Annotated in this window: 49 protein-coding genes (1 of these 49 running past the window's edge); 24 read left to right on the top strand and 25 right to left on the bottom strand. The window is 63.5% G+C overall.

Annotated features, from left to right (window positions below; translation table 11 throughout):
• On the bottom strand, positions 1–673 hold the 5' portion of the coding sequence (gene odc2 / locus HHL25_RS00245; RefSeq protein WP_169586118.1) for an ornithine/lysine decarboxylase. It extends 461 nt beyond the left edge of the window; only the first 673 of its 1,134 coding nucleotides appear in the window; its start codon is at positions 671–673; its stop codon lies beyond the left edge, outside the window.
• Between the two features lie 547 nt (positions 674–1,220).
• Here odc2 and HHL25_RS00240 point away from each other — a divergent pair.
• The 3 genes from HHL25_RS00240 (at position 1,221) to HHL25_RS00230 (ending at position 3,884) form a co-directional block, all read left to right on the top strand.
• Positions 1,221–2,114: a LysR family transcriptional regulator gene (locus HHL25_RS00240; RefSeq protein ID WP_169586117.1), complete on the top strand. Its 894-nt coding sequence runs from the start codon at positions 1,221–1,223 to the stop codon at positions 2,112–2,114.
• An 85-nt stretch (positions 2,115–2,199) separates the two neighbouring features.
• Positions 2,200–2,838, top strand: a complete 639-nt coding sequence (locus HHL25_RS00235) for a DUF1007 family protein (RefSeq protein ID WP_169586115.1) — start codon at positions 2,200–2,202, stop codon at positions 2,836–2,838.
• Positions 2,832–3,884, top strand: a complete 1,053-nt coding sequence (locus tag HHL25_RS00230; protein ID WP_169586113.1) for a nickel/cobalt transporter — start codon at positions 2,832–2,834, stop codon at positions 3,882–3,884. The genes HHL25_RS00235 and HHL25_RS00230 overlap by 7 nt, the downstream gene beginning before the upstream one ends.
• 27 nt (positions 3,885–3,911) lie before the next feature.
• On the opposite strand, the gene HHL25_RS00225 is transcribed toward HHL25_RS00230, so the two are convergent.
• From HHL25_RS00225 to HHL25_RS00210, 4 genes are all read right to left on the bottom strand, one after another.
• The gene (locus tag HHL25_RS00225; protein WP_169586111.1) at positions 3,912–4,127 is read right to left on the bottom strand and encodes a hypothetical protein; all 216 of its coding nucleotides are present in this window, start codon (positions 4,125–4,127) and stop codon (positions 3,912–3,914) included.
• Positions 4,124–4,819 carry a GNAT family N-acetyltransferase gene (locus tag HHL25_RS00220; RefSeq protein ID WP_169586109.1) on the bottom strand — a complete coding sequence of 232 codons (696 nt, stop codon included), beginning with the start codon at positions 4,817–4,819 and terminating at the stop codon, positions 4,124–4,126. The genes HHL25_RS00225 and HHL25_RS00220 overlap by 4 nt, the downstream gene beginning before the upstream one ends.
• 85 nt (positions 4,820–4,904) lie before the next feature.
• Positions 4,905–5,600, bottom strand: coding sequence for a tellurite resistance TerB family protein (locus HHL25_RS00215; RefSeq protein ID WP_169586107.1), 696 nt, complete (start codon positions 5,598–5,600; stop codon positions 4,905–4,907).
• A 92-nt stretch (positions 5,601–5,692) separates the two neighbouring features.
• Positions 5,693–6,331 (bottom strand): 2-dehydro-3-deoxy-phosphogluconate aldolase, encoded by a 639-nt coding sequence (locus tag HHL25_RS00210; protein WP_169586106.1) that lies wholly within the window; start codon positions 6,329–6,331, stop codon positions 5,693–5,695.
• Between the two features lie 157 nt (positions 6,332–6,488).
• Between HHL25_RS00210 and HHL25_RS00205 the strand changes: the two genes are divergently transcribed.
• From HHL25_RS00205 to trhO, 5 genes are all read left to right on the top strand, one after another.
• Positions 6,489–6,977, top strand: a complete 489-nt coding sequence (locus tag HHL25_RS00205) for a CYTH domain-containing protein (protein ID WP_169586104.1) — start codon at positions 6,489–6,491, stop codon at positions 6,975–6,977.
• Positions 6,961–7,872, top strand: coding sequence for a CHAD domain-containing protein (locus tag HHL25_RS00200; RefSeq protein ID WP_169586102.1), 912 nt, complete (start codon positions 6,961–6,963; stop codon positions 7,870–7,872). Before HHL25_RS00205 ends, HHL25_RS00200 begins: the two co-directional genes overlap by 17 nt.
• Before the next feature lie 45 nt (positions 7,873–7,917).
• Complete coding sequence (locus HHL25_RS00195; RefSeq protein ID WP_169586100.1) at positions 7,918–8,616, top strand: helix-turn-helix transcriptional regulator; 699 nt, start codon at positions 7,918–7,920, stop codon at positions 8,614–8,616.
• A gap of 64 nt (positions 8,617–8,680) precedes the next feature.
• Positions 8,681–9,049, top strand: a complete 369-nt coding sequence (locus HHL25_RS00190; protein ID WP_205927691.1) for a VOC family protein — start codon at positions 8,681–8,683, stop codon at positions 9,047–9,049.
• A 140-nt stretch (positions 9,050–9,189) separates the two neighbouring features.
• Positions 9,190–10,134 carry an oxygen-dependent tRNA uridine(34) hydroxylase TrhO gene (trhO, locus tag HHL25_RS00185; RefSeq protein WP_169586098.1) on the top strand — a complete coding sequence of 315 codons (945 nt, stop codon included), beginning with the start codon at positions 9,190–9,192 and terminating at the stop codon, positions 10,132–10,134.
• 13 nt (positions 10,135–10,147) lie between these two features.
• Here trhO and HHL25_RS00180 read toward each other — a convergent pair whose 3' ends face one another.
• From HHL25_RS00180 to HHL25_RS00165, 4 genes are all read right to left on the bottom strand, one after another.
• Complete coding sequence (locus tag HHL25_RS00180) at positions 10,148–12,349, bottom strand: putative bifunctional diguanylate cyclase/phosphodiesterase (protein ID WP_169586096.1); 2,202 nt, start codon at positions 12,347–12,349, stop codon at positions 10,148–10,150.
• Between the two features lie 179 nt (positions 12,350–12,528).
• Positions 12,529–13,305 carry a MetQ/NlpA family ABC transporter substrate-binding protein gene (locus HHL25_RS00175; RefSeq protein ID WP_169586094.1) on the bottom strand — a complete coding sequence of 259 codons (777 nt, stop codon included), beginning with the start codon at positions 13,303–13,305 and terminating at the stop codon, positions 12,529–12,531.
• Between the two features lie 35 nt (positions 13,306–13,340).
• Positions 13,341–14,009 (bottom strand): methionine ABC transporter permease, encoded by a 669-nt coding sequence (locus HHL25_RS00170; RefSeq protein WP_169586092.1) that lies wholly within the window; start codon positions 14,007–14,009, stop codon positions 13,341–13,343.
• A complete protein-coding gene (locus HHL25_RS00165) occupies positions 13,999–15,039 on the bottom strand; it encodes a methionine ABC transporter ATP-binding protein (RefSeq protein WP_169589485.1) in 1,041 nt (346 codons plus the stop codon). The genes HHL25_RS00170 and HHL25_RS00165 overlap by 11 nt, the downstream gene beginning before the upstream one ends.
• Before the next feature lie 401 nt (positions 15,040–15,440).
• Between HHL25_RS00165 and HHL25_RS00160 the strand changes: the two genes are divergently transcribed.
• Both HHL25_RS00160 and HHL25_RS00155 read left to right on the top strand, forming a co-directional pair.
• Positions 15,441–15,914, top strand: coding sequence for a MarR family winged helix-turn-helix transcriptional regulator (locus HHL25_RS00160; RefSeq protein ID WP_169586090.1), 474 nt, complete (start codon positions 15,441–15,443; stop codon positions 15,912–15,914).
• Positions 15,911–16,378 carry a hypothetical protein gene (locus HHL25_RS00155; protein WP_169586088.1) on the top strand — a complete coding sequence of 156 codons (468 nt, stop codon included), beginning with the start codon at positions 15,911–15,913 and terminating at the stop codon, positions 16,376–16,378. Before HHL25_RS00160 ends, HHL25_RS00155 begins: the two co-directional genes overlap by 4 nt.
• Before the next feature lie 70 nt (positions 16,379–16,448).
• On the opposite strand, the gene HHL25_RS00150 is transcribed toward HHL25_RS00155, so the two are convergent.
• Positions 16,449–17,081 (bottom strand): NAD(P)H-dependent oxidoreductase, encoded by a 633-nt coding sequence (locus tag HHL25_RS00150; RefSeq protein ID WP_169586086.1) that lies wholly within the window; start codon positions 17,079–17,081, stop codon positions 16,449–16,451.
• Positions 17,082–17,244: 163 nt separating this feature from the next.
• Here HHL25_RS00150 and HHL25_RS00145 point away from each other — a divergent pair, with 163 nt between their 5' ends.
• On the top strand, positions 17,245–17,643 hold the full coding sequence (locus HHL25_RS00145) for a winged helix-turn-helix transcriptional regulator (protein WP_169586084.1): 399 nt from the start codon (positions 17,245–17,247) through the stop codon (positions 17,641–17,643).
• A gap of 500 nt (positions 17,644–18,143) precedes the next feature.
• On the opposite strand, the gene HHL25_RS00140 is transcribed toward HHL25_RS00145, so the two are convergent.
• From HHL25_RS00140 to HHL25_RS00115, 6 genes are all read right to left on the bottom strand, one after another.
• Entirely contained in the window at positions 18,144–19,517 is a 1,374-nt protein-coding gene (locus HHL25_RS00140; RefSeq protein WP_169586082.1) for a GH1 family beta-glucosidase, read from the bottom strand.
• 202 nt (positions 19,518–19,719) lie between these two features.
• Positions 19,720–20,907, bottom strand: coding sequence for a Gfo/Idh/MocA family protein (locus tag HHL25_RS00135; protein ID WP_169586080.1), 1,188 nt, complete (start codon positions 20,905–20,907; stop codon positions 19,720–19,722).
• Between the two features lie 207 nt (positions 20,908–21,114).
• The gene (locus HHL25_RS00130) at positions 21,115–22,167 is read right to left on the bottom strand and encodes a sugar phosphate isomerase/epimerase family protein (RefSeq protein WP_169586079.1); all 1,053 of its coding nucleotides are present in this window, start codon (positions 22,165–22,167) and stop codon (positions 21,115–21,117) included.
• Between the two features lie 194 nt (positions 22,168–22,361).
• Entirely contained in the window at positions 22,362–23,306 is a 945-nt protein-coding gene (locus HHL25_RS00125; RefSeq protein ID WP_169586077.1) for a substrate-binding domain-containing protein, read from the bottom strand.
• Positions 23,307–23,373: 67 nt separating this feature from the next.
• The gene (locus HHL25_RS00120; protein WP_169589483.1) at positions 23,374–24,384 is read right to left on the bottom strand and encodes an ABC transporter permease; all 1,011 of its coding nucleotides are present in this window, start codon (positions 24,382–24,384) and stop codon (positions 23,374–23,376) included.
• A gap of 71 nt (positions 24,385–24,455) precedes the next feature.
• Positions 24,456–25,982: a sugar ABC transporter ATP-binding protein gene (locus tag HHL25_RS00115; protein ID WP_169586075.1), complete on the bottom strand. Its 1,527-nt coding sequence runs from the start codon at positions 25,980–25,982 to the stop codon at positions 24,456–24,458.
• Positions 25,983–26,163: 181 nt separating this feature from the next.
• On the opposite strand from HHL25_RS00115, the gene HHL25_RS00110 reads away from it, so the two are divergent.
• Both HHL25_RS00110 and HHL25_RS00105 read left to right on the top strand, forming a co-directional pair.
• Positions 26,164–27,183 (top strand): LacI family DNA-binding transcriptional regulator, encoded by a 1,020-nt coding sequence (locus HHL25_RS00110; protein WP_169586073.1) that lies wholly within the window; start codon positions 26,164–26,166, stop codon positions 27,181–27,183.
• Between the two features lie 84 nt (positions 27,184–27,267).
• Positions 27,268–28,695, top strand: coding sequence for a M20 family metallopeptidase (locus HHL25_RS00105; RefSeq protein WP_169586071.1), 1,428 nt, complete (start codon positions 27,268–27,270; stop codon positions 28,693–28,695).
• An 80-nt stretch (positions 28,696–28,775) separates the two neighbouring features.
• Here HHL25_RS00105 and xylA read toward each other — a convergent pair whose 3' ends face one another.
• The 5 genes from xylA to HHL25_RS00080 all read right to left on the bottom strand — a co-directional run bounded on the left by xylA (position 28,776) and on the right by HHL25_RS00080 (position 35,723).
• Positions 28,776–30,086, bottom strand: coding sequence for a xylose isomerase (xylA, locus tag HHL25_RS00100; protein ID WP_169586070.1), 1,311 nt, complete (start codon positions 30,084–30,086; stop codon positions 28,776–28,778).
• A 163-nt stretch (positions 30,087–30,249) separates the two neighbouring features.
• On the bottom strand, positions 30,250–31,704 hold the full coding sequence (gene xylB / locus HHL25_RS00095; protein WP_169586068.1) for a xylulokinase: 1,455 nt from the start codon (positions 31,702–31,704) through the stop codon (positions 30,250–30,252).
• A gap of 21 nt (positions 31,705–31,725) precedes the next feature.
• Positions 31,726–32,751, bottom strand: a complete 1,026-nt coding sequence (locus tag HHL25_RS00090; protein WP_169586066.1) for a LacI family DNA-binding transcriptional regulator — start codon at positions 32,749–32,751, stop codon at positions 31,726–31,728.
• Positions 32,752–32,905: 154 nt separating this feature from the next.
• Complete coding sequence (locus tag HHL25_RS00085; RefSeq protein WP_169586064.1) at positions 32,906–34,495, bottom strand: DHA2 family efflux MFS transporter permease subunit; 1,590 nt, start codon at positions 34,493–34,495, stop codon at positions 32,906–32,908.
• A gap of 22 nt (positions 34,496–34,517) precedes the next feature.
• Positions 34,518–35,723 carry an HlyD family secretion protein gene (locus tag HHL25_RS00080; protein WP_169586062.1) on the bottom strand — a complete coding sequence of 402 codons (1,206 nt, stop codon included), beginning with the start codon at positions 35,721–35,723 and terminating at the stop codon, positions 34,518–34,520.
• 145 nt (positions 35,724–35,868) lie between these two features.
• Between HHL25_RS00080 and HHL25_RS00075 the strand changes: the two genes are divergently transcribed.
• The 5 genes from HHL25_RS00075 to lysS all read left to right on the top strand — a co-directional run bounded on the left by HHL25_RS00075 (position 35,869) and on the right by lysS (position 43,048).
• Entirely contained in the window at positions 35,869–36,570 is a 702-nt protein-coding gene (locus tag HHL25_RS00075) for a TetR/AcrR family transcriptional regulator (RefSeq protein ID WP_169586060.1), read from the top strand.
• A 108-nt stretch (positions 36,571–36,678) separates the two neighbouring features.
• A complete protein-coding gene (locus tag HHL25_RS00070) occupies positions 36,679–37,437 on the top strand; it encodes a TerC family protein (protein WP_169586059.1) in 759 nt (252 codons plus the stop codon).
• Between the two features lie 165 nt (positions 37,438–37,602).
• Entirely contained in the window at positions 37,603–39,375 is a 1,773-nt protein-coding gene (locus HHL25_RS00065; protein ID WP_169586057.1) for an SLC13 family permease, read from the top strand.
• Between the two features lie 470 nt (positions 39,376–39,845).
• Positions 39,846–41,303 carry a glutamate--tRNA ligase gene (gltX, locus tag HHL25_RS00060; RefSeq protein WP_169586055.1) on the top strand — a complete coding sequence of 486 codons (1,458 nt, stop codon included), beginning with the start codon at positions 39,846–39,848 and terminating at the stop codon, positions 41,301–41,303.
• Between the two features lie 248 nt (positions 41,304–41,551).
• Entirely contained in the window at positions 41,552–43,048 is a 1,497-nt protein-coding gene (gene lysS, locus HHL25_RS00055; RefSeq protein WP_169586049.1) for a lysine--tRNA ligase, read from the top strand.
• A 94-nt stretch (positions 43,049–43,142) separates the two neighbouring features.
• Here lysS and HHL25_RS00050 read toward each other — a convergent pair whose 3' ends face one another.
• Positions 43,143–44,012 (bottom strand): hypothetical protein, encoded by an 870-nt coding sequence (locus HHL25_RS00050; protein WP_169586047.1) that lies wholly within the window; start codon positions 44,010–44,012, stop codon positions 43,143–43,145.
• A gap of 211 nt (positions 44,013–44,223) precedes the next feature.
• The gene (locus HHL25_RS23415) at positions 44,224–45,921 is read right to left on the bottom strand and encodes a hypothetical protein (protein ID WP_205927690.1); all 1,698 of its coding nucleotides are present in this window, start codon (positions 45,919–45,921) and stop codon (positions 44,224–44,226) included.
• Positions 45,922–46,165: 244 nt separating this feature from the next.
• Between HHL25_RS23415 and HHL25_RS00040 the strand changes: the two genes are divergently transcribed.
• The 5 genes from HHL25_RS00040 to arsA all read left to right on the top strand — a co-directional run bounded on the left by HHL25_RS00040 (position 46,166) and on the right by arsA (position 51,483).
• Positions 46,166–47,053, top strand: a complete 888-nt coding sequence (locus HHL25_RS00040) for a metal ABC transporter substrate-binding protein (RefSeq protein WP_315852990.1) — start codon at positions 46,166–46,168, stop codon at positions 47,051–47,053.
• Positions 47,050–47,937: a manganese/iron ABC transporter ATP-binding protein gene (locus HHL25_RS00035; RefSeq protein WP_205927689.1), complete on the top strand. Its 888-nt coding sequence runs from the start codon at positions 47,050–47,052 to the stop codon at positions 47,935–47,937. The genes HHL25_RS00040 and HHL25_RS00035 overlap by 4 nt, the downstream gene beginning before the upstream one ends.
• The gene (locus HHL25_RS00030; RefSeq protein WP_169586045.1) at positions 47,918–48,778 is read left to right on the top strand and encodes a metal ABC transporter permease; all 861 of its coding nucleotides are present in this window, start codon (positions 47,918–47,920) and stop codon (positions 48,776–48,778) included. The genes HHL25_RS00035 and HHL25_RS00030 overlap by 20 nt, the downstream gene beginning before the upstream one ends.
• Positions 48,775–49,635, top strand: a complete 861-nt coding sequence (locus HHL25_RS00025; protein WP_169586043.1) for a metal ABC transporter permease — start codon at positions 48,775–48,777, stop codon at positions 49,633–49,635. The genes HHL25_RS00030 and HHL25_RS00025 overlap by 4 nt, the downstream gene beginning before the upstream one ends.
• An 81-nt stretch (positions 49,636–49,716) precedes the next feature.
• Entirely contained in the window at positions 49,717–51,483 is a 1,767-nt protein-coding gene (gene arsA / locus HHL25_RS00020) for an arsenical pump-driving ATPase (RefSeq protein WP_315852989.1), read from the top strand.
• 45 nt (positions 51,484–51,528) lie between these two features.
• Here arsA and HHL25_RS00015 read toward each other — a convergent pair whose 3' ends face one another.
• Together HHL25_RS00015 and HHL25_RS00010 are read right to left on the bottom strand one after the other, a co-directional pair.
• Positions 51,529–54,933, bottom strand: a complete 3,405-nt coding sequence (locus tag HHL25_RS00015; protein ID WP_169586041.1) for an autotransporter domain-containing protein — start codon at positions 54,931–54,933, stop codon at positions 51,529–51,531.
• Positions 54,934–55,205: 272 nt separating this feature from the next.
• A complete protein-coding gene (locus tag HHL25_RS00010) occupies positions 55,206–56,099 on the bottom strand; it encodes a DMT family transporter (RefSeq protein ID WP_169586033.1) in 894 nt (297 codons plus the stop codon).
• Positions 56,100–56,308: 209 nt separating this feature from the next.
• Here HHL25_RS00010 and HHL25_RS00005 point away from each other — a divergent pair, with 209 nt between their 5' ends.
• Entirely contained in the window at positions 56,309–57,217 is a 909-nt protein-coding gene (locus HHL25_RS00005) for a LysR family transcriptional regulator (RefSeq protein WP_169586032.1), read from the top strand.
• Positions 57,218–57,428 lie beyond the last annotated feature (211 nt).

The raw sequence follows: 57,428 nt of genomic DNA, 5'->3' as shown, positions 1-57,428 counted from the left end.
TGTCGCGCAGATACTTGGTCGGGAAACCGCCGCCCATGTTGACCATCTGCAGGTGGATGCCCTGCTTGGCGAGCGAGGTGAAGACGCGCTTGGCATCGGCGAGCGCTGAATCCCAGGCATCGACCTTGGTCATCTGCGAACCGACATGGAACGACACGCCGAACGAGTCGAGGCCGAGCTGGTGGGCGTAGACGAGCACGTCGACGGCCATCTGCGGCACGCAGCCGAACTTGCGCGACAGCGGCCATTCCGCACCTTCGCCGTCGGTCAGCACGCGGCAGAACACTCGGGCGCCGGGAGCCGCACGGGCAACCTTCTCGACTTCCTCGTGGCTGTCGACGGCGAACAGGTTGATGCCGAGTGCGTGCGCACGGGCAATGTCCCGTTCCTTCTTGATCGTGTTGCCGTAGGAGATGCGCTCCGCGGTCGCACCGGCATCAAGCGCCATCTGGATTTCGGCGACCGATGCGCAGTCGAAGCTCGAGCCCAGCGAGGCGAGCAGCTTCAGGATTTCCGGAGCCGGGTTGGCCTTGACGGCGTAGTAGATCGAGCTGTCCGGCAGGGCGTGACGGAAAGCACCGTAATTTTCACGCACCACGTCGAGGTCGACCACGAGGCAGGGACCTTCCGGACGTCGGGTGTTGATGAAGTCGAGGATGCGAGCAGTGGTCATGATCGAATTCCCTATAGTTCCAAAGCTCCGGCGAAACGCTGGAGGACAAAGGGCATACGGGCGTACGATCAGGAACCAGCCGGTGGAGACCCCGGAACCTTGAACGACGCTCGACGCGCAAATAGTGAATCAACGCCCTGCCAAGGACGATAGATTCGGCTTTGTCTGCCATGGATTGGTGGGAAACCCGACCGCACTTCCGGCAATGATGGTGTGCCTCTTCAGTACCCCGGCTGATGGAAAGCCGGCAGAGAACCAGAAAGGCCCGCACCGTCGTTGCTTCAAGATGTCCTCGCATTTCCCGGTTGGCCGGAATAGCGACTGGAGGGGTTAGTTCCAGGTACCTTACCGATGACCTCACCTTAGGGACGAATCCCAGTTCGAGGGTCGGCGGACACCCACAGGCACGTGCGACTTTGGGCAGAGAGGGAGATAAGAATGTTCGCGGTCATAATCAAGCGTTTTTTGACCCCTGCGACAGAAAAATGATTGAACAATCCGGCAGCTATGTTCACAATTCGCGCACAGCTTTGGAGGATACCCGACAATGGACACGCTGACGCGCATCCGCGCCTTTATCGATGTGGTCGAAGCGGAGGGCTTTTCGGCAGCCGCCCGCAAGACCGGCCGCTCGAAGGCCTTGCTGTCCAAATATGTCCGCGAACTGGAAGACGAGCTCGGCGCCCTGCTCTTGAACCGGACCACACGCCAGTTCTCCCTGACCGAGGCGGGCCATACCTACTACCGCAGCGCGACCGAAATCCTCAAAGAGATCGACAGCCTGGCCGATCTCGTGCGGGAAAACACCACGGACCTCAAGGGCAAGCTGAAGGTCACGGTGCCGCGCACCTTCATCGATGCCGAGGTCGGCCAGTCGCTGATCGATTTTTCGCGCGAGCATCCGGATCTTTCGCTGGAGATAGTCGCCGAAGACCGCTTCGTCGACCTCGTCGAAGAGGGTTTCGATCTCGCCATCCGCATCACCAGGCTCGATGATTCGGGTCTGATCGCCAAGAAGCTCTCGGATTTTCGCGTCTACGCCTGCGCCACGCCCGACTTCGTCGCCAAGCACGGACCGTTGAAGCATCCGCAGGAACTGTCCCGCGTCCCGGTGCTGATCGACACCAATACCCGATCCCACAACACCGTGCGATTCGTCGATCCGGATGGCGGCGCGATCTCGATCGCCGTCAGCGGCCCGATCGAGGTCAACAGCCCGCAAGCGACCCTGCGCGCCGCCCGCGCCGGCCTCGGCGTCGCGATGATTCCCGACTTCATCGCTCGGCCCTATATCGAGAACGGCGAACTGGTCTCGCTCTTCGACGACTACCTGCCGAAGGACCGCGGGATCTACGCCGTCTATCCCCATCGCCGCTACCTGCCCGCCAAGGTGCGCGCCTTCGTCGATTACCTGCATGGCTGGTTCCGCCAGCACACGTGAGTGTGATCGACGCGGCGAGGTCCCATTTCCGTCGAATTTATCGAGGAGGAAGATGCTGGGAATCGGGCGCAAGGGCGAAGACGGCATGAAGAGACGGTTTGCATTGATCGCGGCATTGCTGGGCACGCCGCTGCCGGCCCTTGCGCATCCGCATGTCTTTGCAGAAGCGCGCCTCGAGGTGATTTCCGGCACCGACGGCACGGTCTCGGAATTGCGCAATGTCTGGCGCTTCGACGACGTCTTCTCCTCGAGCGTCCTCATGGACTTCGACAAGAACAGCGACCTGAAGCTCGATCACAGCGAGCTGAACGAGATCGCCAACACGATCCGCACCTCGCTCGCCGACTACAGCTACTTCACCTCGATCAGCCGCGACGGCGCGCCGGTTACCGTCGCGAAACCGGAGACCTTTCACGTCGACTTCAAGGAAAACCAGCTTCTGGTCTTCTTCGTCGTCAAGCCGGAGAAGTCGCTGCCCCTCAAGGGCAAGCTGAGCATCGGCGTCTACGATCCGACGATGTATACGGCGATCGACTTCGCCCGGGACGACGACATGCAGACGGAAGGCGATGGCTTCAAGACCTGCAAGCGCACCGTCGTGCGGCCGGATCCGGACGAGGTTCTCGCCCAGAACCAGGCGAGCCTCACCGAAGCCTTCTTCAACGATCCGGCAGGGACCGACATGAGCAAGCTGTTTGCAACGCGGCTCGAGGTGACATGCTGATCCGGGGCACCCTCCGGTCGGTCGCCGCTGCCGCCGCGGTCCTGCTTTTCACGGCCCTGATCGCCCACGCCGCCTCGCCGCTCGGGATCGGAACCGCCGAACCGTCATTCCAGGCGACAGGCCCCTTTGCCGGCTGGCTGGCCTTCATCAACGAAAACCAGCAAGCCTTCTACCGCGCGCTCACCGGCGCGCTTAAGGCCATGCGCGAGGACCAGACCCATCTCTGGACGCTGGTCGGCCTTTCCTTTGCCTATGGTGTCTTTCACGCCGCCGGCCCCGGCCACGGCAAGGCGGTCATCTCGTCCTACATGATCGCCAACGAAATAGAACTGCGCCGTGGCATCGCGATCTCCTTCGTCTCGGCCTTCCTGCAAGGCGCCGTCGCGATTGCGCTCGTTGGAATAACCTATGCGGCCCTGCGTGGCACGGCGATCTCGATGACCGACGCGACCCGGGCGCTCGAAATCGCCAGTTACGCCCTGATCGTCGCCTTCGGCACCTGGCTGCTGATGCGCAAGCTCAAGGGGATCTGGATCGCGCGCAGTGCCCCGATCAGCGCGAGCCTGTTTGACACGCCGGTTCCCGTATCCGCTCCGACGGGAACCGGGCTTTCCTTTCGCGCGACCGCCGTCGAACACGGACATGATGCCCTGGCCCCCGGCTCGATCTGCCCCGACTGCGGCATCACCCACCTTCCCGATCCGCGCATGCTCTCCGCGCAGGATTTCAGTCTCAAGGAAGCATGGTCTGCCATCATAGCGGTCGGCCTACGCCCTTGCTCGGGAGCGATCCTGGTGATGACCTTCGCGCTTCTGAACGGGCTCTATCTCGGCGGCATCCTGTCGGTCTTCGCCATGGCTCTCGGCACCGCCATCACCGTCTCGGCGCTCGCGGCGATCGCCGTATCGGCAAAATCGCTGGCGGTGCGCCTGTCAGGCCCGGGCTCGAAAGCGGCCGGGCGCGTGGCAAGCGCGATCGAAATCCTCGGCGCCCTTATGGTGATTGCCCTCGGCGCACTTCTTCTCGCCGCCGCCCTGCAGGCCTGAGCGCAGATCAGGCGTTGAAGGAAAGCCTCACTGCTTGTCGCGTCGACGCTGGTAGCGGGCCCTCAGCCACAGCACGATGAAGAACGACATGATCGCCACCGTGCCGACCAGCGCCGCCAGGACCGGCGAATAGTCGCCGATCCAGAGCACGAGCTTCGGCAGGCCGAGCAGCAAGGCGCCGAAACCGAGCACGATCACCCCTGCAGCAATCGCCGACGACCGGTTGCTCTTGTCGTCGCTCATTCGCCGGCTCCCTTGGAGAGGTCTGCACGGATGTCTTCGAGCTTGCGAACCTGCCGGCCCTCGGCATCGAAATTCTCCGGCGCGAGCCAAGCTTCGAAGGCAGCCTTGATCAGCGGCCATTCGCCGTCGATCATCGAGAACCAGGCGGTATCGCGGTTCTTGCCCTTCGACAGCATGTGCTGCCGGAAGACGCCCTCGAACGTGAAGCCGTAGCGGTTGGCGGTCGCCTTGCTGGGTTCGTTCTCGTTGTGGCATTTCCACTCGTAGCGGCGATAGCCGAGATCGTCGAAGACGTGGCGCGCCATCAGGTAGTGCGCCTCGGTCGCGAGCGGCGTGCGGCTCATGGCCGGACCGTGCGCGACGCCGCCAACTTCGACGACGCCGTTGGCCGGGTCGGCGCGCATGTAGTTGGCCATGCCGACGACCTTGCCGGTCTTGTTGTCGCGAAAGACTTCCGTGACCCAGCCACCCTTGGTCTGGACGCTGTCGAGCCAGGCATCAAAATCCGCAATGCCGGCGAAATCCGGCTGGGTGAAATAGGTGAGCAGCGGATTGATGGCCATGCCACCGAGACCGTCCCAGAGGGCCTCGAGATGCTGCGCCTTGTCATATGGCTCGGCGGTGACGAAACGGCCTTCGAGCCGGACAGGCTTCGGTGCCGGGCAGCCCTTGAAAGTGGAAAGATCGCGCATGTTTGCCTCTCGCTTAAGTCGGCAAACGATTAGGCCAGCCGCCCGGCAAAGGCAACTGGCCGAAATCGCAGCGGAAGGCGCGTCCTCAGACCTTGGCGGCCGAAACCGTTGCCTCGATGTGATCGACAAGCCCGTCGGCAAGGCCAAGCCGCCCGGCGAGCAGATCGAGATAACCGCGTTCCGCGCGGCTGTCCGGCTCGATCGCGAGCCGCGAGGCCGTATAGAGTTCGACCTTCTGCTCTTCGGTGAGGGCGGCCGCCACCAGCGCGTCGAGATCGGTCGGGGCCGACAGCTCGCCTTCGAGGAAGGCTTCCGCTTCCGCACCGAGACCGGACAGATGGATCTTGTCCATGATCCGACCACGCTCGGCTGCATCGATGTGACCGTCGGCCTTGGCAGCAGCGATCATCGCGCGCACCAATGTCAGCGCGAAATCATTCGACACCTTGGCGGGCTCGGTGCTGAAGGCGGAATCCGCGGGCGGCGGCAGCAGAACCGGTTCATTTGCGGTTTCGGGCTGCGGCGCCTTGCCGGCCTGATAGTTTTTGTAGGCCTGGTATCCGAGACCCGCGATAGCAGCGAGGCCGCCCAGCTGCAGGGCGCTGCCGGTCAGCGACCGCCCGGTCTTCGTGCCGAGCAGGACCGCCGCGATGGCGCCGGTCGCAAGCGGATTGTCCTTCGCGAGCTGGACGACGTCGCCGGCCTTCTGCTTCACACTTCCGTTCGTGCCCGGCACCTGGGAGCCGAGAAATTGATCAAGCAGCTTCTTCGCGTCGAACATCGAAATCTCCGTGGGTTTCATTCTCGACTGCTAGATAAGAAGGCGATCATGAAATTACAAAGACGCCGCCCGCACTTTCATGGCAGCCTTGCTCACCCAGCGAGCGCGGCTGCCTCCGCGGCGAGTTTGGTGATCCCGGCCCAATCGCCCGCGACCACCATTTCCTTCGGCGCCACCCACGATCCACCGACGCAGACGATGTTCGGCAGCGAGAGATAGTCCTTGGCATTCTTGAGCGAGATACCGCCGGTCGGGCAGAACATCGTACCGGCAAGCGGCGACGAGAGTGATTTCAGATAGGCGGCTCCCCCGGCCTGCTCGGCGGGGAAGAACTTGAGGATCTGGTAGCCCTCCTCGCGAAGCTGCATGACCTCGCTTGCCGTCGCCGCGCCCGGAAGCAGCGGAATATCCGAGCCCCGCGCCGCATGGATCAGCTCCCGCGTGGTGCCCGGGCTTACGATGAACTGCGAGCCGGCTTTCACCGCCGCGTCGAAATGGGCCGGATTGAGGATGGTGCCGGCGCCGACCACCGCGCCCTCGACTTCCGCCGCGACACGCCGGACGGCTTCAAGCGCGGCATCGGTGCGCAGCGTGATCTCGATCGCCTTCAGGCCGCCGGCAACGAGGGCCTTCGCGAGTGGCACGGCGCTCTCTGCGTCCTCGATGATGAGGACCGGCACGACCGGCTGGAGCTTCAGGGTGGAAAGGAGCTTTTCGTTCTTCGCGCTCATCGCCGCACGCCTCTTTAAAACGATTGAAATTGCGCCAAGGATTAGCCGGAGAAGATGTCATTGTCGAGACAAATGCGCGCGGGCACGCAAGACTCCATTTGCCTTGTGCCCCACTTGCGCTACGTTGCGATGACGACTTTCACGACGGACGAGCGAGATGGCCAAGGAAATCGAGCGCAAGTTCCTGGTGACGAACGACAGCTGGCGACAGCATGCAACGTCGGCCACCCCCATGCGGCAGGCCTATCTTTCCGTCAATCACGACCGCTCCGTACGGGTCCGCACCAGCAACGACGAAAGCGCCAAGCTGACGATCAAGTTCGGCAAGACGGCGCTGGTGCGCGACGAGTTCGAATATCCGATCCCCCTTGCCGAAGCCGAGGAGATGATTACCTTCGCCGTTGGCAACGTCATCGAGAAGGTCCGCTACACGGTCGACGTCGGCGGCTTCACCTGGGAAGTCGACGTCTTCGAAGGTGCCTATCGCGGACTGGTGATCGCCGAGGTCGAGCTGCAGTCGGAACAGGACGATCCCGAGCTGCCGGACTGGCTCGGTCGCGAGGTCACGGGCGACCGCCGCTATTCCAATCAGGTTCTGGCAACCGAGCGCCTCAAGCCCGAGCTCGTTCATGCCCTACCGAATTGACCCCGCACACCCTTTCGACGAGGAAGTGCGGCGTGTCGCGACCGAGCAGCTCCGCTCGGCGATTGCGTCTCTGGAACAGCAGCCCCGGGGCCTCCACGAGGCCGTTCACGATGCGCGGAAAAACTTCAAGCGGCTTCGCGCCCTCTATCAGCTCGTCCTTGCGGACGACGCGGAACTCTTCGCCGACGAAAACGCCCGGCTGCGCGACACCGCCCGGACCTTGTCGCTGGTCCGCGACGCGACAGCAATGGTGGAGACCGTCGCCTATCTCGAAGGCCATGCCCTGAACGAGGACGAGGCCCGGGCCTGCGCACATGCCCGCGGCACGCTGACCGCACGGCGTGATGTGATCGCACGGCAAGAAATCGATCTCGCGGAAAAAGCGGGAGGAGCCGTCGAAAGCTGCCAGGAGGCGATTGCCGCGATCGCGACCCTCCGCTTTCCCAACCGTCAGCACAAGACCGCGCGACTTCTGGCCAAAGGCTGGAAACGCATTCTGCAGAACGCGCGCATCGCCCTGAGGGAATGCCACGACAACGCCCATGAGGAAGTGTTCCACGACCTGCGCAAGGCATCCCAGACCTATTGGCGCGCCCTGTCGCTGCTTCGCGACATCTGGCCGTCGGCCATGCGGGCCAAGCGCGCGGAAGCCCGCAGCCTCACCGAAATCCTCGGCCACGAACACGATCTCGCCCTGCTCACCGACCTCCTGGACAGCGAACCGGCGCTCGCCGACGGCAGCGAGACCTTCTCCCATCTGCTTGGCGCGATCATCCGCCAGCAGCAGCAGTTGCGGCGAGATGCACTGGAAATCGCCGACCGGGTCTTCGCCGACAAGCCGGGCCGCGAGGCCGCCGTTATCGAGGCGCTGTGGATCGAGGCCGCACTGGCCTGATCGGCTACTGACAGTTTTTGGCGGCAGCCCTATTATCCTTCCACCATGAGCCGCTCGGAACGACTTCTTCAATTGCTGCAGGTGTTGCGTCGCCACCGTCGGGCGGTGTCTGGCAAGACGCTCGCCGACGAAGTCGGCATATCGCTGCGCACGCTTTACCGTGACATCGCCACGCTGCAGGCCCAGGGCGCCGACATCGAGGGCGAGCCGGGTGTCGGCTATCTCCTTCGGCCTGGCTACATGCTGCCGCCGCTGATGTTTTCGGCAGAGGAGATCGAGGCACTGGTTCTGGGCGCACGCCTCGTCGCAAGTCGCGCGGATCGTGATCTGGCGCTTTCGGCCCGGGATGCCCTCTCCAAGATCACGGAGGTCCTGCCCGACGAACTGCGAGAGAACCTCAGGAACAGCACGCTGCTTGCCGGTCCGATGCCCAACATTCCTGAAGACACGGCCGATCTTCCCCGTCTGCGCCAGGCGATCCGCTCCGAACAGTCCCTGAAGATCGCCTATCGCGACGAACACGGACAAACGAGCGAGCGGGTGATCTGGCCTTTCGCCCTCGCCTTCTTCGACGGCGCCCGCGTGCTCGTGGCCTGGTGCACGCTCAGAAGCGATTTCCGCCACTTTCGTACAGACCGGATGGAGCTTGTCCACCAGACGGAGACGGCCCGCTATCCGAAGCGTCGCCTGCAGCTGCTCAAGGCCTGGCGCATGCAAAAGGGAATTCCCGACCGGGACCTATGAGAATACTGCCATTTTTTGGCAGCATCATCCGTCATGATCAGGCCCTCAACACAGGAGAGCCATCATGACACCGAACCTCACCATCCTTTATGTCGACAGCCCGGAACAGAGCGCCGCCTTCTACGAAAAGCTGCTCGGCACAAGCCCCGTCGAGCGCTCGCCGACCTTCGCCATGTTCATCTTCCCCGGCGGCCTGAAGCTCGGCCTGTGGTCGCGCCACACCGTAGTGCCGGCAGCAACGGGGACGCCCGGCCTCTTCGAGCTTGCGATCCCCCTCGCCGACCCGAGCACCGTCGACGCCGCCTATGACCAGCTGTCGACCGACGGTCACCCGACCCTTCAGACGCCGACAGACATGGAGTTCGGCCGGACCTTCGTCATCACCGATCCGGACGGCCATCGCATCCGCTTCTATAACCCGCCGGCCCGATAAGAACCGCTTGAGGGCGACCGCGAAGACATCCTCGCGGTTGCCCACGACGCCCAACGCCGCCGCAGTTGACAAAATTCAAAGTGCATCGCGCTGCGCGAAAATCGTTGCGCCGCAAAGGCTGAGGCAGTATTTCCCGGGCCATGACCGAAGATCTTCAGACCCCTCGCCACGAAGAGGGCGGCGCGTTCTGCGTGGCCGCGCTCTACCACTTTGCCCGTTTCCCGCGCTTCGAGAGCTTTCGAGCGGAACTCGATGCCGTCGCCCGTGAGAACGGCATCAAGGGCACGCTGCTGCTCGCCGCCGAAGGCATCAACGGCACGATCGCCGGCACCGATGAAGGCATCGCCAACATTCTCGCCTTCATCCGTTCGCAGCCGGAATTCAAGAACCTCGTGCACAAGGAAAGCCGGGCATCCAAGATGCCATTCCTGCGCATGAAGGTGCGGCTGAAGAAGGAGATCGTCACCATGGGCGTCGAGAACATCGACCCCAACAAGATCGTCGGGACCTATATCGACCCGAAGGACTGGAATGCCCTGATCTCGGACCCCGAGACCATCGTGGTCGATACGCGCAACGACTATGAAACGGCGATCGGTATCTTCAAGGGCGCGATCGACCCGAACATCAAGACCTTCCGCGAGTTCCCCGACTGGTTGCGCAACAATCCCGGCCTGCACAACAAGCCCAAGCTCGCGATGTACTGCACCGGCGGCATCCGTTGCGAGAAATCCACGGCCCTTGCCAAGGAAATGGGTTTCGATGAGGTCTACCACCTCAAGGGCGGCATCCTGAAATATCTCGAGGAAGTGCCGGCGGAAGAGAGCCTCTGGGACGGCGCCTGCTTCGTCTTCGACGAGCGGGTATCGATCACCCATGGACTGAAGGAAGGCGAGCACACGCTCTGCCATGCCTGCCGCTATCCGCTGACGACGGAAGAGGTTAAGTCGCCGAAGTTTGAGGAAGGCGTTTCCTGCCCGCATTGCTACGACAGCCGCACCGAAGTGGACCGCGATCGTTATCGCCAGCGCCAGATGCAGATCGCGCTCGCCAAGAAGCGCGGCGAGAAGCACATCGGCAGCTGAGCCGGCCTGACGCTCAAGCCGGCCGCCTGGCCGGCACCTGCCCACGACAGCGCAGGCGGTCGATTTCCGCGGGCTCGCAGGGCCGTCCGAACAGATAGCCCTGCAATTCGTCGCAGCCGGCAAGCCGAAGCGCCACCGCCTGCGCCTCGGTCTCCACGCCTTCGGCCGTCACCGGAATATCAAGTGACCGCGCCAGCGCCACCGTTGCCTGCAGCATCTCCACCGCCTTTGGACCTCCGTCGAGCGCGGTGACCATGGAACGGTCGATCTTCATGCGGTCGAAGCCGAACTGCCGCAGGTAACCGACACTCGAGAACCCGGCGCCGAAATCGTCGAGCGCGATCCTGACACCGAGCCGGCGCAGTCGTTTCAGAGCCTGGGCGGCGCGTTCCGGACTGTGAATGAAATAGGTCTCGGTCATTTCCAGCACCACACGTCGCGGGTCCATGCCCGTCTCGCGGAACACCGTTTCGACATGACCGACAAAGGCCGGATCCCGGAATTGGCCGGGAGATATGTTGACCGAAAGCCGCAGATCGGGCCAGTCATGCATCTGGCGGCAGGCGTGGTGCAGGACGCAGATACCGAGTTCGTCGATCAGGCCGCTCGCCTCCGCGATCGGAATGAACACGTCGGGCGCCACCGGTCCGTGCCCCTTGCGGTTCCACCGCGCCAACGCCTCGACGCTGACGATCTCGAAGCTGTTCGCATTCACCACCGGCTGATAGACGACCGTGATCTCGCCGCTCTGGATCGCCGTCCTGAGGTCGAGTTCCAGCTGATGGCGCTCCTCCCGCTCAATATCCATCTGCGGATCGTACGGGGTCCAGCAACCGCGCCCGTTGTCCTTGGACCGGTACATCGCCATGTCGGCACGCCGCACCAGCTCCTCGCCCTCGGTCGTTCCGGCAGTCGACACGCAGAGCCCGATGCTGCAGCCGATCACGGCCACCCGCTCGCCGATCTCGAAGGGCTCCGCGACGAACTCAAGGATGCTTTCGCACAGTTCGACAGCCCTTGTCCCGGCATCCCTTCCGCTGATCGCGATGGCAAACTCGTCACCGCCGACCCGCGCGAGGATTGCCCCCTCGCCGACGAGAATGGTCAGGCCCGCGGCGACGCCCCGGATCAGCCGGTCGCCAGTGGCGTGGCCATAGGCGTCGTTGACCTCCTTGAACCCGTCGAGGTCGAGATAGAGCAGTGCCACGTCCTCGCCCGTCCGGCCCGCCGCCTCGACCCTCGCCGCAAGTCCGACGAACAGGCCCTCGCGATTGGCAAGCCCGCTCAGCCGATCGATGCGGGACATCCGGATTGCCGTCGCCTCATCGGCCCGGACGCGTCGCAGCTCCTTGGCGCCGACCACGACCAGCAGCAGGCAGTAGAGCCCGACAATGACCGATGCACTGGTCACCAGCGGCCGCACCTGCTGGCGGCTGACATCACCCGGCGCGCGCGGATCCCAGCCGAGGGCGCCGAGGGCATAACCCGAAGGCGACAGGATGTTGACCTGGTGAGAGGCCGTGGCATAGGCGGGTGTCAGTCGCAACTCGGGCAACACGTAAGCCTCGCCGAGCCGCGTGACCGTATCGGCGCGCAGATGACGTATGAAGATCAGATAGGCCGGATTGCGCGGGGGCTCGGCGATGAGATCGGCAGACTTCATTCGGATGAGTGCGATGCCTGCGGCACCGATACCCTTCGTGGTGCGGGTAAAACCGAGCACCTGCGGCCGCTCGCCGACCGCCGTGTTCCTCACCTGCGCGAACATCGCCTTGACGTCGGCATTGACGAAGGCTTCGAGCTGGCCTTCGATCGGGGCGCCGTCCGAATAGGCCATCAGGCTCGCGCCCTGGCTGTCGAGCAGGATCGCGACGTCGAACAGGTCGCTTTCGAAGGTCATGTCGCCGAAATTGCGCACGATCCAGTCGGCGTCCTGCTTGTTGTAGACGTAGTCGGCAGCATCGTCCCAGGCCGCATAGTCGTTGAGTGTCGCGCCCAACTGGTGCTTGAACGTGCGGATGGCGCCGGTGACCGTCTCGCGTGACCGTTCCTCGTCGAGATGGTTCGCATAGCCTGCAACGCGGTCGAGGGCAGTAAACACGATCGTCGTCACCACGACGGCGACGGCGGCAAAGACGAGCAGCATGAACATCACCGCGAAGCGGCGATCGAGGGAGGCTGGCCGCCTCCTGAGGTTGAACGTCTTGAAACGCATGGACAGACCTTGGAGTGAAAGATCAGCCTGCGGCAGAATGTGTTCAATTTGATTTAACGCAAGTGCCCGAAACCCATAGCCTCGCGGCTAAAAGGCGGAAACAAAAAGAAAAACCTCCCCCGGGGCCGGGAGAGGTCGAGACAAGGCACGGCCAGGCCGCAGGCAGAAATGCGATCCGCTTACCAGGACGGGATCAGCGCGCCCTTGAACTCCTCGTTGATGAAGGCCCGGATGCTGTCGTCGTGATAGGACTCGACCAGCGTCTTGACCCAGGGAGCATCCTTGTCTGCGGAACGCACGGCGATAACGTTCGCGTAAGGCGACTTTTCACCCTCGATGGCGATCGCATCCGTCTTCGGGTGCAGGCCGGCTTCGAGCGCGTAGTTGGTGTTGATCACCGCTGCGTCGACGTCGTCCAGCGAGCGCGGCAGCTGGGCCGCGTCGAGTTCGGCGAACTGGATGTTCTTCGGGTTCTCGGTGACGTCGGCCGGGCCGACCTTGAGGCCCTTGGCTTCATCGACCTTGATCAGGCCTTTCGAGGCCAGCACGAGCAGCGCGCGGCCGCCATTGGTCGGGTCGTTCGGGATCGCCACGGTCGCGCCATCCTTCAGCTCCTCGAGGCTCTTCACCTTCTTGGAGTAGACGCCCATCGGGGTGGTGATGGTCGTGCCGACGCTGACGAGATCGAAACCGCGATCGGCGATCTGGTTGTCAAGATAGGGCTGGTGCTGGAACGAGTTGGCGTTGAGGTCGCCGTCGGCCAGTGCCTGGTTCGGCACGACATAGTCGGAGAACTCGATGATATCGATGTTGAGGCCCTTCTTGGCGGCGATTTCCTTCACCTTTTCCATGATCTGGGCGTGTTCGCCGGCGGTCACGCCGACCTTGATGTCCTCGGCGAGGGCAGCAGTGGAGAAGAGTGCCGCGACGGCGGCTGCTACGATCAGTTTCCTCATTGTGTTTGCTCCTTGAGTTTTCTGATGATGGGAATTCAGTTGCGACGGCTGCGCTTGTCGAAGCGGCGGGCGAGATGGTCGCCGGCGCTCTGCACGGCCTGCACCAGGACGATCAGCACAACCACCACGGTCAGCATCACTTCCGGCATGAAGCGCTGGTATCCATAACGGATGCCGAGGTCGCCGAGACCGCCGCCACCGACCGCCCCGACCATGGCCGAATAGCCGATCAGACTGACGAGCGTCAGGGTGAGCGCCAGCGTGATGCCGGGCTTTGCCTCGGCAAGCAGAACCTTGGTGACGATTTGGAACGGCGTGGCCCCCATGGCACGCGCAGCCTCGATCAGGCCCTTGTCGACCTCGCGGATCGCCGCCTCGATCAGGCGCGCCACGAAGGGAATGGTCGAGATGGTCAGCGGCACGATCGCTGCGATCGTGCCGATCGAGGTGCCGGTGACCAGACGGGTAAACGGAATGATCGCGACGACGAGGATGATGAAGGGTGTCGAGCGCAGAGCATTGACCACCAGACCGACGATCCGGTTGACCGCCGGCGCGGCAAAAAGCTCGCCGCGCGCGCTCGTTGCCAGAAAGACACCGATCGGCAGACCGACCAGCGTACCGAGCAGACCGGCCGCGGCGACCATCTGCAGGGTCTGCCAGAGAGCCTTGACGAGCAGGTTTAGAAGCATTTCAGGCGCCATAGCCGAGCACCTCCGTGGCGAGACCGGTTTCCTGGTAGAAGCGGTTGGCCCGCTCGAGTGTTGCCGGATCGGCGGGATAGGAGACGACGAGCGAGCCGAAGGGCTCACCCGCAATCTCATCGATCGCGCCGGCCAGAATGTTGAGGTCGGTGCCGATCTCCGCGACCAGCCGGGCCGTCAGCGGCTGGAAGGCCGTGTCGCCGAAGAAGACGAGGCGCACGAGCGCCCGGTCGCCGGAAGCCGGCACCGGCTTCAGGTCGGAGCGGATCCATTCGGGCAGCTTCGCCCCCACCGTCGCGGAGAGGAGCACACGGGTGGTCTCGTGCTTCGGCGCCGTGAAGACGTCGAAGGTGCGTCCGCTTTCGACGATCAGTCCCCGGTCGATCACCGCAACATGCGAGGCGATGGTCTTCACCACCTCCATCTCGTGGGTAATCAGCAGCACGGTGAGGTCGAGGTCGCGGTTGATCGTCTTCAGGAGTTCCAGGATCGACTGCGTCGTCTCGGGATCGAGCGCCGAGGTCGCTTCGTCCGAGAGCAGCAGCTTCGGCTCGGTGGCGAGTGCACGGGCGATCCCGACGCGCTGCTTCTGCCCGCCGGAAAGCTCCGCCGGATAGCGTCCGGACTTGTCGGAAAGACCGACGAGTTCCATCAGCGGCTTGACGCGGCGATCGATCGCCTGGCGGTCGAGACCGGCAATCTCGAGCGGCAGGGCGATGTTGTCATGAACCGTGCGCGAGGACAGCAGGTTGAAGTGCTGGAAGATCATGCCGACTTCGCGGCGCAGCCCTCGAAGGCCTGCTTCGTCCAGCACCCCGACGTCGACGCCGTCGACCAGAACCTTACCGGTGGACGGCAGCTCAAGTCCGTTGACGAGCCGGATCAGGGTCGACTTGCCGGCGCCCGAGCGGCCGATGATGCCGCTGATCGCGCCCTTCGGGACCGAGTAGTCGATGCCGGCCAGCGCGGTGAAGGCTGTCTGGCCGTTCGCGCCGCCGAAATGCTTGGTGACGCCTTCGAAGGCGACCATGGGACGCCCCGTCCCGACAGTATAGTCGGCAGTCGCAATCATCGGACACCCCCCGGCGAGGCAGCGCGAGAAACAGGTCGGTCGGTCATGGAATTCTCTTCGGTGAAAACCGCAGGATTGCGGCAAAGATGCGTGGATGTCGGCTTAGTGCGACATACACATTCGGACGGTTCGGCGTCGCTCTAACATCTTTGGTTTCACCCTTTCAAACCCGCGGGACGCAAGTCAGCTATGCACTGCGGAAATCTGATGCGCTTATCGCACCCGTTGGCGGGTCCGCACAGGGATGTTTTTCCGCCTTAAATCGGATCGTGGAGAATATTTGCCCAAATCGGTTCTGGTATGCATATTGACAACCAGTTACCATTAATGGAAACTGGTTGTCATTGATGGAGATACAGATGACCGAAAGAACCGCAGAAGCCCAGGCCCTGACAGAGATCATGCTTGCCGTCTTCCGCATCAACGGACGGCTGCTCGAAGGCGGCGACCGGCTGGTCGCTCCGCTCGACCTGACCAGTGCCCGATGGCAGGTGCTCGGCGCCATTGCGTTGGCCGGCGAGCCGCGCACCGTTCCACAAGTCGGCGAAGCCATGGGCATGACCCGACAGGGCGCCCAGAAACAGGTGAACAAGCTGGAGGAAGATGGCTTCCTCGAATGCCGGCCCAATCCCCGGCACAAACGGTCGCCCTTCTATGCGCTGACCGACAAAGGCGCCTCCGCCTATCGCGCCGTCGACACGCTCTACAGCGCCTGGGCCAATGTGCTGGCGGACGGATTGCAGATGGAGCAACTGGAATCGGCCCTCGCACTCCTTTCCAATGTCGAGCACCGGCTCGAAACCGATACACATGTCAAAGGATCCGCCCCATGAAAGCCCGCATTCACGCAATCGCAGGGACCCTCGCGCTGGTCACCGTTGCAACCTTCCTCGTCTCGACCCTGGTTTCTGAACTCGCCCTAGGCCATGAAGCGGTGGCCGCGGTGAAGACCGCGATCCTCTACGGTGTCTGTCTGTTGATCCCGTTGATGGCGGCGACCGGCGGCAGCGGTTTCTCGCTTGCGTCGGGGCGGCAGGGTCCGCTGATCTACGCCAAGAAGCGCCGCATGCGCTTCATCGCCGCAAACGGCATTCTCATCATGCTGCCGGCCGCCGTCTTCCTGTCCGGCAAGGCATCGGCAGGCGCCTTCGATCAGGTTTTCTACATAGTCCAGGCCGTCGAAATCGCCGGCGGGGCGCTGCAGTTCTGTCTGCTCGGCCTGAATTTTCGCGATGGCCTGAAGATGACGGAGAAGAAGCGCCTCCTCGCACGCCGGAAGGCGCAGGGCACGCAATAGGAGGCGACAGCCTAGCCGGGCGGCCGCAAACGTATATGTGCCGGATCAGGCGACCCGGCACATCGACAAATTACTTCACGACGCTGATGAAGCTGTCCTTCGCCCGGCGAACCTTCTTGAGGTTCACCAGCCAATCGCCCTCTTCCTCACGATAGCCTATCGGCATGATGGTGACGGAGCGCAGGCCGCGCTCGCGCAGCCCCAGGATCTCGTCCAGTTTCGCGGCGTCGAACCCTTCCATCGGGGTTGCATCCACGCCTTCGAAGGCGGCCGCCGTAAGTGCCAGGCCGAAACCGATATAGGCCTGGCGCGCCGCATGCTCGAAGTTCACCTGCGGGTCGCGCGGAACATAGGTGTCGAGCAGCATCTTCCGGTAGTTTTCCCAACCCTCGTTGGTGAAGTCGCGTTCCTTGTTGACGAGATCGAACATCATGTTGATGCGCTCGGGCGTGTAGTTGTCCCAGGCCGCGAAGACCAGCAGATGCGAACCATCGGTGACCTGCGCCTGGTTCCAGGCAATTTCGCGAATCTTGGCACGCGTTTCCGGGTTGGTGACGACGATGATTTCGTAAGGCTGCAGACCGCTGGACGTCGGCGCCAGCCGGGCCGCCTCCAGAATGCGTTCGACCTTGTCGTCGGAAACGACCTTCGCGGGGTCCATCTTCTTGGTGGCGTAGCGCCAGTTGAGTTTTTCGAGAAGCACGGCTTGACCTTTCCTGGTTTCCGCGCGCCTCGCAACGGCCCCTTGGGAGGTCGGACTGAGCGGAGGCAACGCGTGGTATCGTTTGGTAACCAGGATCAAATAGGTAACTTGAAAAACCGCGCAAGAAGGCACATTTTTGTTACCAACCAGCGGGAGAAGAGGAATGCCGAAACACTATGATCCGGCCAAGTGCCAGACGGTCTGCGAGATGCTGTCACGCATCGGCGACAAATGGAGCGTGCTCGTCATCATGATCCTCGGCGACGGACCGACCCGTTTCAGCGACCTCAAGCGCGCGGTTGTCGGCATCTCGCAGCGGATGCTGACCCTGACCCTGCGCGCGCTGGAGAGAGACGGATTGGTCCGCCGGACCGTCTATCCGACCGTCCCGCCGCGGGTGGAATACGAGTTGACCGAACTCGGCCAGTCCCTTCGCGAGCCGATTCAGGCCATGGGCGGCTGGGTGTTTCGCAATCATGACCAGATCAAGGACGCTCGCGCCGAGTTCGACGCGCGGCATGCCGGGGAACGAGCCGACCCGAAAGTCGCACGCCTGGGGTGAGGCACGACGCCCGCCGGCGGCAGCAATGCTCGCCTGGCCTGTGGACAAGAGGGATAAGTCCCCATTTCCGCCGCTGAGGACGGCTGAGAGCAGAGTTGAGCCTGAGCGCTGTTGACAAGCCCGTTGCCGGAGAGTCTCATCAATCATCCCCTTTGAGCAATGTTTTTTTGCTGAAAGGACCGACATGCAAGATCCAACAATATCTCTCAAACTATTCGGCCTGATCGAAATATCCGGCTCAGGAATTCTCGGTGTGGTACTGGCTACGGCTCTAGCGCTACTCTACCTTTCTGGGCATCGGCGCCGCTGACATTGGTTTTCCATTGACACACTGTCGGGCTGCCACGGCGCAGCCTTAACCGGGACGTCAGCAATACCAACAACTGCCTGCCGGTAAAGCTGCGCGCCAGCCAGCCGCTCCCGACAACGACGTCATCAGGCTACACCGAGAACCTCACGCCTAGGACAGCAGCATAACTGTCTTTCACGAAGAGCCGGCTTCACTCCGCCCGATAGTTGCCCTTCGGGAATTCCCGCGACAATTCGCTGTACCACTTGCCGCTCTTCTTCACGGTACGGACCTGGGTATCGTAGTCGACATGGACGAGACCGAAACGCATCCGGTAACCTTCCGCCCATTCGAAATTGTCCATCAGGCTCCAGGCGAAATAGCCCCGCATCGGAAAACCGTCCTTGATCAGGTCGGCGACCACGCCGAGATGCTCGGCGTAGTAGTCGAGGCGCGGCTGGTCGTCGACCTCGCCGTTCTCGACGCCCATGTTGTAGCAGGCCCCGTTCTCGGTGATGTAGCAGACCGGCAGTTCGTAGCGATTGTAGAGACCTTCGACGAGCGACTTCAGCGCCGGAGCATAGACCTCCCAGCCGATGTCGGTCTTCACCTTGGAGACCGGCGGCGCATCGGCCGTCGCCGGAAATTCGGCGCCCGGCGTCGGATCGTCGGCGACGCGCATCGGCGTGTAATAGTTGAGCCCCCACCAGTCGAGTTTCTGGCCGATGATGGCCATGTCGCCGTCCTCGATCTTCGGCATGCGGTCGCCCAGCGCCGAGAGGAAGTCGACCGGATACTCGCCCTTGAACACCGGATCGAAGAACACGCCGTTGTGGAACTGGAAGGCCCGCTCGGCCGCCGCCGTATCGGCCGCGCTTTCGGAGGCAGCAATGACCGAATGCGCATTGAGCACCAGGCCCGCCGGCACCTGCGGCGCCACCTGCCGAATCGCGTCGATGCCGAGACCGTGGGCCAGATTGGTGTAGTGCAGCGCATGCAACGCCGCGTCCATGTTCCTCTCGCCGGGAGCGTGGATGCCGTAGAGATGGGAAAGCCAGACCGAACACCACGGCTCGTTGAAGGTCGCCACCGCATCGAGCCGGTCGCCGAGGCGGGCCATCACCACCTTGGCATAGCGCTGGAACGCATAGGCCGTCGAGCGCGCCGTCCATCCGCCTTCGCCCATCAGGGTCAGAGGCAGGTCCCAGTGGTAGAGCGTGGCGAATGCCTTGATGCCGCGGTCCTTCAGCCCGTCGATGAGCTTGTCGTAGAAATCGAGGCCCTTCTCGTTGATCCGTCCGGTGCCGTCCGGGATGATGCGCGGCCAGGCGATCGAGAAGCGGTAGGCCGAAACGCCCATCTCCTTGATGAGATCGAGATCAGCCTCCCAGCGATTGTAGTGATCGCAGGCGACGTCGCCATTGTGCCGGCCATAGACCCGCCCCGGCATGTTGGAGAACGCATCCCAGATCGACGGCTTGCGGCCATCGGCCTTCGACGCCCCTTCGATCTGGAACGAGGCGGTCGCGACGCCAAAGGTGAAATCGCCGGGAAAACGGGCGGCAAGGCTCTTCGGATCGATCATGGGAACTACTCGTCTTTGCTGATGCGCCACGCCGGCCTTGTCAGGCTCCAGCCCGGCGACGGATTTGGCCGCGCGCGGTTTAGACCAATCAAGCCCGAAGGTACAGGCCGGACCGCCGTTTTCTGCAACGTTTCAGAATTCGCGATCAACAAAACATCAATGAAAGGTGCCGCGGCAAGTAAAATCGCCGCGGCGCCTGTCGTCAGGGCTTTACCCAGGCCCCGTTCTGGCGCGACGACGCCACACAGGCCTCGACGAAGGCGACACCCTTCACGCCGTCGTCGATGGTCGGATAGGTGACCGCCGGATCGACCGGCGCGCCGGTTCTTGCCGCGTTGATCGCAGCCGCCGCTTCCGAATAGATCGTCGCGAAAGCCTCGAGATACCCTTCCGGATGACCGCTCGGGATGCGCGTCACGCGCTGGGCGGCGGCACCGGCACCCGCGCCGCCACGGGTGATCAGCTGCTTGGGCTCCCCGAGCCGGGTGAACCACAGATAGGTCGGGTCGGCCTGAACCCATTCGATGCCGGCCTTGGTGCCGTAGACGCGAACCTTGAGCCCGTTCTCATGCCCGACCGCGACCTGGCTGCACCACAGAAGACCCTTGGCAGGCATTCCGCCCCCCTTGGCCTTGAACCGCATCATCACATGGGCGTTGTCGTCGAGCTGCCGGCCGGCGACGAAGGTGTGCACGTCGGCGGCAAGTTCCTCGATCTCGAGCCCGGAGATGAAGCAGCCGAGATTGTAGGCATGCGTGCCGATGTCGCCGGTCGATCCGCCGGCACCCGACTGCTTGGGATCGGTCCGCCAGGCCGCCTGCTTCTGGCCAGTCTGCTCGATCGGTTCGGCCAGCCAGTCCTGGGGATATTCCATCTGCACCAGCCGGATCTCGCCAAGTTCACCTGACTGCACCAGCTCCCGCGCATGGCGCACCATCGGATAGCCGGTGTAGTTGTGGGTGAGCACGAAGAGTGCCTTCGAGGCGTCGGCGACGGCCTTGAGCTTCTTCGCATCCTCGAGATTGGAGGTCAGCGGCTTGTCGCAGATGACGTGGATACCGCGTTCGAGAAAGGCTTTCGCCGCCGGATAGTGCACGTGGTTCGGCGTCACGATCGACACGGCCTCGATGCCGTCGGCCCGAGCCGCCTCCTTTTCCGCCATTTCCTCGAACGAGCAGTAGCACCGATCGGGGTCGAGGCCGAGTTCGCGGCCCGAGGCCAGCGACTTCTCCGCCGTCGAGGACAGCGCGCCGGCCACCAGCTCGAAATGATCGTCGAGCCGCACCGCCATGCGATGCACGCCCCCGATGAAGGCACCCGAACCGCCCCCCACCATGCCGAGCCTGATTTTCGGGCTCCGTTCCCCGGCTTTGCTTCCTTCGATCGCCATGATGTTTTTCTCCCTGAAATGTTTGTTGTGCGGGGTTACCCCCCACTGTCACTCTCGTGACATCTCCCCCTCAAGGGGGGAGATTGCCCGAAGACGTTTCGCCTCGATTGAACTGCCGCCGACATCTCGGGAGCCGATCTCCCCCCTTGAGGGGGAGATGCCCGGCAGGGCAGAGGGGGGTGCCAGGTTGCCGGACGGACGAAGGCTTCAAATCCCCAGCATCCGCCGGTTTGCCGCATCGTCGGTGCCGCTCGAGGCGAAATCGTCGAAGGCGTGTTCCGTGACGCGGATGATATGCGCCTTGACGAATTCTGCGCCCTCGCGCGCGCCGTCTTCCGGGTGCTTCAGCGCGCACTCCCATTCGACCACGGCCCAGCCGTCAAAATCATTGGCTGCCATCTTGGAGAAGATCGCGCCGAAATCGACCTGGCCGTCGCCGAGCGAGCGGAAGCGGCCGGCGCGATTGACCCAGCCCTGATAGCCGCCATAAACGCCCTGCCGGCCGGTCGGATTGAACTCGGCATCCTTGACGTGGAACATCTTGATCCGGTCCTTGTAGATGTCGATGTTGTCCAGATAGTCGAGGCACTGCAGCACATAGTGCGAGGGATCGTAGAGCATGTTGGCGCGGGGATGGTTCTTCACCAGCTCGAGGAACATCTCGAAGGTCACGCCGTCATGCAGATCCTCCCCCGGATGGATTTCGTAGCAAACATCGACGCCCTGCTCCTCGGCATAATCGAGGATCGGCAGCCAGCGGCGAGCGAGTTCATCAAACGCGGTCTCGACCAGGCCCGCCGGGCGCTGCGGCCAGGGATAGACGAACGGCCAGGCGAGCGCGCCGGAGAAGGTCGCATGCGCCTTGATGCCGAGATTGCGCGACGCCTTCAGCGCGTACTTGACCTGCTGAACGGCCCATTCCTGCCGGGCCTTCGGATTGCCACGCACCTCAGGAGCGGCAAAACCGTCGAAGGCCTCGTCATAGGCCGGATGAACCGCCACCAGCTGGCCCTGCAGATGGGTGGAAAGCTCGGTGATCTCGACACCGTTCGCCCGCGCCACGCCGGCGAGCTCGTCGCAATAGTCCTTGGATTCTGCTGCCTTCTTGAGATCGATCAGCTGCCCGGCCCAGCTCGGCACCTGCACGCCGACATAGCCCTTTTCGGCGGCCCATTTCGTGATTGCATCCCAGGAATTGAAGGGAGCGGCATCGCCTGCAAACTGCCCGAGGAAGATGCCGGGGCCCTTGATCGTCTTCATGTATTCTCCTCCCAAAGAAAACTGTAACGTTGCCGTAGGCGTTTTAGCACGACAAAACCATCGCACAACGTGAAAAGCCGGAGATCGGCAGAGATTGAAAATGGCTCGCCGCGGCAGCATTCGCCGCCGCCTGTCGCCGGCCCCTCAAGGAAGGACCGGCGATCGTTCTGCTGAACCTGGTCTGGCCTGAGGGCTCAGAACGGCGAGTCGGGGAAGTAGTAGTTCTGCGCGTTGTCCTTGGTCACCAGCGTCGCATCGAGCGTGTAGGTACCATGAACCGGAACCTGGTCGTAGATCGCCGCGGCGGTCAGTTCCATGGCGGTGCCGACCATCGACGGCGGATAGAGCACGTCGACCGGGATCATCTTGTCGCCATCCATGACCTTCTTGATCATGTCCTTCGAACCGGCGCCGCCGACGACATACTTGATGTCGGTGCGCTTGGCCTGCTCGATCGCCTGCAGCACGCCGACGGCCATGTCGTCGTCCTGGCACCAGACCACGTCGATCTTCTGGTACTTGGTCAGGTAGTCCTGCATGACCTTGAAGGCGTCGTCGCGGTTCCAGTTGCCGAACTGGCGGTCGAGCACCTTGACGTTCGAACCGGCGATCGCCTTGTCGAAACCATCCTGGCGCTGCTGGTCGATCGGGATCGGCAGGCCGCGGATCACCACGACCTCGGCGTCGGGCGTGTTCTCCTTGATGTACTGGCCGGCCACCTCGCCGAGCGCCGGGTTGTTGCCGGCCACATAGAGGTCGCGCACGGTGCTGTCGTTGACGGACGGCGCGCGGTCGACGATCGACACGAAGGTCCCCTTGCCCTTCACTTCCTTGATGGCGTTGACCAGCGGGTCCGGATCGGTCGGCAGGATGACGAGCGCGTCGATGCCCTGCACCTCGAGATCCTGCAGCGCATTGGCCTGGGTCGCCGGATCGGGCGAGGTCTTGACCACAACCTTGAGGCCCGGATGCTCCTTCATCAGCAGTTCGGCCACGCGGTTGGCATGATAGACCACGCCTGCGGTCCAGCCGTGGTCGGCCGCCGGGATCGAAACCCCGATCGTCTTTTCTTCCTGCGCCTGGGCGACCCCGATCAGCGCCGTCATCGCAAGCGCGATGCCCATCAGTCTCTTGTGCATGTTTCTTCCTCCCATAATGCCGGGGTCCTTCGGCATCAGACCGGGCGACCCCTTGAGCCCGGCCCGTTCACGACCTGCGCGTCAGCGAGCGCTGGACGAGCATCGCGATGATGATGATCGAGCCCTGGATGGCGCCGATCAGGTATTCGCTGATGAAGTTGGAAAGCAGCATGATGTTGCCGACAAGTTCGAGGATGAAGGCGCCGCAGATCGTTCCCCAGACGCGCCCTGCCCCGCCTTTCAGCGCCGTGCCGCCGACCACGACCGCGGTGATGGCCTGCAGCTCCCAGAGAATGCCGGTGGTCGCCGAGGTGGAGCCCAGCCGCGGCACGTAGAGGAGGACGGCGATGGCGACGCAGAGCCCCTGGATGACGAAGGCGATGGTACGGACCCGGTCGACCGCGATGCCCGAATAGCGCGCCACGTCCCGGTTCGAACCGACCGCCACTACATGCCGGCCATAGCGGGTGCGATAGAGGATGAAGGCGGCGATTGCCGTGACGATCAGGATCACCAGGATCGGCACCGGCAGGCCGAGCACGGAGCCGAAATAGGCCGGCCGGTAGAGCGTTTGCAGATCCGGAGAGCTGAGCGTGATCGCGCCGCCCTGGCTCAGCCAGGTGGTCAGCCCGCGATAGATGCCCATCGTGCCGAGCGTGGCGATAAAGGGCTCGATCCGCCCGACCGTGGTGATGAGGCCATTGGCCAGTCCGCAGGCCCCGCCGATCACCACCGCAAGCACGACGGCCGCCGTCAGCATCAGCGACGGATCGGCGATCGCGCCCGAGTTCATGAACAGGATCATCAGGCTCGCAACGAAGGCGACCATCGAGCCGACGGAAAGGTCGAGATCGCCCGACGAGATCACGAAGGTCGCGCCGACGGCGATGATGGCAATGAAGGCCGAGCGCGTCGCGACATTGGCAAGATTGGTGAGCCCGATGAAGTTCGGATTGACCAGCGCGCCGATGACGAGCAGCAGCGCAAGCGCCGCGAACGGCGCGACGGCTCTCAGATCGACGTCCCGCCACAGCCTGTGCCGCTGGACCTGGGGTTCGGGGCTACCGTTGACAGACATGTTCAATCTCGACCTCCCGGCGATCCGGTCGCGGATCGCCCTCCTTCTTCTTCCCGTGCCGCAGTCGCGCCTCAGGCGCTTGCCTGCCGCCGCAACCCTGCCGCATAGCGCATGATCATCTGTTCGGAGATCTCCTCTCCCTCCAGCATCCCGACCATGCGGCCCTCCCTCATCACGGCGACGCGCGTGCAGAGGCCGATGACCTCCGGCATCTCGGAGGACACCACGATGATCGAGCGGCCCTCGCGGGCCAGCGCTGCGATGAAATGGTAGATCTGCTGCTTGGTCCCGACGTCGATGCCGCGTGTCGGTTCGTCGATGATGATGATCTCGGGCTCGGTTTCCATGATCTTGGCCAGCAGAAGCTTCTGCTGGTTGCCGCCGGACATGCGCCCGACCCGCACCTTTTCGTCGCGCACCCGGATGTCGAAGCGACGCTTGGCGCGCGCCATGGCATTGGCCTCGCTCGCTGGATCGAGATAGCCGTGCCGCACATGGCGCTCGATCGACTGCAGTGTCAGGTTCGCCGTCATGCCCTCGCCGAGCAACAGTCCCTTGCCCTTGCGATCCTTGGTCATGTAGGCGAGCCCACGCCGGTTGGCCTCGCGGAAATCACCGGGCGGCAGGACCTGCCCCTTGACGCGCACTTCGCCCGCAAGGCGCGGACGCAAACCCGCGACCGCTTCCATCAGCTCGCTGCGCCCCGACCCGATCAGCCCCGAAAAGCCGAGCACCTCGCCCTTGCGCAGCTCGAAGCTCGCATCGCGCACATAGCCGGTGGAAAGCCCCGCAACCGACATAACGACCTCCTCGTCGACATTCGGCTCGTGCTTCGTCGGATAGAGGCTCGAAAGCTCGCGACCGACCATCAGCTGGGCAATCGCTTCGCCATCGAGCAGCGATGTCGGCGCCGTCTTGATCCACTGGCCGTCGCGCAGCACGGTGACCCGGTCGGTCAGCTCCATCACCTCGTCGAGCTTGTGCGACACGAAGACGAAGCTCGTGCCTGCGTCGCGCAGCTTGCGCACCTGGTCGAAAAGGATGTCCGTCTCCTCGCGCGACAGCACGGCTGTCGGCTCGTCCATGAAAACGACGCGCGCATCGCGGCTGATCGCCTTGGCGATTTCCACCATCTGCTTGTCGGCAACGGCGAGCGAGCTGATCAGCGCGTCCTCGTCGATATGCGAGCCGAGCTGGTCGAGAACCCGGCGCGTCTCCGCGCGCATGAAACGTCGGTCGAGCACGCCGAAACGCGTGACTTCGCGACCGAGGTACAGGCTCTCGGTGACGGTCAGATTCTCGGCAAGATTAAATTCCTGGTGGATCAGGACGATCCCGAGCGCTTCGGCTGCACCATTGGCGGGAAGCGTCACCGGCTGGCCGTCGAGCAGCAGCCTCCCCGAGGTTGGGTTTTCAAAGCCGGACAGGATCTTGACCAGCGTCGACTTGCCGGCTCCGTTTTCGCCCACCAGCGCATGAACCTCGCCCGGCAGCACGTCGAAATCCACGCTGAAGAGCACCTGCACTTCGCCGAAAGACTTCGAGATTCGCTCGGCCGCAAGCACAGCCGTGCGCGGCGCGTCACCACCCAGTGTCATGCTGTCCTCCCGCGGCTCCTCAACCGCTTATGTCGTTTTGTGTAAACCTTTACATCATTCATGTAAAGGTTTACATCGAGCTTTATTGGGGATTGTTCCATCCCGTTCCGCTTTCGCGGTTGCGGGGCTGCCGAATTGGCCGCAAGCCATTCAAAACCCAAGGGAACGGGGCCTTTCAGCCGTGTCGAATTCCACGCCTGCCACGATCGAAGATGTCGCCCGCCTCGCGGAAGTGTCCATCGCGACGGTCAGCCGTGCCATCCACACGCCGGAAAAGGTGGCGAAGACCACCCGCCAGCGCGTCAACCAGGCGATCGCCATCACCGGCTACACCACCAACGCCATGGCCCGCTCGCTGCGCATGGGCCGCTCCAACATGATCCTGGTGCTCGCGCCCGACATCGGCGATCCGAACTTTTCCAGCATCCTCGTCGGCCTTGAAAATGAAGCCCGTGCCCATGGCTACGGCGTGCTGATCGGGCATACCCAGAACGACCCGGAACGCGGGCTTGAATATCTGAAGTTCCTCAGTTCCAGCCAGGCCGCCGGCATGGTGCTTTTCACCGGCCACGAACCCTTCGGCCATCAGGCGATGACCCAGCGCCTGCCGCCCTCCGTCGCCGTCTTCGAGCCGGTCTTCGGCAGCACCATTTCCTATGTCGGCGTCGACGACACCGCAGGCGCCCGCAAGGCCGCCGAATACCTGCTCGCCTCCGGCCACCGCTCGATCGCCTTCGTCGGCGAATCGAAGACCAGGCTTGGCCATGTCCGCCGGCGCAAGGGATACGACATGGCGCTCGATGCCGCCCGCATCCCGCCGGAACACCGCATGATCATCGACGGCGAAGGCTCGATCGAAAGCGGTCGCCTGGCGGTCGAGCAGCTCTTCATGCGCGACACCCTGCCGACCGCTTTCATGTGCGTCAACGACGCTACCGCCGTCGGCGTGATGAACGGTCTTGCCGCACGCGGCTACGACCTGCCGCGCGACTTCTCCGTCATCGGCTTCGATGACGTGCCGCAGGCGACCTACATGAACCCGGCGCTCACCACCGTCCGCCAGCCCCGGACCGCGATCGGCAAACAGGCCATGGCCCTGCTTCTCGAAACGCTCGCCACGCCGCGGGCGGAAAAACGCGAGATCCTGATCATGCCGGACCTGATCGTGCGGGGATCGGTCATGGCACCTGGGAAGAAGTAAAGGGCGAGCGACGCGGATCGGCAATGACGGCATCAGTATGCCCGTCTCTGTTCCGAAGAACCCATTCATATGCTATGGTGTGGCATGTCGCGCACCACAGCTATAGCGAGAGCAGAGGACTATTTCGATTCAGGCGCTTTGCGCAGTGACTTGGCTCGCCGGGTGGGGATACCGAGCGAGAGCCAGAACCCTGAAAGGGCTGCAGCGCTTGTTGACTATATCGAAACCGAGTTGAAGCCGACCTTTGAAGCACTGGGCTTCGTCTGCCATACCCTCCACGAGGGCGATTGGCCTTTCCTTCTGGCAGAACGCCTAGAGGACGAAAGCCTTCCCACGGTGCTCGGCTACGGGCATGGAGATGTCATTCGCGGGCTTGACGACGCCTGGGACGACGGCCTTTCTCCCTGGCAGATGGCTGAACGCGACGGCCGGTGGTACGGTCGCGGCGTTGCAGACAACAAGGGCCAGCATTCGATCAATATCGGTGCACTTGCAGCGGTGCTCGAGACCCGCGGCAGACTTGGCTTCAATGCCAAATACCTGATTGAAATGGGCGAAGAGAGAATTTCGCCAGGGCTTCGGGAGCTCGCTGTCAGACACAAGGCGCTGTTGCGGGCGGACGTCCTTATTGCGTCGGACGGGCCACGACTGACAGCGGGGCGCCCGACCATCTTTCTTGGCTCGCGCGGAGCCGTCAGCTTCAATATGTGGATTGACGCCCGCAGTGGTGGTCATCACTCAGGCAACTGGGGCGGCCTGCTTTCCGACCCCGCCATCCAGCTTGCCCATGCGATTGCGACCATTGCTGGACCGACAGGGCAAATTCAAGTTCCGGAATGGCTGCCATCAGGTGGAATTCCCGCAAATGTGCGCCGCGTCCTGGCGGACTGCGAAATTGACGACAGTGGCGAAGAGCCGAAGATCGATCCCCTTTGGGGAGAGCCGGACCTGACGGCGGCCGAAAAATTGTTCGCCTGGAGTTCATTCGCGGTTCTGGCTTTCGAAGCTGGCAATCCGAAAACGCCGGTTGGGGCGATTGCCCCCCGAGCATGGTCGCGGTGCCAGTTGCGGTTCGTCGTCGGAGTGGACCCCGACGACATCCTCCCCGCCCTTCGAAGACACCTCGACCGCAATGGCTTTACCAATGTCGAGATCGTCCAGGCGAGCGACGAGGTCTTCCCAGCAACAAGGCTGGACCCTGATCATCCATGGGTTCATTGGACCGTGAACTCGATCGAACGGACGACCGGCGAGAAGCCGGCAATACTGCCGAATCTCGGCGGATCTTTGCCGAACGACGTATTCATGGAGGTTCTGGGACTTCCTACCATCTGGGTTCCGCATTCTTATCCCAAGTGCTCGCAACATGCGCCAAACGAGCATATTCCCCTCGCGATTGTCCGCCAGGGACTGGCGTTGATGGCGGGACTTTATTGGGACCTTGGTGAGCCCGGGGTTCCGGCAGATGGTAGGAAGGGTGGCCACGAAGGCGAGATCACTGCAGTCTCGTAGAGACCCCTACTCACGGCACAAACGCAAGAAAGCCGGAGCACTTCCATGCCCCGGCCACCTTCCTGCAATCGACGGATGCCTTACACATACCGATTGACGACGTTCTCCAGCAGTTCCTGCTTGCCCGACTTCGGCTGCGGATTGATGTCCCCCGCCGAAACCCGGGAGGCGATTGCGTCGAGGCTTTCCTCGCCGCGCAGCATCTTCTGGTTTTCCGCACTCCCCCAGCCGGCATAGCGAGCGTCGAGCGGCGCCGACAGCGCCTTGTCCTCGATCATCTTCGCTGCAGCCTTCAGACCCCGGGCGCAGCAATCCATGCCACCGATATGGCCGATCAGCAGGTCTTCCGGATCGAGCGACTGGCGGCGCAGCTTGGCGTCGAAATTCGTGCCGCCCGTCGAGAAGCCGCCGCCGGCGAGGACCTGGTAATAGGCCAGCGCCATTTCCGGCACGTTGTTGGGGAACTGGTCGGTATCCCAGCCCGACTGATAGTCGTTGCGGTTCATGTCGATCGAGCCGAAGATGCCGAGCGCGTTGGCGAGCGCCAGTTCGTGCTCGAAGGAGTGGCCGGCAAGGATCGCGTGGCCCTGCTCGATATTGACCTTCACTTCCTTCTCAAGGCCGTAGTTCTTCAGGAAGCCGTAGACGGTGGCGACGTCGTAGTCGTACTGATGCTTCGACGGCTCCTGCGGCTTCGGCTCGATCAGGATCGTGCCCTTGAAGCCGATCTTGTGCTTGTACTCGACCACGAGGTTGAGGAAGCGGCCCATCTGGTCCATTTCCTTCTTGAGATCCGTGTTGAGCAGCGTCTCGTAGCCTTCGCGGCCACCCCACAGCACGTAGTTCTCGCCGCCGAGCTTCTGGGTCGCGTCGATGCAGGTCTTCACGGTTGCGGCGGCAAAGGCAAAGACGTCCGGGTCGGGATTGGTGGCGGCACCCGACATGTAGCGGCGATGCGAGAAGAGATTGGCCGTACCCCATAGCAGCTTGACGCCGGTCGCCGCCTGCTTCTCGGCGAAGTAGTCGACGATCTCCTCGAGGTTTCGCGTGTTCTCCGCGAAGTTCCGGCCCTCCGGACGCACATCCGCATCATGGAAGCAGTAGTAGGGCGTGCCGAGCAACTGAAAGAATTCGAAAGCGACGTCGGCCTTCAGCTTGGCTGCGTCCATCGTGTCCTTGAACCAGGGACGCTCGAAGGTATTGCCGCCGAACGGATCGGTGCCCGGCCAGGTGAAGGTGTGCCAGTAGGCAATCGCAAAGCGCAGATGGTCTTCCATCCGCTTGCCCATGACCAATTCGTCCGGGTTGTAGTGGCGGAAGGCCAGCGGATTGGTGCTGTCCGGGCCTTCATACTTGATCTTCTGGGTATTGCCGAAAAAGCCAGTCGACATGGGGTGTCTCCTCCTTGGTGTGTATTCGCTGAATTGTAATGGCACCGGGTGGGGTTCCCCCTCACCCTGCCCTCTCCCCGCTGGGGAGAGGAGAATGTCGGCGCGTGCCGCTTGTCTCTTCTCCCCGGCGGGGAGAAGGTGCCGGCAGGCGGATGAGGGGGCGTCAGCTGCCGAGGGAGCGGATCGCCGGATAAAGCGCCCGGTAGCGCCAGTAAGCCGCCTCATAGGCCGAGGTCAGGGCACTCACCGGCTCCACCGTCTCCGCAGTCGCCGGCGCCGTGCAGACCGAAAGCGGATCCGCTCCGCTCGCCGCGATCAGCCCGAGCCGCGCGGCACCGAAGGCGGCGCCGAAATCTCCGTCGGCGGGGATGTCGACGGGCACACCGAGTGCCGTTGCGATCGAGGCAAGCCAGTAGCGCGAGCGCGAACCGCCGCCGATCGCGGTCACCCGCTCGATCGTCGTTCCCGCCGATTTCAGCGCCTCGAGATTGTCGCGAATGGCAAAGCTCACCCCTTCGAGCACAGCCTGCGTCAGCACGGCGCGCGAACTCTCGTGGCCAAGACCGATGAAGGCGCCGCGGATCTTCGCGTCGTTGTGCGGCGTGCGTTCGCCGGAAAGATAAGGCAGGAAGGTCACGCTGCCGGGCGCCTTCAGTTCGTCGCCGAGTTCTGACGTCAGTTCGCCGGCCGACCGGCCGGTGACGCCGCTATGCCAGTTGAGCGCGTCGGTCGCCGAGAGGATGACGCCCATCTGGTGCCAGGTGTCGGGCAGCGCATGGCAGAAGGCATGCACCGCGCTTTCCGGCTTCGGCAAATAGGTGGCATTCGCGGCAAACAAGACGCCCGAGGTGCCGAGCGAAACGAAGGCCTGGCCTTCGGCAACGGTGCCCATGCCGCAGGCGGACGCCGCATTGTCCCCTGCCCCGCCGGCAACGACAACGCCCGACCCCATGCCCCATTCGGCGGCGAGTGCGTCCCGCAGGCTGCCGGCAACATCGGTGCCCTCGACCAGCCCCGGCATCTGCGCCTCGCTGAGGCCGGTTGCCGCCAGAAGTTCCGACGACCAGCGGCGGGCTCCGGTATCGAGCCAGGACGTGCCTGCCGAGTCCGACATATCGGAGAGATATTCACCGGTCAGCCAGAGCCGCAGAAAGTCCTTCGGAAGCAGAACTTTGGCGACCCGCGCAAAAACGTCCGGCTCGTGCTTCGCCACCCAGGCGAGCTTCGGCGCCGTGAAGCCGGGAAAGACGATATTGCCGGTGAGAGCCCGGAAACGCGGGTCGGCATCAAGCGCGGCGGCCTCGACATGGCTGCGCGTGTCGTTCCACAGAATGCAGGGCCGGAGCACCTGATCGGCGGAATCGATCAGCGTCGCTCCATGCATGTGGCCGGAAAGCCCGATGCCGCGGACCGCCGCGAGTTCACGTCCGTGCGAAGCTTTGAGGCCGGAGACCGCCTCACGCGTCGCGCGTATCCAGTCGAGCGGATCCTGCTCCGACCAGCCGGGATGCGGCCGCGAAACGTCGAGCGCGCCGTGACCGACGCCGATCACCCGCTGGTCGGCGTCGATCAGCATCGCCTTGACACCCGAGGTGCCGAGATCAAGCCCGAGATACATGTCCGTCTCCTTGCTGCTGCCTCACGGCAGATTGTCCTTCAGAAAGATGTCGATGCGGATGCGCTCCTGGCCGGCGAGCAGCGGCGCCCCGTCGGCCTTCGCCTTCAGCACCCGGATGGCGCTGCGCACCTCGTGCCCCGCATCCTGGTTGAGCACGGCGTCGATCAGGCCTACGTCGAGCGCTTCCCGGGTCGTGCCCGTCAGCTCGTGGGCGACCACCGCAATCCGGTCGCGCCGTGGCGCCGACCTGAGCGCTGCGAGAAGGCCGCGATTGCCGGCCCCGAGGCTGTAGATTCCGGAAATATCGCCTCTTCGATCGAGTTCGGCGCCAAGCAGCCGTTCCACCACCGCCGGATCGTCGCGCCCCTCGATCGCATCGAGCACGGTCAGATGCGGATAGTCCTTAGCCATCACTGCCCGAAACCCCTCGAGACGTTCCCGGTGATCCCGCACCAGAAGCGAACCGGCGACCACCGCAATCGAACTCGGCTCTCGGCCGACGAAGCGACCGAGAAGGCTCGCTGCGGTCCGTCCTGCGGCAAGATTGTCGATCCCGGCAAAGTGACTGCGGCGCGACGTCGGCAGATCCGACACCAGCGTCACCACGGGGATACCCGCCTCGACCAGCCGGTCCACGGCAGCAACCACGTCCGGTGCGTCGACAGCCACCAGCGCGACGCCGGCCGGCTTCTCGTCGATCAATGCGTCGAGCGCCCGCACCAGAGCATCCGCGTCGAAGGGCGGCACCTTGACGATGCTGATCGCCGTACGCTCGACCGGCGCCCGGGCTATTGCCTCGCGGACCTCGGCCTCGAGATCGCGCATGAAGGAATTGTCATTGGCCGGCAGCACGAAGGTCAGCGGATAGACCCGGCCCTTGGCGAGGTTGGCCGCAGCGACGTCGCGCACGAAACCGAGCGTGCTGACCGCCGCCTCGACCTTGTCGCGGGTGCGCGCGCTGACCCCCGGCCGGCGGTTCAACACCCGGTCTACGGTCGCCAGGCTGACGCCGGCGACGGCGGCAATATCATGGACTGTGGGCTTCATTCTTCCTCCGCGCATCCTCGTAGCGGAGATTTTGAGGTACGTAAATCATTTTTCGATGTACGTACCTCAGATTTCCCCGAACGAAGAGGACCGTCTTCCGTGGGGGGAAGGCGGTCCTCGGCGCTGCGGTGGATTTCGGAAAGATCTTACGGGGCTAGTGGCCGGAGCCTGCAGGCGCCGCTCCGGCAGGTTTCTTGATCAGCAAGGTCAGGAACACCAGCGAGGAGAAGAGCAGAGTGAGCCCCATGAACACGTCCATGAAGGAGAGCATCCAGGACTGCTGGGTGATCACGCCGGACAGTTTCTTGATCGCGACCGCCGTGCCGTCGAGACCGTAGCTGTCGTAATTTGCGCCGACACTGGCGAGCCAGTCGAGCGCTGCGCGGTTGCCCCAGTCGGCATGCTCGGAAAGCCGCGCATAGTGCTCGTCGGAACGCTGTGTCAGCATCGTGTTGATGATCGCCAGACCGACGGCACCGCCGAGATTGCGGGTCAGGTTGAAGAGGCCCGAGGCGTTCTTGATGCGGTCCGGCGGCAGGGTACCGAGCGCGATGTTGTTGATCGGCACCATGCACAGCATCAGCGAGCAACCGCGCAGGATCTGCGGCAGGAGGAGCTCGTAGAAATCCCAGTCCGCCGTCATGTAGGTCATCGTGTAGGTACCGGCGGCAAATCCGGCAAAGCCGATCATCATCATGACCCGCGGATCGAGCTTGTTCGACAGCGCACCTGCCACCGGCGCTGTGAGGAACATGGCCGCCCCCGAGACGAACATGGTCTCGCCGATCATCATCGAGTCATAGCCGCGGATCCGGCCGAGATAGACCGGATAGAGATAGGTCAGGCCATAGAGGCCGACGCCCATGACGAAGGAGAACAGCGAGCCGAAGGCGAAATTGGCGTTGGAAAACGCCCTGAGGTCGACGACCGGGAACTCCACCTTGAAGGCCCTGAGAAAGAAGAAGAAACCGCCGACGACCATGATCACGGTGCCGACGACGATGTGCCCGTCGTTGAACCAGTCCTTGTTGTTGCCCTCTTCCAGCACGTATTCCATCGTGCCGAGGAAGAGCGCCATCCACAAAAGCCCCCACCAGTCGAACTTCCTGAGCAGGTGCAGGTTCGGCTTGTCGAAGTCGATCAGGCTCCAGGTGACGGCCGTCACGATGATCCCCGGCACGACGTTGATCAGGAACAGCCAGTGCCAGGACATGGCATGGCTGATATAGCCGCCGATGGTCGGACCGATGGTCGGCGCAAGCGTCGCCACAAGGCCGACGATCGGCGAGACGATGTTGCGCTTCGACGGCGGGAAAATGGTGAACGCGGCCGCGAAGACCGAAGGGATCATACCGCCGCCGATGAAGCCCTGGATCGCGCGGTAGATGATCATCTGCTCGATGTTCGTGGCCGTCGCAGCAAGGGCGCTGGCGATGGTGAAACCGGCGGCCGAGAAGGCGAACAGCACGCGCGTCGAGAGGATGCGCGCGAGCGCCCCCGACAGCGGGATCATGATGACTTCGGCGATCAGATAAGACGTCTGGACCCAGGCGATTTCGTCCGAGCCGGCGCCGAGGCCGGCCTGGATTTCCGCGAGCGAAGCCGAAACGATCTGGATGTCGAGGATCGACATGAACATGCCGAACACCATCGCGAAAAAGGCGATGATGCGCTTCGGATCCATCCGCTCTTCGGCGGCCGGCAACGCCATCGATCCGGCTGCCGTCGTTCCCGCTGCCGCCATTGTCCTGTCCTCTGGCCTTCGCTTACTTCGCCGCCAACGCGGCACCCTCAGGCGCCGTGCGCGTGTCGACGTCGACGATGACGCTGAGACCGGCGCGCAGGTGGCCTTCCTTCAGCACCTCGTCGGGGATCGCGATGCGAACCGGCACGCGCTGTACGACCTTGGTGAAGTTGCCCGTGGCGTTCTCCGCCGGCAGCATCGAGAAGACTGCACCCGAAGCCGGCGAGATGGAGGTTACCGTGCCTTCGATCGTCTTGTCGCCATAGGCGTCGACATGAATGCCGACCTTGGAGCCGGGAACCAGCTTGGCGATCTGCGTTTCCTTGAAATTGGCCTCGATGTAGAGCTCCTGCACCGGAACCAACGCGGCGAGCCGCTTTCCGGCAGAGACGAGATCGCCAGTCTGCACGGCGAGGTTGCCGACGACGCCGTCGTAAGGTGCCTTCAGGACCGTGAAACCGAGATCGCGTTCAGCCTTCTCGAGAGCAAGTTCTGACGTACGGATCCCAGCATCCGCTTCGGCGCGCTGCGCGCGAAGCACGGCAATATTGGCTTCTGCAGCCGCGATGTTGGCGTCCGCACCGATGAGATTGGCCCGCGCCTGGTCAAGCTGCGTCTTGGCGCTGTCGAGATCGGCGGTCGAGGCGACGCTCTGCGCCTGCAGGCCGCTGACGCGCTTGAAGGACAGCTCGGCAAGGTCGAGGCTGGCGGCCGCGGCCTGCTTCTGGGCATTGGCCTGGGCAAGCGTGGCTTCGGCACCCTTGGTCTGGGCATCGATGCGATCGAGCGTCAGGTGCTGGACGGCAATCTGTGCCTTGGCCTGGTCGACGGCGATCCGGTAGTCGCCGTCGTCCAGCGTGACGAGGCGGTCGCCCGCCTTGACCAGCTGGTTGCTCTTTACGTCAACCGATTTCACATAGCCGCCGACCTTCGGCGAAACGATGGCGATGTCACCTTCGATATAGGCATCTTCGGTCGACACCATGAACCGGCCCTCGGTCCACCAGCCATAGCCGTACCAGCCCGCACCGGCGACGAGCGCGGCAAGGATCACCGGCAAGACCGGATTGCGGCGCTTCTTTGCGGCCGGAGCGGCCGGGGCCTCGGTGGTGGCATGGCTCTGTGCAGCGTCGGCACGCGCTTCGAGAGCGGCGCCTTCGCGCTCGGTCGTCTGCTGGTCGTCGACGTTGACGGCGCGAACTGCGCTTGTCCTTTGAGATGAAGACATATTCAAACCATTCGGTGGCGGATGACAGAAATCGAACTGAACCGTTCGGTTCGATTGACTTAGAGCCTCTCTTAACACATATCAAGGGGGAGAAAGCCCCGAGTGTGTATCAAGTGGGCAACTGAAGTTAATTTTCGGATAGTGTATGACCCGACAACCCAAAAAGGTCGAGCGACCACCGGTTCCAGATTTCCCCTACCCGGTCTTGCCGAGCCGGTTCCCGGCCGGCGGAGATCCCGTCAAGCGCGGGCAGATCCTCGATGGCGCCAAGACTGTCTTCATGAAGATGGGCTTCGACGCGGCGAGCATGAACGACGTGACGCGGGAAGCCGGCGTCTCGAAGGGAACCATCTATGTGTACTTCGACAGCAAGGAAGACTTGTTCGCCGCGCTGATCGAGCGAGAGAAGGGCCTCTTCACCGAAGCGCTGCGCGGCCTGCTTGCCGAATGCAACGATGCGGCCGAGGGCCTGCAGAGCTTTGCCGACGCTTTCGTCCACCAGATCATCGAGACGGACATGATCCCCGCCATGCGCACGGTGCTCGGCGTCGTCGACCGCATGCCGGGCCTCTGTCACCGCTTCCTGGCCAGCACGCCTGCCAATGCGCGCAGCGTCCTTGAGGATTTCATCCGCCGCCAGATCGACAGTGGCGCACTCGTCACAGACGACCCCGATCTCGCCGCCCGCCAGTTCATAGATCTGTCGACCGGAACTTTCTTCAAGCAGCGCCTGTTCGGCGAGATGCGCATCAGCCCGCCCCAGTCGGAAATCGACCGGGTAACCGCGAGCGCGGTGCGCGTCTTCATGGCAGCCTATGGTGCGAAGGCACCTGCGAACGGCCAATAGCGACCGGAAACCAACTTTTTGTTCCCTGAAAGCGCCGGGGCCTTGCCGCGGCGCAGAGCTTGCTCCATTTGTTGGCTTCGGCCCGACACTGCTAACCGGAAAGAGCTCATGCAGGAAATCACTGCTCTCCTACAGGATCCCGCCGCCTGGATCGCCCTGATCACCCTCGTGGTCATGGAAGTCGTCCTCGGTATCGACAACCTGGTCTTCATCTCCATCCTGACCAACAAGCTGCCGCCAGAGCAACGCCAGACGGCGCGTCGCGTCGGTATCGGCCTTGCGCTCGTCATGCGCCTTGCCCTGCTCGGCACCATCGCCTGGATCGTCAAGCTCACCACGCCGCTTTTCGAAGCCTTCGGGCACGGCTTCTCGTGGAAGGACCTGATCCTCATTGCCGGTGGCCTTTTCCTCGTCTGGAAGGCAACCAAGGAGATTCACCACAACGTCGACCCGATCGATCATGAGGAAGACTTCATCGCATCCTCCAAGTCGGGCACGATGACCGCCGCGATCGGCCAGATCCTGTTGCTCGACCTCGTTTTTTCCGTCGACAGCATCATCACCGCCGTCGGCATGACCGAGCACCTGCCGATCATGGTCGCCGCCGTGGTCATCGCGGTCACCGTCATGCTGGTTGCCGCGACCCCGCTCGCCAACTTCATCGAGAAGAACCCGACGATCGTCATGCTGGCGCTCGGCTTCCTTCTGATGATCGGTACGACGCTGATCGCCGACGGCATGGGCTTCCACGTTCCCAAGGGATACGTCTATGCGGCAATGGCCTTCTCGGGCCTCGTCGAGGTATTGAACATGATGGCCCGACGCAAGAAGCAGGCCGAAAGAGCCGCGAAGGCGACAAAGCACTGATCGGCAGGATCCCGCCGTTCGTTCAGGAAGGCCCGCGCATCGTCGCGGGCCTTTCCATTTGAGGCGTGACCGCAAACAAGGGAACAATCACCCGCATCAAGCATTGACTGGCGATTGCCCGCCTTCCCGCATGTCTTCCTGCCCTCTTCACATGACCGGAGTTCCATGACCACCGAGCAGCTCCTCGCCTTCGCCGTCATCGCCGCGATGATGATCGGCTTTCTCTGGGACCGGCTGCGCTACGATGTGGTCGCTTGCCTGACGCTGGTCCTCGCCGTCGTGCTCGGCCTCGTACCGCCGGAAAAGGCCTTTTCCGGATTCAGCGACGACATCGTCATCATCGTCGGCAGCGCCCTGGTGGTCAGCGCCGGCGTCGCCCGATCCGGCATCGTCGACATGGCGATCAAACGGTTCTTCCCGTCGCTGAAATCCCTGCGCGCCCAGATGCTGCTTCTGCTCGTCACGGTCACCGTGCTCTCCGGCTTCATCAAGAACATCGGGGCGCTCGCGATCATGATGCCGGTCGCCTTCCAGTTCGCTCGCCGCTCGAACACCTCCCCCTCCGTCTTCCTGATGCCCATGGCATTCGGAGCCTTGCTCGGCGGCCTCGTCACCCAGATCGGCACCTCGCCCAACATCGTCGTGTCGCGACTGCGCGAGGAGATCACCGGTGAGGCCTTCACGATGTTCGACTTCACCCCGGTGGGCGCAGCACTGGCCGTCACGGGCATTCTGTTCCTGATATTCTTCTACTGGCTTGTACCCCGACGCGAGAACCAGAACCCCTCGCTGCAGGAAGCGCTCGAAAACTCGGCCTTTGCCACAGAGGCGACGATCGCCAGACAATCGCCTTTCATCGGCAAGACTCTGAACGAACTGCTCGGATTGGCGGCCGGCGAGGTGATCGCGACCACGATCCTGCGCGGCCACACCCGCATCTCTCCCTTTCCCGACGTCGTCCTGAAGGAAAACGATGCCATCATGCTCGAAGGCCCGTCCGAAGCCCTCGACCAGATCGTCTCCCAGGCAAAGCTCGCGCTCTCCGGCAAGGCACTTGAGAAGTCCGACATGCCGCCGGGCGAGATCACCGCGATCGAAGCCGTGGTCAGCCACGAGTCGGCGTTAATCGGGCTCTCGGCCCGCGAGCTATCGCTCCACAACACCTATGGCGTCAACCTGCTCGCCGTCAGCCGCAAGGGTAAGCGCATCCGCGAGCGTCTCGGGGAGCTGGTGCTGCGCCCCGGCGATGTGGTGGTGCTGCAGGGACAAAGACAGTCGCTGCCCGGCCTGATGCTCGAACTCGGCTGCCTGCCGCTCGCCGAACGCGAGATCCTGCTCGGCACCACGCGCAACGCGGTCGTCCCGCTCGTCATCCTCGTCGCGGCGATGGGCGCGACGGCGTTCGGCCTCGCCCCGGTCGCCGTGGCCTTCTTTGCAGCGGCACTCGCCATGGTGCTTTTCAAAGTCATTCCGCTCAGCGAGATCTACCGCGCCGTCGACGGCCCGATCCTTGTGATGCTCGCAGCCCTGATCCCTGTGAGCGACACCCTGCGCACGACGGGCGCGAGCGACGTGATTGCCGCCTGGCTGGGCGCCGCCGCCGATGGCCTGCCCGCCTATGGCGCTCTCGCCCTAATTCTTGTGACCGCGATGGCCGTGACACCCTTCCTCAACAACGCCGCCACCGTTCTCGTCATGGCCCCGATTGCCGCAAGCTTCGCCGCCGGCCTGGGCTACCGGCCGGATGCCTTCCTGATGGCGGTCGCGATTGGGGCCGGCTGCGACTTCCTCACCCCGATCGGGCATCAGTGCAACACGCTGGTGATGGGTCCGGGCGGGTATCGTTTCAGCGACTATCCGCGCCTCGGACTACCGCTTTCGTTTCTCATCATCGCCGTGTCGATCCCGATGTTGCTGCTCGTATGGCCGGTTGCCTGAAACCGATACGCTCCATCGAAAAGGAGAAAAGCCTGCATCGGCGGGATGCAGGCTTTTCAGGGCGGGGACTAGGGGCGAACGCGGCCGGACTGGTGAGGGGCTCGTCTGCCATTTCGTTGGCCACGGAGAGAAACCGGAAAAATCCCCGTGTTCCCCTTTACCCGTCGCGTCCGGTTGGCACGGCCGGCGTTCTGGCGGAAGAACGCGCACAGGGACGAGTGGTTCCCCCTCTTTCGTATTTTTTTACGAAATGACGAATTTCCATTTCCGGCATCGCAGCCATGCCCTGTCCGCACCGCAGTTTTCCTTGACGCCCGCGGCTGAATATGGCCTAAGGCCACGCAGCGGAAAGGATAGGATTGACGCGCAGTTCAGGCGTTTTCCCGTCGTCCGCCGATTGTTTTCCCTTTTTCGAGGATCCGGCGGGCCACCGCTCGATCACACCGCACGTCACCACGAGCAAGATTCCCATGAGCACTTCCGGCGTTCGCGTCCGCATCGCACCCTCCCCGACTGGCGAGCCCCATGTGGGCACCGCCTATATCGCGCTGTTCAACTACCTCTTCGCCAAGAAATTTGGTGGCGAGTTCATCCTGCGCATCGAGGATACCGACGCGACCCGCTCGACCGCCGAGTTCGAGCAGAAGGTTCTGGACGCGCTCAAATGGACCGGGCTGACCTGGTCGGAAGGTCCCGACGTCGGCGGCCCCTACGGTCCCTATCGCCAGTCCGAGCGCAAGGACATCTATCGCCCGTTCGTCGAGAAGATGGTCAAGGACGGCGGCGCCTTCCGCTGCTTCTGCACGCCCGAGCGGCTGGAGCAGATGCGCGAGGCCCAGCGCGCCGCCGGCAAGCCCCCGGGCTATGACGGCCTTTGCCTCAACCTGAAGGCCGAGGAAGTGACCGCCCGCGTTGAAGCCGGCGAGCCGCATGTCGTGCGCCTCAAGGTCCCGACCGAAGGCTCCTGCGATTTCCACGACGGCGTCTATGGCGACGTGTCCATCCCGTGGGAAAGCGTCGACATGCAGGTCCTGCTGAAGGCCGACGGCATGCCGACCTATCACATGGCGAACGTCGTCGACGATCACCTGATGAAGATCACCCACGTCGCCCGCGGCGAGGAATGGCTGGCGTCGGTGCCGAAGCACATCCTGATCTACCGTCATCTTGGCCTTGAGCCGCCGAAGTTTTTGCACCTGTCGTTGATGCGCAATCACGACAAGTCCAAGCTCTCCAAGCGCAAGAACCCGACCTCGATCTCTTACTACTCGGCCCTCGGCTACCTGCCGGAAGCGCTGATGAACTTCCTCGGCCTGTTCTTCATCCAGATCGCCGAAGGCGAGGAACTGCTGGACATGGCGGATCTGATCGAAAAGTTCGACCCCGACCACCTCAACAAGGCCGGCGCGATCTTCGACATCCAGAAGCTCGACTGGCTGAACGGCCGCTGGCTGCGCGAGAAGCTTTCGCCGGAAGACTTCATCGCCCGCGTGCTCGACTGGTCGATGGAAAACGACAGACTGGTCGAAGGCCTGAAGCTCGCCCAGAGCCGAGTCACCAAGCTCGGTGAACTGCCGCCGCTCGCCGGCTTCCTGCTGGCGAACGATGTCGGCCTGACGCCCGCTTCCTTCGGCGGCCTGAAGACCAGCCCGGCAGAAACCCTTGAAATCGTCACCACCGTCCAGGCAGATCTCGAAAAGATCCTCGAATGGAACGTCGCGACGATCGAGGAAGAGCTGCGCGCGATCTCCGACCGCATGGGCAAGAAGCTCCGCGTCGTCACCCCGCCGCTCTTCGTCGCCGTCTCCGGCAGCCAGCGCTCGCTGCCGCTGTTCGACAGCATGGCGCTGCTCGGCCGGTCGGTCGTGCGCCAGCGCCTGAAGGTCGCGATCCAGGTGCTGACCGCGATGGCGGGCGCGCAGAACTGATTTGATTGAGTGCCGCCTCAACGGGCGGTGCAGATAATACCCCCCTCTGCCCTGCCGGGCATCTCCCCCTCGAGGGGGGAGATTATCGAGTGGCCGGCCCAGTGCCTCAAACTCATGACATGTCGGCAGCACCGTCAGAGGGGAGCGAATAGCGTACCCCCATCCGATCTCCCCCCTTGAGGGGGAGATGCCCGGCAGGGCAGAGGGGGGTGACCGAAACGACGACAGCCGCCGAAGGCAAACACACGATGACCGAACAGAAGACCGAAACCGCCCTCTCCTCCGACCCGACCGAGGTCCGTCGCCAGAAGCTTGACCAGCTGCGCAAGACCGTCGGCGACGTCTATCCGGCCCATTTCCACCGCACGATGACCAATGCGGAATTCGCCGAGAAATATGCAGGGCTGGAGCCGGATCAGGAGTCGGACGATATCATCACGGTGGCCGGCCGCGTCTATTCTTCGCGCAATTCCGGCATGTTCATGGACATCCATGACGCCTCGGGCAAGATCCAGATCTTCAGCCACAAGGACATGACCCCTGAAGAAGCCCGCGCGCTGCTGCCGATGATCGACCTCGGCGACATCATCGGCGTCAAGGGCCAGGTGCGTCGCACCAAGCGCGGCGAGCTGACGATCAACGCGCATGAGATCATCATGCTCACCAAGACGCTGCTCCCGATGCCGGAGAAGTATCACGGTCTCGCCGACATCGAGCTTCGCTACCGCAAGCGCCATCTCGACCTCCTCACCAACGAGGACTCGAAGCTGCGCTTCCAGCAGCGCTCCAGGATCATCTCCGGCGTCCGCCGCTTCATGGAAGGCGACGGCTTCATGGAAGTCGAAACGCCGATGCTGCAGACTGTCTATGGCGGCGCGACCGCCGAGCCGTTCAAGACCCATCACAACACGCTGAAGATGGACATGTACCTGCGCATCGCGCCGGAACTGTTCCTCAAGCGCACGCTGGTCTCCGGCCTGTCCGACAAGGTGTTCGAGATCAACCGCAACTTCCGCAACGAAGGCGTCTCCACCCGGCACAATCCGGAATTCACCATGATGGAGTGCTACTGGGCTTATGCAGACTACGAGGACATCATGGACCTCGTCGAACGCATGTTCTCGGAACTAGCGATGAGCCTCCATGGCACGACCGAGGTGCCCTACGGCGACAAGGTTCTCTCCTTCAAGGGTCCGTTCCGCCGCATCTCCATGCCGGGCGCCGTCAAGGAGAAGACAGGTATCGACTTCCTCGCGATCAAGACCGACGAGGAGGCGCGCGCCGCCGCCCGCCATGCAGGCTTCGAAGTCGAGAAGGATGCGACCTGGGGCGAATGCCTCGCTTTCGTCTTCGAGGAAACGGTCGAGGGCGACCTGATCCAGCCGGCACACGTCATCCACTTCCCGAAGGACATTTCGCCCTTCGCCAAGGAAGTGCCGGGCGAACCGCGCCTCGTCGAGCGCTTCGAGACCTATGTCAACGGCTGGGAACTCGGCAACGCCTTCTCCGAACTCAACGACCCGGAAGAGCAGCGCGGCCGCATGGTCGAGCAGCTGACCCAGGCCCACGCCCGTGGCGAAAAGGAAAAGGCCCTCGACGAGGAATTCCTCGATGCGATGGACCAGGGCATGCCGCCGGCCGGTGGCCTCGGCATCGGCGTCGACCGTCTGGTCATGGTGCTGACCAACGCACCGTCGATCCGTGACGTCATCCTGTTTCCGGCCCGCCGCAACAAGGCCGACTGATCGATCTATTCCAGCAGGACATTTCTAGAAGGCGGTGCTTCGGCGCCGCCTTCTTTTTTGTCTTCCGCCCGACTCGGCCTTGCGCCTGGATTGTTCAACGTTCGGAAAAGTGCCATTCCAGCCGACCCTTCAACGGCGCCACGACCTGGCCGGAATTGTGCGAGGCCGAGCCGGCATTCGCGATTTCGGCGCTGCCGCCCCAGGCGCCGGGGCCACCGGCAGGCTGGTCATGAATGGCGATGAACCGATCGCCCTCGACCAGCTTTACAGCGCGTTCGTCGGTGAAGGCGCCGGCGCCTAGCGAAACCCCGACCGCCAGCGAGGCCGGCAGGCGCAGGCTGATCGTGTTCGCCACCGTATCGAGCGTCATCTCGATGCCGCAGACGGCGTCGGTGAACGCTGCGTCCGTCGCGGGCAGCTCGCGGCTCCCGTTCCGCGTGAACCTGTACGCCCTGGCCGGCTCCGGCGGCGGAATATAGACGCCGGTCAGGACATCCTTCACCACCAAGGTGCCCTTGGCGCAGGTTCCGGACCTGTCTCCGGCAAAATTCCGGTAACGCCCGGGCTGCTGTCCGGTCATCTGCTGGAAGACATTGGCACCACCGCCGCCGGCCGCCGCGAACTCCATCATCGTCCGCGCCAGACAGGCCTGATCATCCCCGCACGCCTCGATCTTGCCTTTCAGGCCGTCCATCTCCGGAGAAAGCACGGGACCGTCCCGCTTCGCCGCGACGATCGGCAGCCCGTCATTGCCCACGTCGACGAGCTCGAACTCGACGGCCATCGACCGTCTGGCCTCGATTGCCGCCCACTCGACGCCATTCGGCAGATCGACACGGTTGGTGCCGGAAAGCTCCAGCGTCACGCTGAGCATGCCGCGCTGGCTGCCCTCGAACGGGTCTTCCGCCCAGGCGACTGTTGTTGTGGTCAGGAACAGGCTTGCAAAAACAATGGCGACGCGCACGGCAACTTCCCTCGTTCAATCGCTGGCATCCTGTGATAGCGACCCGCGATTTTTGCGCCAATGCCCGGAGGGAACCTAAAAGCTATGAGAAACGGTCGAGAGTTATGCGCAACTGCCGGCTTTCGCCGGCTGCGCGAAGACAATCGGAAAATCGCCTGAAAATGAGGGACGCGGCGGCGTCAGGCCGCCCGCGTCATCCCTTCGCCGACGGTCAGTGGCCGGCCTCTGCCTTCTGCTCGCCCTCGGGCTTGTCACTCGCCTTCGGCGGCAGGATGAGGCTGTCTTCGGCCGGGATTTCCCCGGCGGAAGCACCGTCATGTCCTTCGGCCGCGTGGGCATCGGCAGCCGGCGCCGCGGCAGCCGCACCGTCGTGACCGCTTTCGAGCGGCTTCTCGCGCAGCTTCTTCAACCAGGCAGCACCGGCGGCGCTAGCCTTGGTGCCCTCCTGGGCCGGAGCGGGTGCGGCAGCGTGCCCTTCGGCGGAAGCGTCCGCTTCGGTCGCAGCATGCCCCTCGGCCTCGGCCGGAGCGGCCTCCTGTGCGACGGGCGTCGCATCATGCGCATCCGGTGCCGGATGATCGTCCGCCGAGACGGGAGCGGCCTGGTGTGCGACCGGCGCCGCCTTATGGTCCTCTGGCGCCGCATGAACTTCGGCCTTGGCGGGCGCGGCCTCATGATCGGCCGTTGCGGCCGCGAGCGGAGACTTGGCCGCCGGATCTTCTTCGGCCCCGAGTACCATACCCTTCAGCGAGGAGAACCAGCCGCCCTGTGCAGCTTCCGCAGCGGCAGGTTCGTGCGTTTCGGCCTTGACGGCTTCATGCGCTATAGCGTCGGCCGTCGGCGCTTCCGGTGCATGAGCAGCCTCTGCCGCCGGCTCGGACGCTTCGCCATGACCTTCGGAAGGAGCCGCCGCATGGTCATCCGCCGGCTGTTCGCCTGCCGGCACCTCGCCATGGCCCTCGGCCGGCGCAGCACCAGGCTCCTCGGCAGGAGCCGCTGCATCATGACCGGCATCCGGGGCGTGCCCCTCGGCTGCCGCCGGAGCTTCCTCGCTACCGAACACCATGCCCGTCAGCGACGCAAACCAGCCCTTGCTCTCGGCCGCGCCGTGATCGGCAGCCGCTTCACCTTCGCCATGGCCTTCAGCGGCGGTCGGGTCGCCGTGCCCTTCGGCGGGTGCAGCCTCGCCATGGGCGTCGGCCGGGGCTTCCGCACCGTGTTCGCCGGCCGGAGCCGCCTCGCCATGGCCACTGGCGTCTCCGTGACCCTTGGCTTCTCCATGCCCCTTTGCTTCCCCGTGGCCGGCCGGGGCGCCATGGCCCTCCGGCACAACAACCTCGGGCTTGATGCAATCCGTCTTGTCGTCGAGGCGCGCGACGAGATTTGCGATGTCTGCGTCCTGCAGCACGATCTTCTCGCCGTAGAACAGCCCTTCCGCATTGGCCGGCTTGTCGACATAGCGTGCGGTGAGCTTCGTTCCGTTCGCCTCTTCGGGAACGCGGCTCGGATCGGGAACGAAGATGACGTCGGCGCCGATGGCGCGGCCGCGCATGGCGGAGCGGTCCTTCGGCCCGCTCTTGTCGAGCACGACGACCTGGACCAGATCCGGCTTTTCGGCCTCGTAGACGGCCCCCGCGACGCGCAGTGCCGTCCTGACGCGCGCCAGGCCATCGCCCGGCTCATCGGTCGTTATGTACTTGCGGACCCAGAACCGGTCCTTCTTCTTGATCTTGGTGACCTGCACCTCGGTGCAGGAGAGACCGTTCAACTCGGCAAAGGACGGTCCGAGGATCTTGTCGGCGCCGATGAACACGGCCGCCGCTCCGGTCGCACCGCACAACACGAGCACACCGCCGAAGGCAAGCACGATCTTACGCGACAGATGGATCTTGCTCAAAAGACCCTTCACGCCAACAACTCCGCCATGCTCACGCCCCGCAGTTTTACGCAATACTGGAGCCGATACTTGTCATATCGTTCTTGAGGAAGGTTTAATCCACTCGCAACAATCCGATCCACCATCGGCGTCCGACGACAAAAAAGCCCTCGGCGAACAATCTTTTTGCGAATGGTTCGCAAAAAGATTGACAAGTGTGATTTCCGCTTTAGCTTTTAATGAGAATTATTCGCAAGAAGTCCTTTTGGAGCCATCCATGCTGATGCGTATTGCAGGCGTCCTGACCGCCGCGCTGGTGTTTTTGCCCTTTCCGCTCGCAGCGGCAGAGAAACCGAAGGTCATCACCACCTTCACCGTGATCGCCGATATTGCGGCCAACGTTGCCGGCGACCGCGCCGAGGTCAACAGCATCACCAAACCCGGCGCCGAGATCCATAACTACCAGCCGACGCCGCGCGACATCCTGAAGGCAAGCGATGCCGACCTCGTCCTGTGGAACGGCCTCAACCTGGAACGCTGGTTCGAAAAGTTCCTCGCCAATCTGGGTTCGGTGCCGAGCGCGGTCATCAGCGACGGGGTTCAGCCGATCAGCATCTCCGGGGGCGGCTATGACGGCAAGCCCAACCCGCATGCGTGGATGTCGCCCGACAACGCGCTCATCTATGTCGAGAACATCCGCAAGGCCCTGACCGACATCGATCCGGAAAACGCCGAGGCCTATGCAGCGAATGCCAAGGCCTATTCCGACAAGATCCGCGCCGAGATCGAGCCCATGAAGGCACAGATTGCGGCACTCCCCGCCGAGAAACGCTGGCTCGTCACCAGCGAAGGCGCCTTTTCCTATCTCGCTCGCGATCTCGGGCTGAAGGAGCTGTTCCTCTGGCCGGTCAATGCCGATGCCCAGGGCACGCCCCAGCAGGTGCGCGCGGTCATCGACGCCATGCGTGAGCACCAGGTCCACGTGATCTTTTCCGAGAGCACCGTGTCCGACAAACCGGCCCGGCAGGTCGCCGAGGAAACCGGCGCGGCCTATGGCGGTGTGCTCTATGTCGACAGCCTGAGCGAGGCGGATGGTCCCGTGCCGACTTATCTGGAGCTTCTGAAGACGACGGTTTCGACCGTCGCGCAAGGACTGGCAAAATGATCATGGGCTCTTCCGGAAAACCGAAGACAGACGGGCTTTCCGCCCGCGACGTGACGGTTACCTATCGCAACGGCCTGACGGCGCTGCGCCATGCCAGCTTCGCCATCCCGAAGGGAACCATTACTGCGCTGGTCGGCGTAAACGGCGCCGGCAAGTCGACCCTCTTCAAGGCGATCATGGGCTTCGTGCCCCTCGCAGACGGCGAGATCTCGGTGCTTGGCATGAGTGTTCATCAGGCGCTGCGACAGAACCTGATCGCCTACGTGCCTCAGGCCGAGGAGGTCGACTGGAACTTCCCCGTCCTGGTCGAGGACGTGGTGATGATGGGCCGCTACGGGCACATGAACTTCCTGCGCATCCCGACGCGCCGCGACCATGAAAAGGTCGAGGAGGCGCTTGCCCGCGTCGGCATGCGCGACTACCGAAAGCGCCAGATCGGCGAACTCTCCGGCGGCCAGCGCAAGCGCGTCTTCCTCGCCCGAGCGCTCGCCCAGGAAGGTCAGGTCATCCTGCTCGACGAACCCTTCACCGGGGTCGACGTGACGACCGAGGAACAGATCATCTCGCTGATGAAAGATCTGCGCGACGAGGGTCGCGTCATGCTGGTCTCGACCCACAATCTCGGCAGCGTGCCGGATTTCTGCGACCGCACGATTTTCGTCAAGGGAACGGTGATCGCCTCGGGCCCGACGGAAGACACCTTCACGGAGGAAAACCTGAAGACCGCCTTCGGCGGCGCGCTGCGCCATTTCGTTCTAGGCGGCGCAGACCTGCACGACGATGCCGACGCCCGCCAGCTCAAGGTCATCACCGACGACGAGCGCCCCTTCGTCATCTACTGCAAGCCGCAACCGGAAAAGGCCGATGATCAGTCTCCTGCTTGAGCCCTTTACCTACGACTACATGCGCAACGCCATCCTGGTGAGCGCCCTTGTCGGCGGCGTTTGCGGCTTCCTGTCATCCTACCTGATGCTGAAGGGCTGGTCGCTGATCGGCGACGCGCTCTCGCATGCGATCGTCCCCGGCGTCGCCGGCGCCTACATGATCGGCCTGCCCTTCGCGTTCGGCGCCTTCATCTCCGGTGGACTGGCCGCCGGGGCCATGCTCTTCCTCAATCAGCGCACCCGGCTCAAGGAAGACGCCATCATCGGGCTCATCTTCACGTCCTTCTTCGGTCTCGGCCTTTTCATGGTTTCGCTGTCTCCGGTCTCGGTCAACATCCAGACCATCGTGCTCGGCAACATCCTCGCGATCACGCCCGCAGACACCCTGCAGCTGGTCATCATCGGCGGCGTCAGCCTCGTCGTGCTGACGGCCAAGTGGAAGGATTTCATGGTCGCCTTCTTCGACGAGAACCATGCCCGCTCGATCGGTCTCAGACCCGATCTCCTGAAGGTGATCTTCTTCACCCTGCTCGCCGGCTCGACCGTGGCCGCCCTCCAGACCGTCGGCGCCTTTCTCGTCGTCGCCATGGTGGTAACGCCCGGCGCCACCGCGTATCTGCTCACCGACCGCTTCCAGCGCCTGATCGTCATGGCCTTCCTGATCGGTGCGGCAACGAGCTTCGTCGGCGCCTATCTGAGCTATTTCCTCGACGGCGCGACCGGCGGCGTGATCGTCGTGCTGCAGACCGCCCTCTTCCTCGCCGCTTTCGTCTTCGCACCGAAGCACGGGATACTGGCGGCTCGTCGCCGCGCGGCCGCAGCCCTGGAGGCAGCCCCGTGAGCGAGACGATCGAACTCCTGTTACTCCCCTTCCAGCTGCCTTTCATGCAGTCCGCTTTCGCGGTCACGCTGATGATCGCCGTGCCGATGGCGCTGCTATCCTGCTTCCTCGTGCTGAAAGGCTGGTCGCTGATGGGCGACGCGGTCTCCCATGCCGTGCTGCCGGGCGTCGTCGTCGCCTACATGCTCGGCCTGCCGCTCGCCGTCGGCGCCTTCGTCGCCGGCATGATCTGTGCTCTGGCGACCGGCTACGTGAAGGAAAACAGCCGCATCAAGGAAGACACGGTGCTCGGCATCGTCTTTTCCGGCATGTTCGGTCTCGGCCTCGTGCTCTATGTGAAGGTCCAGGCGGACGTTCATCTCGACCATATCCTGTTCGGCGACATGCTCGGCATCCTGCCGCTCGACCTGCTCGAGACCGGGCTGATCGCGCTTGCGGCCACCGCCTTTCTCATCGTCCTGCGCAAGGATCTGCTTGCCCATGCCTTCGATCCTCAGCACGCCCGCGCCATCGGCCTTCCGGTCCGCCTGCTGCACTACGGCCAGCTCGCCGTGTTGTCGCTGACGGTGGTCGGTGCGCTCAAGGCGGTCGGCATCATTCTCTCGGTCGCGATGCTGGTGGCGCCAGGCTCGATCGCCTTCCTGATCACCCGGCGGTTCCAGACCATGCTCCTGACCGCCGTCGGCGTCGCAGTGACCGCGACGGTCGCCGGCATCTATCTGAGCTTCCTGATCGACAGCGCTCCGGCCCCGACCATCGTGCTTTTGATGACCGGCATGTTCGTCCTTGCCTTCCTGCGCACCGTTGTGAAATCCCGCCGGACCAGTGACACGTCCGCACCCGCCACCGGCAGCTGAAATGGACTTGCCTTAAGTCAATTCACAATCGTGGCGCTTCCTGTAGGGTCGCGTTCAGGAATTGGCGATGAGGAGCAGGACGTGACCGCACTGAAACTTCTGGCGAACCCGAACCGCCACCTGTTTTTCACCGGCAAGGGCGGTGTCGGCAAGACCTCGATCAGTTGCGCTACCGCGATCGCGCTCGCCGACAAGGGACTGTCGGTTCTTCTGGTCAGTACCGACCCGGCCTCCAATCTCGACGAAATGCTCGGCGTGCCGCTCGGCAGTGATCCGAAGCCGATCCCGGGCGTCTCGGGCCTCTTTGCCATGAACATCGATCCGGAGACCGCGGCGGAAGACTATCGTCGGCGCGTGCTCGACCAGATGGACCCGTCAGCCACCGACAAGGAGAAGGCGACGGTCCGCGAACAGTTGTCCGGCGCCTGCACGACGGAGATCGCCGCCTTCGACGAGTTCGTCGGACTGCTTGCGGACGAAAATCCGCAATTCGACCATATCATCTTCGACACCGCACCGACCGGCCACACCTTGCGCCTGCTCAGCCTGCCAGAGGCCTGGACCGGCTTCCTGGAGGCCAACGAACGCGGCGCCTCCTGCCTCGGACCGCATTCCGGACTGAAGATGCAGGAAGAGCGTTTCCGCGAGGCGTTGGAATGCCTGGGCGACCCGGCCCGCACAACCATCGTGCTGGTGACCCGCGCCGAACGTGGCGCGATCCGCGAAGCCGCCCGCACCGCCGGCGAACTGAAAGAACTCCGCCTCTCCAACCAGATGCTGGTGGTCAACGGCCGCTTCACGCCGTCCGACACCTCGGATCGGGTCGCGGCCGCCTTTGCCGCCGAACAGACGCTGGCGCTCGCCGCACTCCCCGCCGAGCTTGCCAGCCTCCCGCGCGACGAGGTGGCGCTGCAGCCCTTCGACATGGTCGGCCTCGAGCCATTGCGCGCCCTTCTTGCACCGTCCACGACCGCGGCGGAAACGGTCGTGGACGCCGATCCTGCCATCCCGGACCTGCCGCATCTTTCGGCGCTCGTCGATGATGTCGAGGCCGGCGGCAAGGGCCTCGTCATGGTGATGGGCAAGGGCGGCGTCGGCAAGACGACCATCGCAGCCGCCGTTGCGGTCGGGCTCGCCTCCCGCGGCCACTCGGTCCACCTGACCACCACCGATCCGGCGGCCCACCTGTCCTTCGTTGTCGGGTCGGAGGCCATGCCGGGCCTGACCGTCGACCGCATCGATCCCGAAGCCGAGACTGCCCGCTATATCGAAAAGATCATGACGACCAAGGGCCGCGATCTCGATGAGGACGGCAAGGCTTTGCTGCGCGAGGACCTCGCCTCGCCCTGCACCGAGGAGGTCGCCGTCTTCCACGCCTTTTCTCGCGTGGTCGGCGAGGCGCGAAGCAGCTTCGTCGTCATCGACACGGCCCCGACCGGCCACACGCTGCTGTTGCTCGATGCGACCGGCGCCTACCACCGCCAGATGACCCGCCACCTCGATGAAAGCGCACCGGGCCGGATGGTCACGCCACTTATTCGCCTGCAGGATCCGGCCTATACGCGCGTCGTGCTCGTGACCCTGCCGGAGACGACACCGGTCTCCGAAGCCGGCGCCCTTCAGGACGATCTTCGCCGGGCCGGTATCGAGCCCTATGGCTGGGTGATCAACAAGTCGATGGCGATCACCGGCACCACCGATCCGCTTCTCGCCGCCCGCATCAGGGGCGAGGCGATCCAGATCGAACGTGTGAAACATGATTTCGCCAGCCGGGTCTACGGGCTGGATTTTCGTGCCATTGCCCCGGTCGGCCTCGACGAACTGCGCGCCATCGCCACCCGCAGTTAGGCAAACCTGCCCCCGCCGGCGACATCGCCGGGCGGGGCCGCAGGTTCAGAAGCGGATATCCAGCCGTCCCCTGAGCTGCTGCTGCCAGTCGCCGGCACCGGCCTGGCCGGCATAGGAAAGCCCGACAGTCGCGTTTTCCCGAATGGCGAAGGAAAGACCCGCCTCCATCACCGCGACGTCGGAAGCGATCGGAACGCCCTCGACCGTGAAACTGTCGCTTCCGGCAAAGGCATGACGAACGCTCGCCGTCCCGTCGCCGAAATCATGACGCCAGCCGAGCATGCCCTGGAACATGGCCGCGGCCCCACCGATCTCCACGGCCCTTTCGCCGCGCAGGCCGAGCGTGCCGTAAGTCGTCGCATAGCTACTCGCCCCGCCCGAAAGCGCGGATACGCCGCCGCTCTCGGAATAACCGTCGCTCTGCAGATGGACATAGGCCAGTCCGGCAAACGGCGAGATCCGCCCGAAGCCGGTTTCGACGTCGTAGCTTGCCTCTCCAAACAACTGTGCGGTCGCGGCGTCATAGCCCGCCTCGTTGACGTCGGCCAGGCTGCCGAAATCGACGGTCCGCTCGGTATTCAACCGATGCCAAGTATAGGCTGCGCCGAAACGAAGATCGACCGGACCGAAGGCACGGCCACCGTAGGCGCCCAGCGTGTTGTTGTCCGATGTCCCGGAGGAGGAGCGCGAATCGACGTCGAAGGCGGTGCGGCTGTAGCTTGCGGCAAGGCCGATGCGCCAGTCGTCGGCGAAGATCCCGTCGACACCGCCGGCAAAGCCGCCCGTCGCATAGGCCAGCGAACCGGCATTTCCATCGCTCTCCGAACGTGCCCACGCACCATAAGCGGAGGTCCAGAAGCCGTAGCCCTGGTGATCGCCGTCAAGCAGTCGTGCATTGAAGGCATCGCGGACGAAATGGCTGTCGTCGACCAGCATCGCTTTGGCCGAGGCATGAACATCGCCGGCAAGATCGTCGAAAGCGCCAGGTACAGCGGCAGCTCCCAGTCCGGAGACGGCATTGTAGAGCGCATCCGACGTCGAAAGTGTCTCCAGTGCACCAGCGACGGCAAACTGGTTGTCCGTTTCGGCAAAGCTCGTAAAGCTCACGCCGTTGCGCAGAAGCGTCAGATAGACGTCATTTGCACCGTAGCTCAAGGTCGCATCGAGGAAGGCGAAACTATCGGTCAGGGTTCCGAACGTACCGGTGACCCCGCCTGCCGCGGTCAAGATGGTGTAGACGGTACCGGACGTGTAGGACGTCCCGTCGTCGATGCCGTTGACCGGTCCGACGCTGACGCTTGCGCCGCTGTCGATCGTGGCGGTGCCGGATGCATTGATCAGGTCGCTCGCGCCCGCATCGTTGACTTCCACCGAATAGACCGACCCGGCGGCGAAGGTGATATTCGCCACATTAATCGTGCCGATGGAATTGCCCGGCGCGACCGTACCGCCGCTCGCGACGGCGACATTGCCGAGCGTGCCGTTGCCGCCCAACGTCGCACCGCTCAGGACGTCGGCGACGACGGAAAGGGTCGACGTGTTGACCGAGACATAACCGCCAGCGATCGACAGCGCTCCGGTGAAATCCGTGTAGTCGCCGGTCAGGTTGGTCGTGCCGGACAGGAAGGAGAGCGTCCCGTCTCCTTCGACATCGGCGCCGAAGACATAGTCGCTGGCTGTATGATTGAAGACGATCTCGCCGGTGCCGTCACCGAAGATCACTGTTGATGTGTCGATCGCGCCGGCCGTCGCCGCGCTGCTTGCTGCGACCGCGCCGATGTTCAGGACACCACTTGATGTGGCTTCGTCTGCGATGACGATGCTGCCCGCCGAGATCGTTGCACCATTGGCCACCGTCAGGCTGCCGTCACCCTCGTTGCCGATTGAGAGCCGATCGGCGATCGTCAGGCTGGAGCCGGCACCGGATACGAGCACTGTTCCGTCGGATCCGACCTCATTACCGATGTTCAGGCGATTGCCGACCACGGATCCCCCGGCCAGAACCGATAGATAGCCGGTACCGAAGCGTCCGACATTAAGGTCGCCGGAGTAGAGGACCATCGGATCGACGATCGCCGACCACGTGGACCCTGTCCCGGTCACAGTCATGGTGCCGATCGAGCCGCTGAGGTCCCCCAGGATCCCCTGCAGCGCGCTGATCGAACCGCCGGCGGAAATCGTGACCGTGCCTTCGGAACCGGTATTGTGACCGGCTATGAACGCGTCGCTCATTTCCCACGACGATCCCGCACCGGTCACTGTCGCCTCGCTGTCGGAACCGTTCTCGGTACCCACATAGCCGAGTGTGCTCGTCACGACGCCGCCGTCTGCGATGGTGAGGAATCCGTCGCCGAGATTGCCGACATAGAGCGTGTCGGTGTTGTCCCAGCGGCTGCCGGAACCGGTGACCGTGGCCGTTCCGCTCGCCGACGCATTCCAGCCGAGGATGGCTCCGTCCGAATCGACCGTGCCGCCGTTGCGGATGGTCAACTCACCCTCACCATCGTAACCGACACCAATGCGATCGACGATGTCGAGCGTCGCGTCGTCGACAATGATCGACCCGTGTCCCGTGCCGGAGCTGCCGAGATAGGCGGCCCCAACATCGACATCGCCGCCGTCGAGGATCTCCAGCGTGCCCTCCCCGATCGTGCCAAGAAGGAGATCGCCAAGGACATTCCATCGGCTCGCGGTTCCGCTGGCACTTCCGCTCACCGTGACAAAGCTGCCCGAAGCAGCCGCAGAGTTGGCCACCGCTGCACTGCCGGCCTCGACATAACCACCATTGGTGATCTCGAGAGTGCCGAGGCTGCCGCCACCGACGAGAAGATGATTGGTCGTGGTCCAGGTCGAACCGACCCCGTCGACAACAGCGTTGCCGTGGGTGTTGGTACCGTTGGAAATCACGCTGTTGGCGCTGGTGACATCCGAGCCGGAAAGAACGTTCAGATAACCGGTCGCCCCGGATACGCCATCGCCGCCGAAACCGACATAGAGATAGCCGGAAGAGATGAGCTGGGAATTGTTCTCCAGCCTGACCGTACCGGTCGAGGTGGGTCCGCTGCCGATGTAAAGCGCACCCGTGTTGACGGAAGCGCCGCCGAGAATGCTGATCAAACCCTCACCGGCATTACCGACGTAGATGTCACCGGAATTGATCCATGCATTTCCCGCGCCGTTGATGGTCAGCGTCCCGCTCGAGCCCGTGCTCCAACCGAACGTCGCGGTGGTCGAATTGAGATCGTCGTTGACGGTAAGGTCCCCGGTCGAACCCAGGCCGATCAGAAGATTGCCCACATTTCCGGCGGCGTTGTCGAGAACGACCCCGGTCTTGTCGATCCGTCCCTCGTCAGCGGCAGTGGGAGTATGGTTATACCACTCCCAGTTGCCGTCATTGAACCAGTCAGAGCTGACCGCCCCAGTCCAATTCACAGTGTCGGCACGTGCCACTCCCGAGATCCCGGCGGCCACACACAGGGCCAGAACACTGGTCGAAGATAGCCGGCGCAGGCGGGCATGACGGGCGGACTTCACAGGCAAACCTCCCCGAAGAGTCAATCCGCGGGGAAAGAGAATATCCGCCTAAATCAACAACTTCGAATATATAAACAGAATCTTACAACTCTTTCTGGACAGCGCCTCGCACCGGGTCAACGAAGCCGTGAGTGAAAACTAAACTATGACCTAAATTGGCCGTAAGGGATTTCGGCGATGCGCCGGTTTCACTTGTCGGTGGGAGCAGTTGCTGAGTTTCGCCGTGCCAGCACATTCTCGCGCCATACTGTAAAAAGCCCCGCACCCACGACGATGACCGCGCCGATCACCATGTTGGCCTTCAGCGTCTCCCCGAAGACGACGACGGCGATGCCGGAAGCGAGAACGAGCTGCAGGTAGGTGATCGGCTGGACCGCGACGGCGTGGAGATTGTCATAGGCCTTGATCAGCAGGAAATGGCCGGCGATCCCCGTGCAACAGAGGAGGATCATCCACTTCCAGTCGGAGGGCGCAAGCGGCGTCCAGAAGAACGGTCCGGCGATCGAAAGCGCGATGGCACCGACGATCCCGATATAGAAGAAGCTGGTCATGGGGCCGTCGGCCCGGCTCACCAGCCGGGTCAGCAATCCGTAGATCGCACCGATCACCGCCGTCGCGATGGGCAGGATGACATAGGGGCTGAAATCACCGCCGCTGGGAGACAGGATCAGCAGCACGCCGCAGAGGCCGACGCCGATCGCCGTCCACCGGCGCCAACCGACCTTCTCGCCGAGGATAGGCACCGAGAGCAGTGCGACGATCAGCGGACCGGAGGCGAAGATCGCCTGGGACTGGGCAAGACCGACCAGGGCGAAGGCCGAAATGGCGATCGGGATCTGGGTGGCGAGCAGCATGCCGCGCGCGATCTGCAACAGCGGACGCTGCGTTGCAGCCGCCGCCTTCAGCCCGCCGCGCGCCCGCATGGCCAGGAGGATCGCGAAGGCCGCGAAGGCCCAGTAACGGAACATCGCCACCAGCACCGGCGGATAGGCCATGCCGAGATGTTTCGAAACCGCGTCCTGCACCGAGAAGATGATGAAGGCGAGGATGGCGAAGGCATAGCCGAGCGGCGTGGATTTCATGAAACCGGCAGACCGTGGAAGAGAGCGGAGAAGCGCCCTGCTCCGGGCACAAAGACACGAATCGATCGTATACGTCTCTTGTCATTTGCAAAGTCGGAACTTTGCACATCTGCCGTGCGGCGGGCGGGAGGATTGAAACCTCCGCACCGACCTGTCCGGCAGTGCGGGCGCCGCTTGCCCTTCCGCCCCCGGCCATGCTCTAACCGGCCATGGCTTTCACGCTTCGCCAATTGCAGTATTTCGTCGCCGTCGCCGAACAGGGATCGGTCACGCGCGCCGCACAGAACCTGTCGATCTCGCAGTCCTCGGTGACCGAAGCGATCAAGGAACTAGAGGGCGATCTCGGCGTCGAACTTTTCGACCGCCACCCGCGCGGCCTGTCGATCACTCACAACGGCCACCAGTTTCTTCGCCATGCGACGAAGATCCTGGCGACCGTTTCCGACGCCCGCAACGCCTTCTCCGAAACCCAGGAGAACACCGGCGGCACCCTCAATATCGGCGTCACCTCGCTGGTCGCCGGCTACGTCCTGTCCGATCTGCTCGCCCGCTACCGCCGCGCCTGCCCGGGCGTCGAGGTCTCGGCCATCGAGGATAATGGCTCCTATCTCGAACACCTCTTGATCGGCGGCGAGCTCGATGTCGCGGTCATGGTCATTTCCAACCTGCGCGACCGCCTGGCGCTGCAGGCAGAGATCCTTGAAACCTCTCCCTATCGCCTGTGGCTGCCCATGGGTCACCCGCTGGTCTCCGCAGACATCATCTCGGTCGCCGACATTGCCCGCGAACCGCTGATCATGCTGACGGTCGACGAAATCGAGGAGAACACCGGCAAGCTGCTCTCGGCACTCGGCGCCCGCCCCCATGTCGCCTTTCGAACCCGCTCGGTGGAAGCGGTCCGCAGTCTCGTGGCAACCGGTGCCGGGGTCGCCCTTCTCCCGGATCTGGTCTACCGCCCGTGGTCGCTGGAAGGCGACCGCATCGAAAGCCGCGACGTCTCCGGCGCCCTCCCCGTCGTTCAGGTCGGCATGGTCTGGCGCAAGGGCTCGAGCCTGCCGCAATCCGCCCGCGACTTCGTCGGCATCGCCGAGGCGCTGAGGAGCGGCCGGGGACGGTAGTTCAGGAAAGATTGGAGTTTGCCCCTCACCCTGACCCTCTCCCCGCTTACGGAGAGAGGGGACGGCCGCGGCAGTGCCACTTGTCCCTTGTAACTTCCCAAATGGCGCATTCGGCTATGTAATGCCGGTTGCGGTGGCGGATGGGAGACCGAATTCCCTTTGGGACAGCAAGCCCGTGGGAGAGCAAGGGTCTCCGTCCGCCGTTCCATCG

Source organism: Rhizobium terricola, from assembly GCF_012927355.1.
GTDB classification, from domain to species: Bacteria; Pseudomonadota; Alphaproteobacteria; order Rhizobiales; family Rhizobiaceae; genus Allorhizobium; species Allorhizobium terricola.
Note: the sequence above shows the minus strand (reverse complement) of the source record. Positions and strands in the feature narration are given on the sequence as shown.

What these genes read in the sequence shown, in the direction of transcription:
- HHL25_RS00160 (WP_169586090.1), top strand. Translation starts at nt 15,441, where the DNA reads ATGACCGAAAGAACCGCAGAAGCCCAGGCCCTGACAGAGATCATGCTT.
- xylB (WP_169586068.1), bottom strand. Translation starts at nt 31,704, where the DNA reads ATGTATCTCGGGCTTGATCTCGGCACCTCGGGTGTCAAGGCGATGCTG.
- HHL25_RS00175 (WP_169586094.1), bottom strand. Translation starts at nt 13,305, where the DNA reads ATGAGGAAACTGATCGTAGCAGCCGCCGTCGCGGCACTCTTCTCCACT.
- HHL25_RS00090 (WP_169586066.1), bottom strand. Translation starts at nt 32,751, where the DNA reads ATGAAGCCCACAGTCCATGATATTGCCGCCGTCGCCGGCGTCAGCCTG.
- HHL25_RS00180 (WP_169586096.1), bottom strand. Translation starts at nt 12,349, where the DNA reads ATGCGTTTCAAGACGTTCAACCTCAGGAGGCGGCCAGCCTCCCTCGAT.
- HHL25_RS00235 (WP_169586115.1), top strand. Translation starts at nt 2,200, where the DNA reads ATGAAGAGACGGTTTGCATTGATCGCGGCATTGCTGGGCACGCCGCTG.
- HHL25_RS00065 (WP_169586057.1), top strand. Translation starts at nt 37,603, where the DNA reads ATGACCACCGAGCAGCTCCTCGCCTTCGCCGTCATCGCCGCGATGATG.
- trhO (WP_169586098.1), top strand. Translation starts at nt 9,190, where the DNA reads ATGACCGAAGATCTTCAGACCCCTCGCCACGAAGAGGGCGGCGCGTTC.
- HHL25_RS00165 (WP_169589485.1), bottom strand. Translation starts at nt 15,039, where the DNA reads ATGGTCGCCTTCGAAGGCGTCACCAAGCATTTCGGCGGCGCGAACGGC.
- xylA (WP_169586070.1), bottom strand. Translation starts at nt 30,086, where the DNA reads ATGTCGACTGGCTTTTTCGGCAATACCCAGAAGATCAAGTATGAAGGC.
- HHL25_RS00170 (WP_169586092.1), bottom strand. Translation starts at nt 14,009, where the DNA reads ATGGCGCCTGAAATGCTTCTAAACCTGCTCGTCAAGGCTCTCTGGCAG.
- HHL25_RS00030 (WP_169586045.1), top strand. Translation starts at nt 47,918, where the DNA reads ATGATCAGTCTCCTGCTTGAGCCCTTTACCTACGACTACATGCGCAAC.
- HHL25_RS00035 (WP_205927689.1), top strand. Translation starts at nt 47,050, where the DNA reads ATGATCATGGGCTCTTCCGGAAAACCGAAGACAGACGGGCTTTCCGCC.
- HHL25_RS00155 (WP_169586088.1), top strand. Translation starts at nt 15,911, where the DNA reads ATGAAAGCCCGCATTCACGCAATCGCAGGGACCCTCGCGCTGGTCACC.
- HHL25_RS00080 (WP_169586062.1), bottom strand. Translation starts at nt 35,723, where the DNA reads ATGTCTTCATCTCAAAGGACAAGCGCAGTTCGCGCCGTCAACGTCGAC.
- lysS (WP_169586049.1), top strand. Translation starts at nt 41,552, where the DNA reads ATGACCGAACAGAAGACCGAAACCGCCCTCTCCTCCGACCCGACCGAG.
- HHL25_RS00140 (WP_169586082.1), bottom strand. Translation starts at nt 19,517, where the DNA reads ATGATCGATCCGAAGAGCCTTGCCGCCCGTTTTCCCGGCGATTTCACC.
- HHL25_RS00135 (WP_169586080.1), bottom strand. Translation starts at nt 20,907, where the DNA reads ATGGCGATCGAAGGAAGCAAAGCCGGGGAACGGAGCCCGAAAATCAGG.
- HHL25_RS00220 (WP_169586109.1), bottom strand. Translation starts at nt 4,819, where the DNA reads ATGCGCGATCTTTCCACTTTCAAGGGCTGCCCGGCACCGAAGCCTGTC.
- HHL25_RS00215 (WP_169586107.1), bottom strand. Translation starts at nt 5,600, where the DNA reads ATGTTCGACGCGAAGAAGCTGCTTGATCAATTTCTCGGCTCCCAGGTG.
- gltX (WP_169586055.1), top strand. Translation starts at nt 39,846, where the DNA reads ATGAGCACTTCCGGCGTTCGCGTCCGCATCGCACCCTCCCCGACTGGC.
- HHL25_RS00130 (WP_169586079.1), bottom strand. Translation starts at nt 22,167, where the DNA reads ATGAAGACGATCAAGGGCCCCGGCATCTTCCTCGGGCAGTTTGCAGGC.
- HHL25_RS00085 (WP_169586064.1), bottom strand. Translation starts at nt 34,495, where the DNA reads ATGGCGGCAGCGGGAACGACGGCAGCCGGATCGATGGCGTTGCCGGCC.
- HHL25_RS00210 (WP_169586106.1), bottom strand. Translation starts at nt 6,331, where the DNA reads ATGAGCGCGAAGAACGAAAAGCTCCTTTCCACCCTGAAGCTCCAGCCG.
- HHL25_RS00205 (WP_169586104.1), top strand. Translation starts at nt 6,489, where the DNA reads ATGGCCAAGGAAATCGAGCGCAAGTTCCTGGTGACGAACGACAGCTGG.
- HHL25_RS00225 (WP_169586111.1), bottom strand. Translation starts at nt 4,127, where the DNA reads ATGAGCGACGACAAGAGCAACCGGTCGTCGGCGATTGCTGCAGGGGTG.
- HHL25_RS00115 (WP_169586075.1), bottom strand. Translation starts at nt 25,982, where the DNA reads ATGACACTGGGTGGTGACGCGCCGCGCACGGCTGTGCTTGCGGCCGAG.
- HHL25_RS00240 (WP_169586117.1), top strand. Translation starts at nt 1,221, where the DNA reads ATGGACACGCTGACGCGCATCCGCGCCTTTATCGATGTGGTCGAAGCG.
- HHL25_RS00075 (WP_169586060.1), top strand. Translation starts at nt 35,869, where the DNA reads ATGACCCGACAACCCAAAAAGGTCGAGCGACCACCGGTTCCAGATTTC.
- HHL25_RS00145 (WP_169586084.1), top strand. Translation starts at nt 17,245, where the DNA reads ATGCCGAAACACTATGATCCGGCCAAGTGCCAGACGGTCTGCGAGATG.
- HHL25_RS00105 (WP_169586071.1), top strand. Translation starts at nt 27,268, where the DNA reads ATGTCGCGCACCACAGCTATAGCGAGAGCAGAGGACTATTTCGATTCA.
- HHL25_RS00040 (WP_315852990.1), top strand. Translation starts at nt 46,166, where the DNA reads ATGCTGATGCGTATTGCAGGCGTCCTGACCGCCGCGCTGGTGTTTTTG.
- HHL25_RS00200 (WP_169586102.1), top strand. Translation starts at nt 6,961, where the DNA reads ATGCCCTACCGAATTGACCCCGCACACCCTTTCGACGAGGAAGTGCGG.
- HHL25_RS00010 (WP_169586033.1), bottom strand. Translation starts at nt 56,099, where the DNA reads ATGAAATCCACGCCGCTCGGCTATGCCTTCGCCATCCTCGCCTTCATC.
- HHL25_RS00230 (WP_169586113.1), top strand. Translation starts at nt 2,832, where the DNA reads ATGCTGATCCGGGGCACCCTCCGGTCGGTCGCCGCTGCCGCCGCGGTC.
- HHL25_RS00195 (WP_169586100.1), top strand. Translation starts at nt 7,918, where the DNA reads ATGAGCCGCTCGGAACGACTTCTTCAATTGCTGCAGGTGTTGCGTCGC.
- HHL25_RS00125 (WP_169586077.1), bottom strand. Translation starts at nt 23,306, where the DNA reads ATGCACAAGAGACTGATGGGCATCGCGCTTGCGATGACGGCGCTGATC.
- HHL25_RS00120 (WP_169589483.1), bottom strand. Translation starts at nt 24,384, where the DNA reads ATGTCTGTCAACGGTAGCCCCGAACCCCAGGTCCAGCGGCACAGGCTG.
- HHL25_RS00005 (WP_169586032.1), top strand. Translation starts at nt 56,309, where the DNA reads ATGGCTTTCACGCTTCGCCAATTGCAGTATTTCGTCGCCGTCGCCGAA.
- HHL25_RS00070 (WP_169586059.1), top strand. Translation starts at nt 36,679, where the DNA reads ATGCAGGAAATCACTGCTCTCCTACAGGATCCCGCCGCCTGGATCGCC.
- HHL25_RS00190 (WP_205927691.1), top strand. Translation starts at nt 8,681, where the DNA reads ATGACACCGAACCTCACCATCCTTTATGTCGACAGCCCGGAACAGAGC.